The organism is Phenylobacterium sp. T106, assembly GCF_057219735.1.
Map to the genome: position 1 here is coordinate 110,868 of NZ_JBXVWA010000005.1, position 55,529 is coordinate 166,396.

A 55,529-nucleotide genomic window follows, 5' to 3' on the forward strand; every position below is an offset into this window, starting at 1 on the left:
GATCTCCGGGTCGTACACAGTCTTCAGCTTCTCGATCAGCTGATCGGTGAGCGCGTCGAGCTCCGCCTGAGAGAGCGGCGGGCTGGGGGTCGGCTCGATGGTCGCGGCGTCGTCCATGGGGCTCATGCGGTTACGCGAAGAATGCCTGAGTCTTCGTAAGCGCATCCACGAAGGCGTCGGCCTCTTCCAGGGTGTTATATAGGGCGAAGGATGCGCGGGCGCTCGACGTGACGCCGAAACGTCGCATCAGGGGCTCGGCGCAGTGCGTGCCGGCGCGGACAGCCACGCCATAGCGGTCGAGGATCTGCGCCACGTCGTGGGCATGGGCGCCGTCCACGGTGAAGGAGAGGATGGCCCCCTTCCCCGGCGCCTCGCCGATCACCCGCAGCCAGTTCATGCCCTGCAGCCGTTCGCGGACATGGGCGTAGAGGGCGTGCTCGTGCTCGGCGATGGCGACGCGGTCCTGCGTCGACAGCCAGTCGATCGCGGCGCCCAGGCCGATGGCCTCGAGAATCGCGGGCGTGCCGGCCTCGAAGCGGTGCGGCGGGTCGGCGTAGGTGATCTCGTCCTGGCTGACGATGCCGATCATCTCGCCCCCGCCCTGGTAGGGCGGCAGCGCGGCCAGCCGGTCGGCTTTTCCGTAGAGGATGCCGATGCCGGTCGGCCCGTAGAGCTTGTGGCCGGAGAAGACGTAGAAGTCGCAGTCGATGTCCTTCACGTCGACCGGCTTGTGGACGATGGCCTGGCAGCCGTCGAGCAGCACCAGGGCCCCGGCCTCATGCGCCATGCGGGTGAGCGCCTTGGCGTCGTTGATGGTGCCCAGGACGTTCGACATGTGACTGAGGGCCACGACCCGGGTCCTGGGGCCCAGCAGGCTCTGGAAGTGCTCGAGGTCGAGCGCGCCGTCGTCGGTGACGCGGGTCCACTTCAGCACGACGCCCTTGCGCTCGCGCAGGAAGTGCCAGGGCACGATGTTGGCGTGGTGCTCCATCTCGGTGAGCACGATCTCGTCGCCCGCCTGCAGCGATGCGCCGATCCCCGCGGCCACGAGGTTCACCGCCTCGGTGCCGCCCTTGGTGAAGACGATTTCGGCGGGCTCGGCGCCGATGAAGCCGGCCACCTTGTTCCGCGCGGCCTCGTAGGCGTCGGTCGTTTCGTTGGCCAGCGTGTGCAGGCCGCGGTGGACGTTGGCGTAGGAGTGCTCCATCGCGTTCGTCATCGCCTCGATGACGGCGCGCGGCTTCTGCGCCGAGGCGGCCGAGTCCAGATAGACCAGCGGCTTGCCGTGGACATGCCGCAGCAGGATCGGGAACTCGGCGCGGGCCGCCTCGACGTCGAACGCCATGGTCAGACCCTCAGCCTTTCCGCGACCCAGGCGCGCACGACCTCGCGGGCGCCCTCGTGCTGGATGCGGTCCACGACCTCGCCTACGAACGCCTCGGTGAGCAGGGCGCGGGCCTCGGGCTCGGGAATGCCGCGCTGGCGGGCGTAGAACAGGGCGTCCTCGTCGAGGGCGCCGACCGTGTTGCCATGGGCGCAGGAGACGTCGTCGGCGTAGATCTCGAGCTCGGGCTTGGCGTCGACCTCGGCGCGGTCCGAGAGGATGAGGGCATGGTGGCCCATGCGGGCGTCGGTCTTGTCGGCCCCCTCGGCGACGACGATCCGGCCCTGGAACACACCGCGCGCCTGGTCGCGCACGACGCCCTTGGCGAGCTGGGACGTCCGCCCGTCGAGCCCCGCGTGGGTCACGACGGAGGTCAGGTCGGCGTGGCGCTTGCCGTCGAGCAGGTAGATCGCGTCCAGCCGCAGGTCGGCGTGGCCGCCGGGATGCCGGACCCCTGTCTGCAGCCGCTGCCGCCGGGCGCCGCCGGTGACCACCGTCTGGACGAAGGACGCGTTCGGCGCGAGCTCAACCTCGGCCTGGCTGACGTTGACCCCCTCCGGGTCGTCGCCGGCCAGGATGATCCGCTCGACCTGGGCGCCGACGCCCAGGCTGAACATCAGCGACGTCTGCGCGAGGTAGGCGCCCTCGCCCTCGTAGCTCTCCAGCAGCACGAGCCGGGCATCGGCCTCCACGTCGATGGAGATGCGGGCGGCGTGCGCCCCGTCCCCGCGGCCGACGATGCGCAGGGCCACGGTCCGCTCGCGCACCGGCTCGACGGCGATGTGGGCGGCGCCTTCCCCGTTGGCCACGACGACCACCTCGTCGACCAGCGCGTCGAAGGGGCCCGGGCCGAGATCCCCGGCCAGCGGGCGCGACGGCGGCGGCACGTCGCGGATCAGCCCGCGCAGATCGGTCCAGCGCCAGTCCTCGTCGCGCTTGCCGGGGAGCTGGGCGGCGTCCCGCGCGCGTATGGCCGCGGCGACGGTCATCGCGCAGCCCCTGTCATCCCGGTTTTGGCGAAGCCAAAGACCGGGACCCATAGACTCCGCGGCAAGGAAGAAGGCACGGACGCACGAAGCCCTGTCCTGACGCGCAGGCGCGTATGGGTCCCGGTCTTCGCCTGCGGCGAGACCGGGATGACAAGGCGGGAGAAGCCGAGGAAACCCATCACGCGGCCGCCTTCGCGTACTTCTCGTAGCCCTCGCGCTCGAGCTGGAGGGCGAGTTCCGGGCCGCCCGAGGCCACGATGCGGCCGCCGGCCAGGACGTGCACGCGATCGGGTCTGATGTAGTCCAGCAGGCGCTGGTAGTGCGTGATGACCAGCATGGCGCGGTCCGGCCCGCGCAGGGCGTTCACGCCGTCGGCGACGATGCGCAGGGCGTCCACGTCCAGGCCGGAATCGGTCTCGTCCAGGATCAGGAAGCGTGGCGAAAGCATCGCCATCTGAAGGATTTCCATCCGCTTCTTCTCACCGCCGGAGAAGCCGACGTTGAGCGCGCGCTTGAGCATGTCGAAGTCCATCTTCAGCTCGCCGACCTTGGCCCGGGCGAGCTTCAGGAACTCCGGCGCCGTGACCTCGGGCTCGCCGCGGGCCTTCTTCTGGGCGTTCAGCGCGGTGCGGATGAAGGTGAGCGCCGGGACGCCCGGGATCTCCAGCGGATACTGGAACGAGAGGAACACGCCCCTGGCCGCCCGCTCGTTCGGCTCCAGCGACAGCAGGTCCTCGCCGTCCAGCGTGGCGGACCCCTGCGTGACCTCGTAGCCGTCGCGGCCGGTCAGCACATAGCTCAGCGTCGACTTGCCCGCCCCGTTCGGCCCCATGATGGCGTGCACCTCGCCGGCGGGGATGTCGAGCGACAGCCCCTTGAGGATCTCGGCGCCGCCCACCTCGGCGTGCAGGTCTTTGACGGAAAGCATCTTCAGCGGGTCTCGTCGGCGAGGAAGTTGGCCATGACCTTGAGGGCGTCCTCGACGCTCTCGACGATCTCTTGCTTGCGGGGCGCCGTGGAGCCGGGGCTCGCGGTGCGCTTGTCGGACAGGGTGACGCTGGCCCGGCCGGCCTCGAAGTAGGCGGCGATGCTGAAGAGCGCGTGGTCCAGGGAGACCGTGTAGCGGCGCACGTCGGCGGTGAGCCCGCGGGAGGCCAGGAAGTCCCCGTCGGCGCTCACGGCGGCATGCAGCGCCTGGGCCGACGCGAGATCGGCGGCCTGCTGCGCCCGCTCGGCCTCCTCGCGCGCCGCCCGTTCGGCGTCGCGACGCGCGAACTCGGTCTCGAACGCGTCCTTCAGGGTCAGCGCCGGAGGTTTCCTCGTGGCCGCGGTCATCCGACGCTCCCTTCGAGGCTGATCGCCACCAGCTTCTGGGCCTCGACGGCGAACTCCATGGGCAACTCCTGGAGAACGTCCTTCACGAAGCCGTTCACCAGCAGCTGCACCGCCTCCTCCTGCGAGAGGCCGCGCTGCATGGCGTAGAAGAGCTGGTCCTCGGACAGGCGCGTCGTGGTCGCCTCGTGCTCAAAGACCGTCTGGCCGTTGCGGGCCTCGACGTAGGGCACCGTGTGGGCCGCGCAGTGCTTGCCGATCAGCAGGCTGTCGCACTGGGTGAAGTTGCGCGCGCCCTTGGCCTTGGGGTGGGCCGAGACGAGGCCGCGGTAGGTGTTGGACGACTTCCCGGCGCTGATGCCCTTGGAGATGATCCGCGAGCGGGTGTTGGCGCCCAGGTGGATCATCTTGGTGCCGGTGTCGGCCTGCTGGCGGCCGTTGGTGATGGCGATCGAGTAGAACTCGCCCGAGCTGCCCTCCCCGCGCAGGACGCAGGAGGGGTATTTCCAGGTGATCGACGAGCCCGTCTCGACCTGGGTCCAGGACACCTTGGAGCGCGCCCCGCGGCAGTCGGCGCGCTTGGTGACGAAGTTGTAGATGCCGCCCTTCCCGGTCTCCGGGTCGCCCGGGTACCAGTTCTGGACGGTGGAGTACTTGATCTCGGCGTCGTCGAGCGTGACCAGTTCCACCACGGCGGCGTGCAGCTGGTTCTCGTCGCGCATCGGGGCCGTGCAGCCCTCCAGGTACGAGACGTAGGCGCCCTTGTCGGCGATGATCAGGGTGCGCTCGAACTGGCCGGAATTCTCGGCATTGATCCGGAAGTAGGTGGAGAGCTCCATCGGACAGCGCACGCCGGGCGGCACGTAGACGAAGCTGCCGTCCGAGAAGACCGCGCTGTTCAGGCAGGCGAAGTAGTTGTCGCTGACGGGGACCACCGAGCCCAGGTACTGACGCACCAGGTCGCCGTGCTCGCGGATCGCCTCGCTCATGGAGCAGAAGATGACCCCGGCCTGCGCCAGCTCCTTCTTGAAGGTGGTGACCACGCTGACGCTGTCGAACACCGCGTCCACCGCGTAGCGCGGCGCGCCCTCGACGCCGGCCAGCACTTCCTGTTCGCGTAGCGGGATCCCCAGCTTCTTGTAGGTTTCCAGCAGATCGGGATCGACCTCGTCCAGGCTCTTGGGGCCGGCCTTCGTCTTCGGGGCGGCGTAGTAGTAGCTGTCCTGGTAGTCGATGCGCGGGAAGCTGACCTTGGCCCAGTCGGGCTCCTCCAGCGCCAGCCAGCGCTCGAAGGCCTCCAGGCGCCACTGCAGCATCCACTCGGGCTCGTCCTTCTTGGCCGAGATGAAGCGCACGATGTCGGCGTTGAGCCCCTTGGGCGCGTACTCCTGGTCGATGTCGGTGACGAAGCCGTGCTTGTACTTCTCGAGCGCGGCGACGTGTTCGACGGTCTGCTTGACGGCGGCCATCAGGCGACTTCCTTCCGGCGCGCCGTGTGGCGGGCGTGGGCTTCGAGCCAGGCGTCCGCGAAGCGGTCCCAGTCGGCGGCCGTGGAGCACCAGCCGCCGGAGACGCGGATGGCGCAGGGGGCGAGGTCCTCCAGGCCCATGGCCGTGAGCACCGGCGAGGCCTTCACCTTGCCCGACGAGCAGGCCGAGCCGGCGCTGACCATGACGCCAGCCAGGTCGAGCGCCATCACCTGCAGGTCCGACGTCCACCCGGGCGCGGCGACGCAGAGGGTGTTGGGCAGGCGCGGCGCCGCCTCGCCGATCACCACGGCGCCGGTCGCCTTCAGGCGCTGGGCGGCCGTAGCGCGGAAGGCGGCCTGGGCGGCGAGGCCCTCGGCGGCGATCTGAGCCGCTGCGCCGAAGCCGCTGATACCCGGAAGGTTCTCCGTGCCGCCGCGCCGCCCGCGCTCCTGCCCCCCGCCGTGCTGGCGACGCGACAGGGTGGCGCGCGGGCCGAACGTGAGGGCGCCGACGCCCTGGGGCCCGCCGATCTTGTGGGCCGAGATCGAGAGCGTGTCGGCGCCGAGCGCGCGGCTGTCCACCGGGATCTTGCCGGCCGCCTGAATGGCGTCCACGTGCAGCCAGCCGTCGGCGGCGCGCACGATGTCGGCGGCGGCCTGCACCGGCTGGATCACGCCGGTCTCGTTGTTGGCCAGCATCAGGGCGACGAAGGGCTTTCCGTCGGCCGCGTCCCAGCGGCCCAGGCGCTCGCGCAGCCAGTCGAGGTCGGCGGTCCCGTCGCGGGTGACCGGCAGCGTCTCGACCGCGACGCCCGACGCGGCGGCGCCCTCACGGATGCTGTCGTGCTCGACGGCCGAGACGATCAGCCGCCTCGTCCCGGCGGCGACGGCGCTTTCCATCGCCAGGGCGTTGGCTTCGGTCCCGCCGCTCAGGAAGACGACGGTCGAGGCCGGCGCGGCGATGAGGCGCGCCACCTGCTCGCGGGCCTGCTCCATGGCCGCGCGCGCGGCGCGGCCGGCGGCGTGGATCGACGAGGGATTGCCCACGGCTTCCATGGTCCGCGTCATGGCCGCGATCGCCTCGGGCCGGACCTTCGCCGTCGCGTTATGGTCCAGGTAGACGCTCATGCGGCCGCCTGCCGGTCGCGGCGCAGCCGGCCGCCGACCACGTCGGCCAGGCTGACCGAGGCCAGATAGTCCTCGATCCGGTCGCCCAGGTCGGCCCAGAGGTCGTGGGTGAGACAGCGCTCGCCGCGCACCATGCAGCCCTTGCCGGCGCCGCAGCGCGTGGCGCGCAGGGGCTCGTCCACGGCGTGGACGATCTCCGCGATGGTGGTGGCCGAGGCCTCGCGGGCGAGCCGATAGCCGCCGCCGGGGCCGCGGGCGCTCTTCACCAGCCCCTTGCGACGGAGGCGGGCGAACAGCTGCTCAAGGTAGCTCAGCGAGATCTCCTGGCGCGCGGCGATGTCGGCCAGGGCCACCGCGCGGACCGCCTCGCTCTCGCGACGCGCCAGGTCGGCCATGGCCATCACGGCGTAGCGGCCTTTCGTGGAGAGACGCATGAGGATCGCCCAATGCAGTTTTCGCGCGCATCCGGGACGTCCTATGTTATGAGCCCCGCGCCCTGGCGGGACCGGTCGCGCCGGATGGTTGCGACTTAGGAAGACCGAGTAGGGCAGTCAAGTATTCTGGGAAAGAGGATCGCATGCCTGAAGTGGTGCTGACGGGAGCGGCCGGCCGGATCGAGGGCCGCTACTCCCAGGGCAAGAGCGAGACGGCGCCGGTGGCGCTGATCCTGCACCCGCACCCCAAGGCCGGCGGCCAGATGAACAACCCCGTCGCCGTGCAGCTCTTCCACCTGTTCATGAAGCGCGGCTTCTCGGTGCTGCGGTTCAACTTCCGCGGCGTCGGCCGCAGCCAGGGCGAGTTCGACGGCGGCATCGGCGAGCTGGCCGACGCGGCCACCGCGCTGGACTGGCTTCAGTCCACCAACCCCGCCGCCTCGCAGTGCTGGGTCGCCGGCTACTCGTTCGGCGCGTGGGTGGGGATGCAGCTCCTGATGCGCCGCCCCGAGACGGACGGCTTCATTTCGGTGAGCCCGCCGACCAACGCCTACGACTTCAGCTTCCTGGCCCCCTGCCCCGCCTCGGGCCTGATCCTGCACGGCCAGAACGACACCGTCGTTCCGCCCATCGACGTGGAGCGCGTGGTCTCCAAGCTGCGCACCCAGAAGGGCATCGTCATCGACTACGACGTGGTCGACGGCGCGAGCCACTTCTGGATGGAGAACCTGCCGGACGTGGAAAGCCGCGTCGGGACCTACCTCGACAAGCGCCTGGCCGCCCAGCCCGCCTAGGGTTGAGACCCCAACGGCTTCCGATCGTCCCGGCGAATGCCGGGACCCAGATCCACGCGCGAGGTCCAGAGTGGAAGAGCTCCGAGCCTCCGGGATCCGCATCCAACGCATTCCATCTGGATCCCGGCATTCGCCGGGATGAGCCGGTCTTGAGTACGGACTCCCAGCGCGGGCCTGGGCGAGGCTGGCGCGGCCTCAGGCCGAGCGTGTCAGCCAGGCGGCGAAGTCCATCCACAGCGCCGGGCCCGTGAACGCCCAGGCCACGAGCACGTGCATCGCCGCCAGCGTGCCGGCGCTCACCAGCCAGGCCGGATGCACGCGGCGCTGGTCGCGCCAGTCCAGCACGATCACCGCCGCGAGGATCGCCTCCACCACGAGGAACGACCCCATCGCCTGCCATTCCGGCACGCCCGCGGGCACGAACATCCGGCCGATGGCGGGTTGGGCGATCATGATGAAGGCGGCCAGCATCAGCCGCTGATGGTGATCGCGGCGCGCCCGCAGGGTCAGGGCCAGGCCCACCAGGAACGCCAGGGCGATCATGCCCATCACCGGCAACGCCATGAACCGCAGCGGCTCCGGCGAGGCGGGCGGCACGTGGCCCAGCTGAGCGGCGGTGATCGCGGTCGACAGGCCCAGGACCACCATGCCCCCGAACAGCATCGCGCCCGCCATGCCCAGCTGGCGATGCAGCCGCGGCCGACCGGCGCCGATCAGCGACGCCTGCACGACGAAGAGCAGCGTCCAGGCGGTGAACACCACGCCGTGCGCCATGGTCAGGGCCGACAGCGGCGGCGGCGCGTTGATCAGGCCCTTCAGGTAGTAGGAGGGCGCGAAGCCCACGAAGATGAGCGCGGCCACCAGATAGGCGGTCCCGACGTAGAGCCGGGCCCCCGCATCTGACCGGGCGCGGGCGCCGATCGCCTGTTGAGTCATGTTCCGTCCCCCTGTTCGTTGGACGCAGAGTGTCACCAGGCTGCCGCGACGTGAAGCTTCGGGCGCCTGCGAGGGAACGATACGGCGATGACCCATCCGGCAGATGCGATCCGCGCCCGGCGCAAGCTGACCAACAAGCTGATCGCCGCCCACGAGGCGGCGCGCCTGCGGCCGTTCTTGGCGCCGGAGGCCAAGGTGATCGTGGGCGACGGCGGACTGATCCTGGGCGCCGACGAGGTCATCGCCGCCTTCGCCGCCCAGTTCGCGGAGCCGGGCTTCACCGCCTACGTCCGCGAGACCGAGGACGTGCAGCTGGACGCGGCCGGCGCGCGCGCCGCCGAGCGGGGCCGCTGGACGGTCAGGGACCGGGACCTCGGCGGGACCTACCTCGCCGTCTGGCGCAAGGTCACGGGACAGTGGGTGATCGAGAGCGAGCTCTACGTCACCCTGAGCTAGATCCTGCGCGACCGCGCCCGGTCCAGCGCGGCCGCGACGGCGGCGGCGAAGGCGGCTGACCGGCGCGCGGCGCTGGGGTCGGGGGCAAGACCGCCGAGACGACCGCCTTCAGGCGTGGTCAGCCGCCAGGACCAGGCCTCCCCGGCGGCCGCGAGGGAGAGGCGGAAGCCGCCGGCCGTGGGTGTCGGGGACTCGTCCATGGCCCGAGTGTCCATCCCCGCCGTGCAGGGCCCGCCGGGAGCGCGATGGAGAATCCGTGCAGCGTCAGGCGGTGGCGCGCGGAAGGGTGATGCGGAACGTCGCCCCGGGACCGTCGACCAGCTCGACCCCGCCGTGGCTCGCCGCCAGGAGCGACCGGGCGATCGGCAGGCCAAGGCCGGTGCCCCCCTGGGCGCGGCGGCTGGTGAAGAACGGCTCGAACAGGCGCTCCCGGTCGGCGGCCGGCACGCCCGGCCCGTCGTCGGAGACGGTGACCACCACGCGCTCGCCCTCGGCCGAGACACGCACCGTGGCGACCGTGGCGCCGGCCTGGCGGGCGTTCTGCAGCAGGATGGTGACCACGGTCTCGAGCGTGGTGCCCGGCGCCGCCACCAGGGGCGCGTCGGGGGGCGTATCGAGCGTGACCGAGAAGCCCTCGCCGGCCTGCGCGTCCGCCGCGCGCCGCAGCGGATCCCCGACCTCGGAGGCGACGCCCGACTCCGGCAGCGCCATGTCGGCCCGCGCCAGGTCCAGCAACCGCGTCACCAGCTGCGACAGCCGTTCGCTGTCGCCGGCGATGTTGGCCAGGAAGCGCCGGCGCTCCACCGGCGACATGGTCTCGAAGTGGTCCTGCAGCAGTTCCACGGCGCCCGTGATGCCCGCGAGCGGCGTCTTGAACTCGTGGCTGACGGCGGCGGCGAAGTCGCGCAGGTAGCCGCTGCGGCGTTCGATGCGCTCGGCCATGGCGCGGAAGTCGGCATAGAGGTCGCGGATCTCGCGGGCCGCCGTCCTGGGGGTCGGCGGGATCTCGCCGCCGCCCGCCGCGACTTCCCGCGAGGCCGCCGAGAGCTTCTCGATCGGGCGGCTGACGCCGCGCGACACGAGCCCCGACAAGACCACCAGCACCAGGAAGATGAGCGCCGCGCCGAAGATGATCTTGCCGCGATCCTCGTAGAGGCCCCGGAACAGCGCCCGCGGCGAGCGGCTGAGCAGGAGCACGCCCTCCACCCGCCCGGCCACGACGATCGGGCGCGCGTGGTGCAGGCGGATGCCGGAGGCCTTCGAAAGCCACTCGAACGACGACTGCCGCGCGCCGAGGTCGCCGTTCACGCGCATCACGGTGTAGGGGCGGCCCGACAGCGCCCAGCGGACCTCCGGGAGCGCGGAGTAGTCGCGCCCGAACCCCTGCCCGCTCACGCCGTAGCCGCGGCGGTCCAGCATGTAGACCGAGGCCAGGGTGGTCTGCAGCGTGCGCTCGACCACCGGGTTGATCCGGCGGGCCACGTAGACCGCATCTGGATCGAGGGCGTTGCGCGTCTTCCGCGCCCAGGGCCGCTCGGGGAGCACCTGGCCCAGATTGAGGTCTATGGTGGTGAACTCGGGCCGGTAGTAGCCGTCAGGCGGCTTCGCGGGCTTGGGCCGGGGCGGCGGCGCGCCGGGCCAGTTCACCGAGGCGACGGCGGCCAGCGCCGCGCCCTGGGCGACGAGCTCGGCTTCGGTCTGGCGCACCAGGGTATTCTCGTAGACGCGCAGGTAGAGGGCCGCGACGCCGGGCATGGCGGCGGCGAACAGGAGCACCGCGAACAGGATCCAGCGCAGCCGCAGCGAGGGCCACCATCGACCGACCCAGTCCTTGAAGGCCTCGATCACCGCGGGGTCGTCATGCGGCCGGCCCGCCCTGGCACGCGCCCAGCCGGTAGCCGACGCCGGCGCGGGTCTCGACCACGTCGTGGGCGCCGAGCGCCGCGAACTTGCCCCGCAGGTTGCGCACGTGGCTGTCGATGGTGCGGTCGGTGATGGCGAAGCCCGGGCCGTGCAGCCGGTCGATGATGGCGTCGCGGGTGAAGACCCGGGCCGGCGCGCCCAGCAGGATCTTGAGGATGCCGAACTCGGTGACCGTCAGGCCCACCTCGTCCTCGTTCCAGCGCGCGACCCAGCTCTCCGGGTCCAGCGTCAGGCGGCCGTGCACGATCGGGGCATCGGCCTTGGCGGCAGGCGGCGCGGCGCGTGCGCGGCGCAGGATGGCCTGCACGCGGGCGACCACCTCGCGCGGGCTGAAGGGCTTGGTCACATAGTCGTCGCCGCCCAGCTCGATGCCGAGGACCCGGTCGATCTCGTCGTCGCGGGAGGACAGGAACAGGATCGGCAGGTCGCCCTGCGCCCGGAGCCGCCGGCACACCTCGAGGCCATCGAGCTTGGGCATGTTGATGTCCAGCACCACGAGGTCGGGCGCGGCCTTCGAGACCTGGGCGAGCGCCGCCTCGCCGTCCTCGGCCTCGCGCGCGGTGAGGCCCGCCTTCTCGAGCGCGAAGACCAGGAGCTGGCGGATGTGCGGATCGTCGTCGACGACGAGGACCTGGGGCATGAAGGTCATGTTCTCGGGTTCGCGTTCGAGGTCAATGCGGCGGTCCGGACGGCGCCCGGACGACGACCAGCCTATGGCCGCGTTGCGGCCCCAGGCTTGGAGGCCGCGTGGGCAGGCCGACCCGTTGACGTGCAGATCCGGTGCAGACGCCCTCAGCCCAGCGGCAGGCTGTAGGCGACCGGCGCGCCGGGGCCTACCGGGATGCCCAGGGCCACCCACAGGACCGTGAGCGCCATGCCGCCCACGTAGAGCGCCGCGGCGAGCGGCAGGAGAAGGGCCAGCATGGTCCCCTGGCCGACCTGCGGCATCCAGCGCCTTGCGTAGGTCAGGGTGAGCACGAAGTAGGGGTTCATCGGGGAGATCAGGTTCGTGACCACGTCGCCGATGCGGTACGCCGCCGTGGTCATCTCGGGCGAGATGTCGAGCAGCATCAGCATCGGCACCGCCACGGGCGCGACGGCGCTCCACTTGGCCGACGCCGAGGCGATCAGGAAGTCGAGCCAGGCCGACATGGTGGTCAGGACCGGCAGCAGGATCGCCGGCGACGCGTTCATCGCGCGCAGCTGCTCCGCCCCGGCGATGGCGGTGATCGGGCCCAGGTTGGACCAGCCGAACATGGCGACGAAGTGCGCCGCGAAGAACATCAGCACGAGGTACGGGATGAACGGCTCGAGCCCGCGCACCATCAGCTCCACCACGTCCCGGTGCGAGCGCACCAGGCCGACCGCCGCGCCGTAGACCCAGCCGCAGACGAAGAACAACAGAGCAAGCCCGCCCGCGAGGCTTCGATAGAACGGCAGGAGACGCTGGGCCGGGGACGACGCCTCGTCGTACAGGGGGGTGTAGCCGGGCCAGGTCGTGAGCGCCGCGAACAGGCCGGCCACCAGCAGCGCCGCCACGCCGGCCGCCGCCAGGCCCCGCCGCTCGTCCGCCGACAGGGGCTCGTTGGGCGCCGCACCGCCCTCGCCCGACCACGCGCCGAGCCGGGGCCCCAGCACCCGATCGAACAGCGTCCAGGCGATCGCGGTGAACAGCACGGCCTGGGCCGCGCTGAACCACCAGTTGCCCAGCGGATTCATCGTCCAGTCCGGCGCAAGCAGGCGCGCGCCCGTCTCGGTGATGCTGAGCAGCAGCACGTCCACCTGGCCGGGGAAGAGATTGCCGGAAAGACCGACGGCGGCGCCCGAGAAGCCGACGAGCACGCCCAGCGCCGGATTGCGCCCGCCCGTGGCGAACACCAGGCCGGCCAGCGGCACGTAGACCAGGAAGCCGGCGTCGACCGTGTGGCACGAGAGCACGCCGACCAGGAACACCACCGGCGTCATCACCGGCCGCGCGACCCGGGCGAGGCTCGCGCGGATGAGCGCCGCCATGAGGCCGCTGCGCTCGGCCACCACCGCGCCGAGCATGATCGTGATCGCGATCCCGAAGGGCGTGAAGCCGGTGTAGGTCCGGGGCATCTCGACCAGCAGCCGCTGCACGTTGGCCTCGGACAGCAGGTTCTGGACGACCAGGCGCTCGCCCGTCACCGGGTTCACGGCGGACCAGCCCTGCGCCGCCCCGACGCCCGAGAGGACCACCAGGATGGCGATCAGGCCGAGGAAGATGAAGATGGGGTCCGGCAGCGCGTTGCCGAACCGCTCGACAGCATCGAGCAGTCGGCTTCCTCGTCGCCCCGGCTGACGGTCGGACTGCCCCACGGGGCGAAGCGACCACGCCCCATCGGCATGGTCAAGCTTCCCGCATCGGGTGGATCAGGTGTTGAGTTCGAGGCCCTTCAGGCCGCCCTCGGCGCGCCAGTCTTCGAGCACCTTGGCGAAGGCCACCGGCCCCGCGCCGTAGGAGGTGTTCTTCTTGTTCATGAGCTCCACCTTCCCCTCGTTGTTGTAGTAGCCGGGGGTGCATTCCTTCAGGAAGGCGTCGCGCATCACAGAGAGCTTGACGATGGTGTCGACCCAGGCCGCTTCGGCCTCGGCCGAGGCCTCCAGGGTGCGCACCTGCCGGTCCATCGCGTGCCGGACGATGTAGGCGAGATGCTGCGCCTGTTCGTTCAGCATGTGCGGGAAGTTGGCCGAGAAGCCGGACTGTCCGGTGGAGACCACGAACAGGTTCGGGAAGCCGCGGACGTGGAAGCCGTGGAAGGTCTCCATGCCGTTCGCCCACTTGCCGGACAGCGTCTGGCCGTCCTTGCCGTAGACCTGGTAGCCGGCGCGGCGGGCGTAGTCGGTGCCCACCTCGAACCCGGTGGCGTAGATCAGGCAGTCGACCTCGAACTCCTGGCCGTTGGCGACGACGCCGGTCTCGGTGATCCGCTCGACGCCGCGGCCCTGCGTGTCGATCAGGTGCACGTTGGGCCGGTTGAAGGTGGCCAGGTACTCGTCGTGGAAGCACGGCCGCTTGCAGAACTGGTTGTACCAGGGCTTCAGGGCCTCGGCGACGGCGGGGTCCCTGACCTCCTGGTCCACGCGGGCCCGCACCTGCTCCATCTTCTTGAAGTCGGCCAGCTGCATGAGCGCGGCGGGGTTCTCCACCGGCTCGCCCCGCTCGGCCTTGCGGCGCGCGAGCAGCAGGATGTTGCCGATGATGTCGGTCCAGCCGTCGTTGACCAGGTCCTCCTCGGCGAAGCCGCCCGAGACCAGGATGTTGAAGTTGTCCATCCGGTGCTGGTGCCAGCCCGGCTTCAGGCTCGCGGCCCAGTTCGGGTCGGTGGGCCGGTCGTTGCGCACGTCGATCGACGAGGGCGTGCGCTGGAAGACGTAGAGCTCCTTCGCCCACTCGCCCAGATGCGGCACGCACTGCACGGCGGTGGCGCCGGTGCCGATGATGCCGACGCGCTTGTCCTTCAGCTTCGTCAGCCCGCCCAGCGAGTCGCCGCCGGTGTAGTCGTAGTCCCAGCGGCTGGTGTGGAAGCTGTGGCGCTTGAAGCCCTCGACCCCCGGGATCCCCGGCAGCTTGGGCCGATGCAGCGGACCGTTGGCCATGATCACGAACTTCGCCCGCATGGCGTCGCCGCGGTTGGTCTCGATGATCCAGCGCGCGGCGTCGGCGTCCCAGCGGACGGCCTTGACCTCGGTCTGCAGGCAGGCGTTGCGGTAGAGGTCGTACTTCTCCGCGATCTTGCGGCTGTACTGCATGATCTCCGGCGCGCGCGAGTACTTGCGCTCGGGCATGAAGCCCACCTCCTCGAGCAGCGGGAGGTAGACGTAGCTCTCGATGTCGCAGGCCGCGCCCGGGTAGCGGTTCCAGTACCAGGTGCCGCCGAAGTCGCCGCCCTTCTCGATGATGCGCAGGTCCTGCAGCCCCGCCTCGCGAAGGCGCGCGCCGGCCAGCAGGCCGCCGAACCCGCCGCCGATGATCACCACCTCGGTATCGTCGGTGAGCGGCTCGCGCGTGAAGCCCGCGGGGACGTAGGGGTCCTCGAGGTAGTGGGCGAACTGCCCCGCCATCTCGACGTACTGCTCGTTGCCTTCGGCGCGGACGCGCTTGTCGCGTTCGGCGCGATACCTCGCCGCCAGGGCGTTCGGATCGAAGCCCAGGTCGTCGCCGCCCGTGATCTCCGGCTTGTCGTCCGCCATCACGTCCTCCCGCTTGTGTTATCAGCGTTCAGCGTGCCGAACAGGCGTTCGAACCGCAAGCGTGACGTGGGGTCACGGCCGCACGAGCCTGCCGCCCGTCATCGGCCGCGGAACGCCCGTCGTCGCCGGAAACGAGATCGGCAGGCCCCGGTGGGCGCGGGCCGCGAGATAGGCGATCGCCTCGGCCTCGATCGCATCGCCCCGCCAGCCGTGATCCTCCGCCGGCCGGACAGGCGCCGGGAGCCGCTCGGCCAGCGCCCGCATGATCTCGGGGTTGTTCCGGCCGCCGCCCGTCACGATCACTTCCCGCGGGGCGGCGCCCAGCGCCTCGAACCCGCGCTTGACGGCCTCGGCGGTGAAGGCGACCAGGGTGGCGGCGGCGTCCTCGAGCTGCAGCGGCTCCAGCGGCTCCAGCGAGAAGGCGTGGCGGTCGAGCGACTTGGGCGGCGGCGCGGTGAAGTAGGGGTGCGCCAGCAACCCCCTGACCACGGCCTCGTCGACACGGCCCACGCTGGCGTACTTGCCGCCGGCGTCGTAGCGGCCGGCGCCGCGGCGCTGGACCAGCAGGTCCAGCATGCCGTTGCCGGGGCCGGTGTCGAAGGCGGTGAGCTCGTCCCCGCCGGTCCACAGCGTGACGTTGGCCACCCCGCCGAGGTTCAGCACCGCCAGCGGCGGCTCCAGGCCCGACGCCTTCATCCGGGCGAGGTGGTAGACCGGCGCGAGCGGCGCGCCCTCCCCGCCCGCGGCGACGTCGGCCGAACGGAAATCGTGGACGACGGTCCGGCCGCACAGCCTGGCGAGCAGCGCCGCGTCGCCGAGCTGCACGCTTCGCCCCAGCCCGCCGGGCTCCGGCCGCTCGTGCAGGACCGTCTGGCCGTGCATGCCGACGAGGTCGAAGTCGGGCCACGAGAGATCCGCCGCCTGCAGGAACGCCTCCGCGGCGGCGAAGTGCTCCTCGGCGATCATCTCGGCGGCGTGCACGAAGATGGGGGGCTCGGGGCGGCCGCGCTCCCAGGCCAGCGCCTGCTGCGTGGCCTCCAGCACCACGTTGCGCGTGGCGTCGCTCAGCTTGCGTTCGCCCGCGGGCCCGAAGCTGAGGATCTTCTCGCCGTCCGTGTCGAGCACCGCCATGTCGACGGCGTCGAGGGAGGTCCCCGTCATGAATCCCAGCACCAGCATGGCGACTTGACTGCCACGAGCCCGGCCGCGTAGCTAGCCGCCATGATCGGACGCACCGACCGCTTCGGCCGCTATTACCGCCTGCCCTCGTAGCAGGCGTCCGATCCCACGCGCCTGCCCTTCGGCCGGCGCCGCTTCGCAAGTCTCCCCGCGACCGCCGGCTTCAACCTTCACCGGAGCCTGCCATGTCCCTCGATATCCCCGGTTGCCCTGTGCTAGACGCCGCCGCGCCCGATCACGAGATGTCCCGAATGCCCGAGCCCGCGTTCAAGTCCGAGTTCCTGCGCGTGCTGCAGGCCCGCGGCTACATCCATCAGATCACCCACCCGGCCGAGCTGGACGAGGCCGCGGGCAGCGGCGTCGTCACCGCCTACATCGGGTTCGACGCGACGGCGCCCTCCCTGCACGTGGGATCCCTGATCCAGATCATGATGCTGCGCCGCCTGCAGCAGGCCGGCCACAAGCCCATCGTGCTGATGGGCGGGGGCACCACCAAGATCGGCGACCCGACCGACAAGGACCAGTCGCGGCCCCTGCTCAGCCACGAGCAGATCCAGGCGAACATCGCCTCGATCAAGACCGTGTTCGCCAGGTTCCTGAGCTTCGGCGACGGGCCCACGGACGCCATCATGGTCGACAACGACGAGTGGCTCTCCCGCTTCGGCTACGTGGAGTTCCTGCGCGACTACGGCGTGCACTTCACGGTCAACCGCATGCTGGCGTTCGACAGCGTCAAGGCGCGGCTCGAGCGCGAGCAGCCGATGACGTTCCTCGAGTTCAACTACATGCTGATGCAGTCGGTGGACTTCCTCGAGCTGGAACGCCGCCACGGCTGCTTGCTGCAGATGGGCGGCTCGGACCAGTGGGGCAACATCCTGAACGGCGTGGAGCTGATCCGCCGCGTCGACCAGAAGCCGGCCTTCGGGCTGACGACGCCGCTGCTCTCGACCGCCTCGGGCGCGAAGATGGGCAAGACCGCCGCCGGCGCCGTCTGGCTGAACGCCGACATGCGCAGCCCTTACGACTACTGGCAGTTCTGGCGGAACACCGAGGACGCCGACGTGGGCCGCTTCCTGCGGCTGTTCACCGACCTGCCGCTGGATGAGATCGCCCGGCTGGAGGCGCTGCAGGGCGCGGAGATCAACGACGCCAAGAAGGTGCTCGCGGGCGAGGCCACGCGGATGCTGCACGGCGCCGCCGAGGCCGAGAAGGCCGCGGCCGCCGCGCAGGCCGCGTTCGAGGAGGGCCGTCTGTCCGGCGATCTGCCCACGGTCGACGTGCCGCGGGCCGACCTCGAGGCCGGCGTGCAACTTGCCGATCTCGCCGTCACCGCGGGTCTCGCCGGGTCCAAGGGTGAGGCGCGGCGCCTGGCCCAGGGCGGCGGCCTGCGGGTGAACGATCGGCCCGAACCGGACGCCAACCGCCTCGTCACCGCCGCCGACCTCGCCGAGGGCGTGGTCAAGCTCGCGGCCGGCAAGAAGAAGATCGTGCTCGTGAAGCCCGTCTGAGGAGTGGAGCCATGACGACCGTGACCGAAGGCGCCGCCGCGCCCGATTTCGACCTCGAGACGCCCGACGGACGCGTGAAGCTCGCCGACTTCGCGGGCAGGACCCTGGTGCTCTACTTCTATCCCAAGGACGACACCTCGGGCTGCACGAGGGAGGCGCAGGACTTCACGGCCCTCGCGCCCGAATTCGCCAAGGCGGGCGTGACCGTGATCGGAGTCTCCAAGGACTCCATCGCCGCGCACCGGAAATTCGCCGCCAAGTACGACCTCGGCGTGACGCTGGCGTCCGACCCGGACGGCGAGACCATCGCGCGCTACGGGTCCTGGGTGGAGAAGAGCCTCTACGGCCGCAAGTACATGGGCATCGATCGCTCCACCTTCCTGATCCGGGACGGCAAGACGGCGAAGGTCTGGCGCAAGGTGAAGGTGCCGAACCACGCCCAGGCGGTTCTGGACGCCGCCAGGGGCCTCTGAGCCGCGTTTCCGCTTATCGATGTCAACCTGGCGGCATCTTGACGCTTTGCGCCCAAAGCGGGCCCGAAGCGGGTTGCCTGTCGCGGAAAAGTCATCGCATATCGCGCGGGTTCGGGGTCGGGGACTTCTAGCAGAACGCATGGAACGTCTGGCGAAGCTCAAGCGCGCGCTCGTCGAGCTGTTTCCGGAACGGCACCTTTATGTGCGGTCCGGCGGGGCCATGAAGGCCTTCGTCCTCACCACCCGCAAGCAGATGCTCATCGCCGCCGGCGTCGCGGGCGGCGCCCTCTGGATGGGCGTGAGCACGGCCGCCATGCTGGTCAACCTGCTCTCGGCCTCGGCCGCGGATCGCGAGATCGCCCAGCTCAAGGCGCAGTCCGAACGCTACGTGGCGGATCGCCAGGCCCGGCTCGACAGCGCCATGGCGCGCCTGAACGCCGCGTCGGGCTCCAGCGCCGACCTGGCGGCGGAGATCGAGAAGCGCCACGCGGCGCTCGCCATGCTGCTCACCGACATCAAGGGCGCGCCCGGCGCGGCCGAGGCGCTGACGCCGGCGATCAACCGCGCGCTCGCCGCCCAGGACGCGAGCCCCGTGCGCCGCGTGGAGATGGTGCGCATCGGCCAGGAGCAGCTGCTCGAGGCCGCCGACAGCTTCGCCAAGGGCCGCGCCGACCGGCTGCGCCTCGCCTTCCGGATGGCCGGCCTCTCGCCGTCCAGCTTCACCGACCGCAGCGGCTCGCTGGGCGGTCCGCTGATCGATTCCAAGGACCCGCGCGCCCTGGCGGCCGTCCTGGACGTCGACGAGGATTTCGCCGTGCGCATCCAGCGGGCGGCGCGCGACCTCAACGAATCCAAGCAGCTCGCCAACGCGGCCCAGGACCTGCCGATCGGACGACCGACCGCGTCCGGCGGCCAGACCAGCGGCTTCGGCGTGCGGCTCGATCCCTTCACCCGCCGGCCGGCCTATCACTCGGGCCTCGATTTCAACGGCGGCCATGCGCAGCCGATCTTCGCGACGGGCCCCGGGGTCGTGTCCTTCACCGGCCAGCGGTCCGGCTACGGCAACGTGGTGGAGATCGACCACGGCCGCGGCCTGAAGACCCGCTACGCCCACCTGTCCGGCTTCTCGGTTCGCCCTGGCCAGCGCGTGGGCGTCGGCCAGCGGATCGCCGCCATGGGATCCACGGGACGCTCGACAGGAACGCACCTTCACTATGAAGTGTGGGTCAACGGCCGGGCCCAGAACCCCAGCCGGTTCCTGAAGGCGGGGCAATATGTTCAGCAAGAGCACTAGGGACGCCGCACCCGACCTCCCCGCGGCGCGCAAGCCCGAGCCGGCGTCGCTGATCGCCGAGGGCGTCCGCATCGTCGGAAACCTGGAAACCCGGGGCGACCTCCACCTCGACGGCGCCCTGGAGGGCGACCTGCGCGTCGGCCTGCTGACGATCGGCGAGCCGGGCAGCGTCACCGGCGCGATCCATGCCGACGCCGTCGAGATCCGGGGGCGCGTCACCGGCGTCATCTGCGCGCGCCGCGTGAAGCTGTGGGCCACGGCCCGCGTGGACGGCGACATCAGCCACACCGAGCTTGCCGTCGAGGCCGGCGCGCACTTCGAGGGCCGCAGCCTGGCGCTCGTGCCGCCCGCCGAGGAAGCCCCGGCCCTCAGCGTCGTCGCCGCCGAGTAGCCTCCCCTTCCCCTCCTCTCCCGCCAAGCGGGAGAGGGGGACCGCTCGCCGAGCGCAGCGAAGAGCGAGCGGTGGAGAGGGCAAGCCACACCCTGTGAAATCAGTCCGGTCCGGTCGATCGGCCGCGTCGGCCACTTCCCCTTCCCCCCTCCCGATGAAGCGGGAAGGTCCTACTCCCGCGTCGCGCCGACGCGCTGGGCCAGGGCGGCGCCCATGAACTGGTCGAGGTCGCCGTCGAGGACGCCCTGGGTGTCGCTGGTCTCCACCTCGGTGCGCAGGTCCTTCACCATCTGGTACGGCTGCAGGACGTAGCTGCGGATCTGGTGGCCCCAGCCGATGTCGGTCTTCTGGTCCTCGAGCGCCTGCTGCGCCGCCTCGCGCTTCTCCAGCTCGGCCTCGTAGAGGCGCGCCTTCAGCATCTTCCAGGCCTGGTCGCGGTTCTGGTGCTGCGAACGCTGGTTCTGGCAGGCCACCACGATGCCCGTGGGGATGTGCGTCAGGCGCACCGCCGAGTCCGTCTTGTTCACGTGCTGCCCGCCGGCGCCCGAGGCGCGGTAGGTGTCGGTGCGCACGTCCGCGGGGTTGATCTCGATCTCGATGGTGTCGTCCACCACCGGATAGACCCAGACCGACGCGAACGAGGTATGGCGCTTGGCCGCCGCATCGAACGGTGAGATCCGCACCAGGCGGTGGACGCCGCCCTCCGTCTTCAGCCAGCCGTAGGCGTTCGTGCCCTTCACCTGCAGGGTCACCGACTTGATCCCCGCCTGCTCGCCCGACGTCTCCTCGAGGAACTCCACTTCCATCCCGTGGGCGTGCGCCCAGCGGGTGTACATGCGCAGCAGCATGCCGGCCCAGTCGTTGGACTCGGTGCCCCCGGCGCCGGAGTTGATTTCCACGAACGCGTCGTTGCCGTCCGCCTCGCCCGACAGCAGCGCCTCGAGCTCGGCCCGGGCGGCCCGCTCCTTGATCTCCTTCAACTGCGCGCGCGCCTCCTCGAGGCTGGCCTCGTCGCCTTCCTCGTCGGCCAGTTCGGCGTAGCCCAGCGCGTCCTCGAGGTCGCTCTGCAGCGACTGCACCGCGCCGACCGACGCGGCCAGCCGCGAGCGGTCGCGGCTCACGGCCTGCGCCTCGGCCGGGTTGTCCCAGAGGGTCGGGTCCTCGACCCGTGCGTTCAGTTCATCGAGTTTGCGAAGCGCGACATCCCAGTCAAAGACGCCTCCTGAGCAGTTCGATCGACTGCTCGATGTCGGCCTTGGCGGCCTCGACATCCGCTCTCATGGAGAGAACTCCCAAAAACCAGAGCCGCGGGCTCTAGCCTGCGTTGGCGCGCCGGGCAAGGCGCGCGGTCCGGTCAGAACAGGTCGGAGAGGTCGTCCTTCTTCTTGGGCGCGGGCGGCGGGGGCGCCGGGGCGACGGCGGCGCCGGCGTTGGGCGCGCCGGTCAAGCCCTCCTGCCACACCTTGTTGTAGGGCTGCGGCCCCGAGGGGACGCCCGCCGCGCCGAGGGTGGCTGTCGAGGCGGCCGGCTCGGTCCCCGGCCGGAAGGCCTCGCGGACGCCGCGGATCATGGCGAACTTGGCGTTGGCCGGGGCCTTGAACGGCTTGGCCGGCTTGTCCTTCAGCGCCTCGGTCATGAACTCGGTGAAGATCGGCACGGCGGCCACAGATCCGGTCTCGTTGTTGCCGAGGCTGCGGTTGTCGTCGAAGCCGATGTAGACGCCGACGACGAGGTCCGGCGAGAAGCCCATGAACCATGCCGACCGGTAGTCGTTGGTCGTGCCGGTCTTGCCGCCCAGCGGCTTGCCGATCGAGGAGGCCTGGGTGGCGGTGCCCCGCTGGACGACCCCCTCCATGAACGACGTCACCTGATAGGCGGTCACCGGATCGATCACCTGGTCGCCCGCCCGCGGGATCCGCGGGCTCTCGCCGCCCGAGAAGCCGGCGTCGCAGCGGCTGCAGTCGCGGCGGTCGGCCTTCCAGATCACCTTGCCGTTGCGGTCGGCCACGACCTCGATCAGGTGCGGCTGGACCAGCTTGCCGCCGTTGACGAACGTCGAATACGCGGCCGCCATGCGGAAGACGGTGGTCTCGCCCGACCCGAGGGCCATGGCCAGCACCTTGTCCATCTTCTTCGTCACCCCCATGCGCTCGGCGAGCGACGAGATGCGGTCCATGCCCACGCCCTGGGCCAGGCGCACGGTCATGGTGTTGCGCGACAGCTCGATCCCCTTGCGCAGGGTCAGCGCGCCCAGAAAGTCGCGGTGGTAGTTCTCCGGGCTCCAGTCCTTGCCGCCGTAGCCGCGCAGGGTGATCGGGGCGTCCAGGACCGTCGAGGCGGGCGTGTAGCCGGCCTCCAGGGCCGCGGCGTAGACGATCGGCTTGAACGACGAGCCCGGCTGGCGAAGCGCCTGGGTGGCGCGATTGAACTTCGACAGCGAGAACGAATAGCCGCCCACCATGGCGAGCACCCGGCCCGAGTAGGGCTCCATGGCGACCAGGGCGCCGTTGGCGGCCGGGATCTGCTTCAGCCGGAAGCCCGAGCCGCCCTCGTTCGGGGCCACGAAGATCAGGTCGCCCGTTCCGATACCCTTGCCCGCCCGGGCCCACGCCACGTCCTGCCCGGCCAGGGTCCCTTCGACGCCGTCGATGTTGCGCACCCTCACCGTCCCGCCCGAGACGCTGAGCACCACCGCGCGCCGCCAGGTCGTGTGCTCGCGGGGCCGCACGGTCTTGCGCGCCACGTCTTCCCAGCCCTCGAGCGTGGTCACGTTGCCGAACGCGCCGCGCCAGCCGTGACGGCGGTCGTAGGTCTCGAGCCCGTTCATCAGCGCGGTCTTGGCCGCGCTCTGGAGGCGGGGGTCGAGCGTGGTGCGCATGTAGTAGCCGCCCGCGTTCAGGCGCTCGTCGCCCAGCTCCTCCATGGAGAGCGCGATCCGCCGCACCTCCTCCACGAAGTAGTCGGCGTCCCGGTACTGCGAGCGCGTGGGCGCCGGCTGGACCACGAGATCCTGGGCCATGGCCGCGTTGGCCTCGGCCCGGCTCACCCAGCCCAGGTCAGCCATCTGGTCGATCACCCAGTTGCGCCGCGCGATCGCCTGCTGCTTGCGGCGCATCGGATGGTAGTTGTCGGGCCCCTTGGGAAGCGCGGCCAGATAGGCGCTCTCGGCCAGGGTCAGCTCCGACAGCGACTTGCCGAAGTAGTTGTAGGCGGCGGCGCCGACGCCGTACGAGCGATACCCGAGCCAGATCTCGTTCATGTAGAGCTCGAGGATCCGCTCCTTGGAGAGCGTCTGCTCCAGCTGCGACGCGAGGATCGCCTCCTTCAGCTTGCGGCCGATCGTCTGCTCGTTGGACAGCAGGATGTTCTTGGCCACCTGCTGGGTGATGGTCGAACCACCCTCCAGGCGACGCCCCTGGGCCAGGTTCACCACGTTCTTCATCTGCGCGCGGGCGAAGCCGCCCACGTCGACGCCGCCGTGCTGGAAGAAGCCGTGGTCCTCGGCGGCCAGGAACGCCTGGGCGGTCTGCTTCGGGATCGCCTCGTAGGGTACGAAGATGCGGCGCTCGCGCGAGAACTCGCCGATCAGGGTGCCGTCCCAGGCGTAGGCCCGCGTGGCGGTCGGCGGGTGGTAGTCCACCAGCTCGCCCGCGTCGGGCATGTCGTGGAACAGCCAGGCCGAATAGACGCCGACGCTGAGGGCCGCCAGGGCGATGAAGCTCAGGGCCCCGACGCCCAGCAGCGCGACCCACCGCGGGACCTGCGGACGGGGCGGCAGCGCCGTTTCCGGGGTTTCGGGGGCGGTCAACTCGGGGCGGCTCCGGCGCGCAACTAGAGCCCGTCGTCTATCCTGTGTCGCCCCGGGCGCCAACGTCCGGGACGGGCCGGTGCGTCAGCGCGACGCGAGCCGGACCTGTTCGCCGAAGTGGCTGTCGATGGCCCGGGTGACGGCGCTCATGAGCCGCGCGCGCTGGGCCGGATCGCGCAGCCGGGCCTCGTCCTCGGGGTTGGAGACGAAGCCCATCTCGAGCAGCACCGCCGGCACGTCCGGCGCCAGGAGCACCATGAAGCCCGCGTCCCGGTGGCTGCGGCGCAGCATCGGCGCCCTGCCCTCGATGTTGGCCACCAGGGTCTGGGCGAACACCGCCGAGCGGTTCCGCGTGGCGCGCTGGGTCAGGTCGAACAGGATGTCGCGCACCCCCTGGTCGCCGGTCAGGCTGGCCTTCATGAACCAGTCGTTGGCGCTGACGAACTTCGTCGCCCGCGCGGAGGCCTTGTCCGACAGCGTGTAGACCGACGCGCCCTTGAGGTCGGGCTCGGGCCCGGAATCGGAATGCAGCGAGATGAACAGGTCCGCGCCGGCGCGCTGGGCGACGCGCACGCGGTCCTCCAACGGGATGTAGACGTCCCGCGAGCGCGTGAGCACCACCTTGTAGCGACCCGTGCGGTTCAGCTGCTCGGAGAGCGTCAGCGCCGCGGCGAGGTTGATGTCCTTCTCGTAGCCCAGGGCGCCGCGCGCGCCCGAATCCTTGCCGCCGTGCCCAGCGTCGATCACCACCACCTTCTTCAGCGGCAGCGCGGGCTTGCGGACCGGCAGGAATTGCGACCGCAGCTGCGGGTTCATGGGCTTGACGATCGGCGCGCTCGCCATCACCGCGCCCGGCGCGGCGGCGACGTCGATCACATAGCGATAGTTCACGACGCCGTCGGCCGGCGGCAGCAGGAAGCGCCGCTTCAGCTTGCCGTCCCCGGCGAGATCCATCTGCAGGCGTGCGCCGCCCTGGACCTGGTCGATGGTCCAGGCCCGGACCACGCCCCGTCCGGCGCCCTGCTGAAGCTGCGCGGCCGTGACGCCCGGCAGCATGACCACGACGCGGCGGTCGGCGGAGCCGTCCGACACGACCCGGGCGCTGGCGGCGCCGTCCAGTTCGATGACGAGGCGCGTCTCGCTCGCGTCGCCGCCCATCCGGACCTTGAGGAGGTCGACCTGTTCGGTGGCCGCATGGCCCACGGCGACCGCGGCGAGGCCGAGCGCCAGGGCTGCGCCCAGGGCCGCCGCGCGCCCCCGGTTCCGTCCCAAAGCCCCTGTCAGCCGCCGCAGCACTCGATCACGCCCCGAAACGACGAAGATTCGCACGATACGAACCGATTGCCCATATAGCGGCGGGCCTCGTGGACAAAGGGTTAACCAGGTGTTGCCGCCGGTCGGGCAGCTTGACGGCGCGGCTTTCCTTTTCAGCCCCCATGTTGCAATGTCCGCCCGCGCGACGTCGGAGCGCCCGTTCCGGGCCCGAACGCCACGCGACAAAACCACCCAGCGTCGGCTTCGACCGTACCTTCGGCGACGACGCTCCGATCCGATCCGCGCCCATCCGGACGCGCCTAGGAACACACCCGATGAGCTGCGCAGCTCGAGCCACTTCTGGCCCCAAGGCCTCCGCAGACGGCGTCAACGCCGTCGTCGCCGGCCGCGCGCGCGCTCGTCCCATATGCCGGCAGCGCTCGAACCTCGTGGCGCGCCGCGGAGAGACTGATGCCCAAGACGATGTTGATCGACGCAGCCCACGCGGAAGAGACCCGCGTGGTGGTCGTCGACGGGAACCGCGTTGAAGAGTTCGATTTCGAGAGCCAGAACCGCAAGCAGCTACGAGGGAACATCTACCTCGCCAAGGTGACGCGGGTCGAACCGTCGCTGCAGGCGGCCTTCGTGGAGTACGGCGGCAACCGCCACGGCTTCCTGGCCTTCAACGAGATCCACCCCGACTACTACCAGATCCCGGTCGCCGACCGTGAAGCGCTGCTGCGCGAGGAGGCCGAGGAGCAGGAGGAGGACGAGCGTCCCGCCCGGGGCCGCCGCCGCGCCGCCGCCGATTCGGCCGAGTCCGACGCCGACGCCGAGCGGCCGGACGACGATCCGGACTACATGGCGACCGACGAGGACGAAGACGACGTCATGGAGGAGGAGCTGGCGCGCCGGAAGCGCCGGCTGATGCGCCGCTACAAGATCCAGGAAGTGATCCGCCGCCGGCAGATCATGCTGGTTCAGGTCGTCAAGGAAGAGCGCGGCAACAAGGGCGCCGCGCTGACCACCTACCTCTCGCTGGCCGGGCGCTACGGCGTCCTGATGCCGAACACCGCCCGCGGCGGCGGGATCAGCCGCAAGATCACGACCGCCACCGACCGCAAGCGCCTGAAGAGCGTCGTGCAGAGCCTGGACGTGCCGAACGGCATGGGCCTGATCGTGCGCACGGCCGGCGCCAAGCGCACCAAGGCCGAGATCAAGCGCGACTACGACTACCTGCTGCGGCTCTGGGAGAACATCCGCGAGACCACCCTGCACTCGATCGCCCCGGCGCTGATCTACGAGGAGGAAGACCTCGTGAAGCGCACGATCCGCGACCTCTACGACAAGGACATCGACGAGGTCTGGGTCGAGGGCGAGGCAGGCTACAAGGAAGCGCGCGACTTCATGCGCATGCTGATGCCCAGCCAGGCCAAGAAGGTGCAGGCCTACCGCGAGCCCACGCCGCTGTTCGTCAAGCACCGGGTCGAGGACCACCTCAGCCAGATCTACTCGCCGGTCGTTCCGCTCCGCTCGGGCGGCTACCTGGTGATCAACCAGACCGAGGCGCTGGTCGCCATCGACGTGAACTCCGGCCGCTCCACGCGCGAGCGGAACATCGAGGCCACGGCGCTGAAGACCAACATGGAGGCCGCCGAGGAGGCGGCGCGCCAGCTTCGCCTGCGCGACCTCGCCGGCCTGATCGTCATCGACTTCATCGACATGGATGAGTCGAAGAACAACCGCGCGGTCGAGAAGAAGCTCAAGGACTGCCTCAAGGACGACCGCGCGCGGGTCCAGATGGGCAAGATCAGCCCGTTCGGCCTGATGGAGATCAGCCGCCAGCGCCGCCGCACGGGGGTCCTGGAAGGCACCACGCACCTCTGCGAGCACTGCGGCGGCACCGGGCGCGTGCGCTCGGTGGAGTCCAGCGCGCTGGCCTCGCTCCGGGCCCTCGAGATCGAGGCGCTCAAGGGCGGCGGCGAAGCCACCCTGCGCGTGCCCCGCGCCGTCGGCCTCTACATCCTGAACGAGAAGCGCGCGCACCTGGCGCGGCTGCACCAGGCGTTCAGCCTGTTCGTCACCGTGGTGATCGAGGACGAGATGGCGCACGCCGATCACGTCATCGAGCGCACCGCCATGGAGACCCGGCCCGACCACGCCCCGCCCCTGGCGGCGCCGATCCAGGCCTATGTCCCGTCGGCCGAGGAGGAGGCGTTCGACGACGAGGCCTTCGAGGACGAGGATGAGGACGAGGTCGACGAGGACGCCGACGACGAGGACGAGGCCGGGGCGGACGACGGCGAGCCGCAGGCCCGCCGCGCCCGCGAGGAGCGCCCGCGTCGCGACGACGAAGAGGACGGCGGCCGCCGGGGCCGCCGCCGCCGCCGCCGCGGACGTGGACGCGACGAACGGCCCGACCGCCCCGAGCGCGAGCCCGTGGCCGAACGCGAGGCGCGGCCCCCGCGCGAGAGCGACGAGGACCGCGACAGCCGCCGCCGCCGCCGAGGCCGCCGCGGCGGTCGCCGGATGCGCGACGACTTCCGTCCGACCGACGTCTTCTCGTGGGTTCGCCCCTGGGTGCCCTACGGCGACGATCCGTTCGTCTGGTATGACCCGGCCGAGGACCTGAAGCTCGCCGCCGGCCAGGCCGCCCCCGCGGCCCCCGCGCCGGCCCCCGTCGCGGCCGAGGCTTCGGCCCCCGCCCCGGCGTCCGTGTCGCACGACGGCGAGGACGACATCTGGGTCGAGCTGCCCGAGGCCGAGGAGAAGCCGAAGCGTTCGCGGCGGGCCCGGGGCCGCGGCCGCGGCCGGAACGGCGACGCCCCGTCCACCGAGGCCGCCACCGAGGCTGCGCCCGTCGCGGTCGAGGCCGAGCCTGCGCCTGAGCCTGCGCCTGAACCTGAGCCGGCGCCCGTCGTCGCCCAGGAGGACGCGCCCCCGGCCAAGCCGAAGCGCACCCGCAGCCGCAAGGCGGCGGCCGCGCCCGAACCCGAGGTCGTCGCCGTCGCGGAACCGGCCGCTGTCGAGCCGCCCGCCGCCGAACCCGCGGTCGTGGCGGAGGCAGCGCCGGCCGCCGAAGCCGCGCCTGCGCCGCGCCAGCCGGATCCCAACGAGATCTCGGGACCGGCGCCGGCGCCTCGGAAGGGCTGGTGGCGGCGCGGCTGACCGCGCCCGGAGCGACATCTTCCCGCCGCGAAGGCGCGTCATCTCCGCGATGGCGCGCCGCTCGCGTAGAAAGTGGATTCCACTTTCGCCGGGCCCGCTCTAGCATCCGCCCTGGTCATGGGGGACCGATGGGCTTCGAGAGAGTGAAGAGCATGGTCTCCCCATTCCGCTCTGTTTCCCGCGTCGCGCTGGGGCTCGCCGTCGCCGCGAGCGTGGCGCTGAGCGCCGGCCAGGCGGCCGCCCAGTCGTTCATCCGCGACACCGAGATCGAGGAGATCCTGGCCCGGAACTCCGAGCCGATCCTCCGCGCCGCCGGCATCGAGCCCAGGAACGTCGAGATCATCCTGGTCGGTTCGAAGGACCTGAACGCCTTCGCCGGCCCCCGCGTCATGGGCTTCAACACCGGCCTGATCCTCGAATCGGACACCCCCAACGAGCTGCAGGGCGTCATCGCCCACGAGGTGGGCCACCTCGCCGCCGGCCACTCCGCCCGGTCGGGCGACTTCAGCAAGGCGGGCATGCGGCCCTTCCTGCTGACCATGGGCCTGGGCGTGCTGGCGGCCATCGCGGGCGCGCCCGACGCGGCGGCGGGCCTGGCCTCCAGCGCGAGCTACTTCGGCACCCTGGGCGCCCTGGGCTACAGCCGCGAGCAGGAGAGCCGCGCGGACCAGGCGGGCGCCACCCTGCTGGACAAGGCCGGCCTCTCGGGCAAGGGCCTGGCCGAGTTCTTCGACAACTTCCGCTATCAGGAGGTCTTCGACGAGGCGCGCCGATTCGGCTACTTCCGCAGCCACCCGATCTCGTCGGACCGCATCGAGGCCCTGCGCCGCCGGGTCGAGGGCCAGCCCAACTACGGCAAGACCGACAGCTCGGAGGCGATGGCCGAGCACGCCATCATGAAGGCCAAGCTGGACGGCTTCCTCAATCCGCAGGTGGCGATCACCAAGTACGAGGAGAAGGCCGCCGACTATCCGTCGCGGTACGCCCGCGCGATCGCCTACTATCAGCTGAAGGAGCCCGACCGGGCGATCAAGCTGGTGGACGCCCTGCTCGCGGACCAGCCCGAGAACCCGTACCTGTGGGAGCTCAAGGGCCAGATCCTGTTCGAGTTCGGCCGCACGCCCGAGGCCGAGGCGCCGCAGCGCCGCTCGGTCGAACTGAAGCCCGACGCGCCGCTCCTGCGCATCAATCTGGGCCAGACCCTGATCGCCCTCGACGACAAGAAGAAGGTGCAGGAGGGCATCACCGAGCTGAAGCGCGCGCTCACCCAGGAAGAGGACAACGCCGTCGCCTGGCGCCTGCTGGCCGAGGCCTACGACAAGACCGGCGAGGACGGCCTCGCCCGCCTCGCGACCGCGGAGTTCAACTACAACATCGGCGACAAGCGGCAGGCCCGCGTCTTCGCCATGCGCGCCCGCGAGATGCTGACCCGCGGCACGCCCGAGTGGCGCCGCGCGACCGACATCGTCCTGGTGGCCGAACCGACCCGCGAGGACCTCCGCGAGCTGGCCCGCGAAGGCTCCGTCGGCGGCCGGACGCGTTGAGGCTCACCGCCGTCTTCCTATCTGGAACCCCATGAAGCGCTTCTTTCCCCTCGCCGCCCTGGCCGCGGCCTCGCTCGGACTCGCGGCCTGCAAGCCCGCCCAGCCCGCGGCCGACCCGGAGTTCGGCGCCAAGGTGCGCGCCTACCTGCTCGAGAACCCCGAGGTGATCCAGGAAGCGGTGACCCAGCTGCGCCTGAAGGAGGCGGCCAAGGCGGCGGCCCCGACCCTCGCCCGCTATCGCAGCCAGCTCGAGAACGACCCTCGGGACCTGGTGATCAACCCGCGGGGCGCGGTGACGGTGGTCGAGTTCTTCGACTACCGCTGCGGCTACTGCAAGGTGGTGGCCCCCGAGGTCGCGAAGCTGATCCGCGAGAACCCCGACGTCCGGTTCGTCTTCAAAGAGTTCCCCATCTTCGGCGAGGTCTCCCAGAGCGCGGCGCGGGTGGCGCTGACGCCGCAGGCCAAGGCGAAGGGCCTGCCGCTGCACCAGGCGCTGATGGCCGATAAGAGCCTCAGCGAGGCCTCGCTGGACCAGCACCTGCGCGACGCCGGCCTCGATCCCGCGACCGTCCGCCAGGCCGCACGCGATCCGGCCATCGACCAGCAGCTGCAGGATGTCCGTGCGCTGGCCGGCGGCCTCGGGCTCACGGGCACCCCGGCCTTCATCATCGGCGACTACGTGATCCCCGGGGCCGACATGGACTCGGTCCGCGCGGCGCTGGCGCGCATCAGGAACGAGGGCATGAAGCGGCCGCCGGCGGCGGCCCCGACGTAAAGCTCAACCTCTGCTAGACTGCGCCCAGGGCGTCACAGCGAGGACATTCATGAGCGAACGCGTACTGGTCATCGGGGCCGGGATGGCGGGATTGTGGACGGCGATGGCGCTGGCCGGCCCGCAGCGCGAGGTCATCGTGCTCGACCGCGACCCGCCGCCGCCGCCCGGGGGCGCCGACGAGGCCTTCCAGGACTGGCAGCGCCGCGGCGTCGGCCATCTCCGCCACAGCCACGCGTTCCTCGCCCGGCTGCGGACGCTCGTCCGCGACCGCCACCCTGCCCTGCTGGACGCGCTGATGGCGGCCGGCGTGCGGGAACTCGGGTTCGAGGGCGGCCTGCCGGAAAACCTGAAGCCGGGCTACGTCCCCGCGCCCATCGACCGCGATCTCGCGATCCTCACCAGCCGGCGCACGACGCTGGAGCTGGTCATGCGCCGCTACACCGAGGGCCTGGCGGGCGTGACCATGCGGCCGCAGACCTTCGTGAAGGACCTCATCGTCGAGCCCGGCTCGCCGCCCCGCGTGACCGGCGTGCGCCTCGAGGACGGCGGCGAACTGCACGGCGACGTGGTCGTGGACGCCAGCGGGCGCAACAGCCAGGCCTACGAGCAAGTAGCCGCGGCGGGCGCGTCGATCCCCGAGAGCTCCGAGCCCTGCGGCGTCATCTACTTCACGCGCCACTACCGCCTGCTGGAGGGCCAGAGCGAGCCGCCGCGGACCCGGAACTCGGCGACGGGCGACCTGGGCTACCTCAAGTTCGGTGTCTTCCCGGGCGACAACGGTTGCTTCTCGATCACCCTGTGCACCCCCGAGGTCGAGGAGGAGATGCGCAAGGCGATCGTCGACCCCGAGGTGTTCGACGCCGTCTGCCGCCAGATGCCCGGCCTCGCGCCCTGGATCGACCCCGACCGGGCGGCGGCCACCAGCAAGGTCTTCGGCATGGGCCAGCTCGAGAGCCGCTGGCGCGACGTGGCCCCCGAGGGCCGGCCCGCCGCGCTGGGCTTCTTCCCGGTGGGCGACAGCGTGGTCCGCACCAACCCTCTCTACGGGCGCGGCTGCTCGTTCGCCGCGGTGAGCGGCCACCTGCTGCGCGACGCGCTGGATTCCAGCGCCGATCCGGCGGCGCGCCTGCTGCACTACCGCGCCGGCGTCGAGCGCGAGCTGCGCCCCTACTACGACGTGATGCGCCAGGCGGATCGCGGCGCCATCAAGCGGGCGCGGGCGGCGCTCCTGCCCGAGGCCCGGCCGTCGCTGCGCGGCCGGCTCGTGAAGAGCTTCATGGAGGACGGCGTCGCCATCGCCCTGCGCCAGGACATCGAGCTGATGCGGGCCTTCATGAAGGGCTTCCACATGCTGGAGCACCCGCAGGCCTGGCTCAAGCGGCCGGCGAACCTCGCCAAGGTCCTGCGCGTCTGGGCGCGGGGCAAGGCGAAGAACGCGGCCCTCTATCCGCCCAAGCCCGGCCCGGACCGCCGGCCCATGTTCGAGGCGCTGGGCCTCGACCCGCACGCCGACGAGCAGCGCGTCCGACAGGCCGCCTAGCCCCCTGATCAACATCCGGCCATCCCGGCGAAGGCCGGGATCCAGATGGACGGGCTCGGAAGCCGGTTCCGCAGGCTCGGAGCCCTTCCCATCACGACCCCGCACCGGGATCTGGGTCCCGGCATTCGCCGGGACGATCGGAGGCTGTTGCAGTCCCCGGTCGCGAATTGAGTGCGGACCCTGGCGCCTGGCTGAGGCCCGAATCCGACGGACAGGACGGCGCGGCGCTTGACCACCGCGACGTAAAGGGCGTTGCGTTCCCCCCGAAGAATTCCCGGGAGGATCCCTATGTCGGACTACAAGCTTCTCATCGGCGGCAAGCTGGTCGACGGCGACGCCACGATGAACGTCCTGAACCCCGCCACCGAGGAGCCGGTGGCCACCTGCCCGCGCGCGTCCAAGGCCCAGCTGGACCAGGCCGTCGCCGCGGCCAAGGCCGCCTTCCCCGCCTGGAGCAAGACCTCCATCGACGAGCGGCGCGCCGTACTGGTGAAGATCGCCGACGCCATCCAGGGCAACATCGCCGAGCTCGCCCGCCTGCTCACCCAGGAACAGGGCAAGCCGCTGCAGGACGCCATGGGCGAGGTGTTCGGCGCCTCGGCCTTCTTCCGCTACTTCGCGAGCCTGAACCTGGACGCCAAGGTGGTGCAGGACGACGCGTCGGGCCGGGTGGAGATCCGCCGCAAGCCGCTGGGCGTGGTGGGCTGCATCGTGCCCTGGAACTTCCCGATGATCCTGATGGCCTTCAAGGTCCCCGCGGCCCTGCTGGCCGGGAACACGGTCGTCCTGAAGCCCGCGCCGACCACGCCGCTGACCGCGCTCAAGCTGGGCGAGCTGATCCGGGACATCGTGCCCGCGGGCGTCGTGAACATCATCGCCGACGCCAACGACCTCGGCGGCGAGATGACCAAGCACCCCGACATCCGCAAGATCAGCTTCACCGGCTCCACCGAGACCGGCAAGAAGGTCATGGCCAGCGCCGCCGACGCGCTGAAGCGCGTGTCGCTGGAACTGGGCGGCAACGACGCCCTGATCGTGCTGGACGACGTGGACCCCAAGGAGACCGCGCCCAAGGTGTTCGGCGCGGCCATGCAGAACGCCGGCCAGGTCTGCATCGCCGCCAAGCGGATCTACGTCCACGAGAGCATGTACGACGCCATGTGCGACGAGTTCGCCCGCCTCGCCAACGAGATGGTGGTCGGCGACGGCCTCGAGCAGGGCGTCCAGATGGGCCCGCTGCAGAACAAGCAGCAGTTCGAAAAGGTCATGGGCTTCATCGAGAGCGCCAAGAAGGACGGTAAGGTCATCGCCGGCGGCGGCCGCAAGGGCGACAAGGGCTACTTCATCCAGCCCACCGTGGTGCGCGACATCACCGACGGGACCAAGCTGGTCGACGAGGAGCAGTTCGGCCCGGTGATGCCGGTGATCAAGTACTCCGACCCGGCCGAGGCCATCCGCCGCGCCAACGCCTCGATCTACGGCCTGGGCGGCTCGATCTGGGCCAAGGACACCGAGAAGGCCTGGAGCCTGGCCGAGGAGATGGAATCCGGCTCGGTGTGGGTGAACAAGCACGCCGACCTGCAGCCCCACCTCCCCTTCGGCGGCGCCAAGTTCTCCGGCGTCGGCTCCGAACTGGGCGAGGAAGGCCTGAAGGAATTCACCCAGGTCCAGGTCCTCAACATGGCCCGCTGACCCTTCCCTTCCCACTCGCGGGAAGGGGGGACCGCGCCCCGCAGAGGGCGCGGTGGGAAGGGCAAGCCGCAAGCGCCGAAGCGGCCGCAAGGCCGCCCCTTGCTGCCGCCACACCGTTGTCAGCAGCCCCGCCCTAGTGTCGCGGCAGACATGAGGGAGACCCGCCGATGCTCACCGGACGTTGCCACTGCGGGGCCATCACCTACGAGATGGCCGAGCAGACGATCCACCACGCCCTCTGCCACTGCACCGACTGCCGCCGCTCGGCCGGCGCGCCCATGGTGGCCTGGGGGATGGTGCCGGCCGACCAGATCACCATCCGCGGCGCGCCCCACGTCTACGCCTCGTCCCAGCACGGCCGCCGCCACTTCTGCCCCACCTGCGGCACGGGCCTGTTCTACACGAACGACGAGATCTTCCCCGGCCTCGTCGACGTCCAGACCGCCACCCTGGACGACCCCGGCGCGCTGCAGCCCTCCGCACAGATCCAGGTGGCGGAGCGCCTCCCCTGGATGGCCACCGCCCACGACCTCCCCGCCTTCGAGAGGTATCCGGGCTGACGCGTTACCTCCCCCGTCGCGGCAGCGACGGCGGGAGGGGGACCGCCCGCCGAGGCCGGCGCGAGCCGGCCGGAGAGCGGGGGGTGGAGGGGGCGAACCTCATCCGCCGAGCTCAACAAGGCCGATCGTTCTGCAATGCCGGCCGCTCGCCCCCTCCACCACTCGCTCTTCGGCTGCGCCTCGGCGAGCGGTCCCCCTCCCGCCGCTTCGCGGGGGAGGTAAGAGGCCAGCAACGGGTCGGTCCATCCCCCCCGTCATCCCGGGCGCAGCGCTCGAAGCTACGGCGCGCCTGTCCCTCAGATCAGCCCGCTCAGCGGCGACGACGGGTCGGCGTACATGCGCTTGCCCATGCGGCCCGCCAGGTAGGCTTCGCGGCCGGCGATCACGGCGTGCCGCATCGCCGTGGCCATGCGGATCGGGTCCTTCGCCTCGGCGATGGCGGTGTTCATCAGGATCGCGTCGCAGCCCAGCTCCATGGCCAGCACCGCGTCCGAGGCCGTGCCCACCCCGGCGTCCACCAGCACCGGCACCTTCGTCTGCTCGATGATCAGGCCCAGGTTCAGCGTGTTCTGGATGCCGCGACCGGAGCCGATCGGCGCCGCCGCGGGCATGATGGCCGCCGCCCCCGCGTCCTCCAGCTTCTTCGCGTACACCGGGTCGTCCGAGCAGTAGACCATCACCTCGAACCCGTCGGCGATCAGCAGCTTCAGCGCCCGCAGGGTCTCTTCCATGTCGGGCAGCAGGTGCGGCGTCTGCGACAGCACCTCCAGCTTCACCAGGTCCCAGCCGCCGGCCTCGCGGGCCAGGCGCAGCAGGCGCACCGCCTCCTCGCCCGTGTAGCACCCGGCGGTGTTCGGCAGGTACGTGAACTCGTCCTCCTTCACGTAGTCGCTGAGCATCGGCGCGCCGGTGTCGCTGAGGTTCACGCGGCGCAGCGCCACCGTGACGATCTCGGCGCCCGCGGCCTTCGCCGCGGCGGCGTTCTGGCCGTAGTCCCTGTACTTGCCGGTCCCCACGATCAGTCGCGAGCGGAACGTGCGGCCGGCGACGGTCCAGGTGTCGTCGCCCAGCGAGGAATTGGGGGTCTGCGTCGCGCCGTCCACGTCAGCCGCCTCCGATGAAAGCCACGATCTCGATCCGGTCGCCGTCGGCGAGCGGGGTGCTGGCATAGACCGACCGCGGCACGATCTCCAGGTTCCGCTCGACCGCGACCTTCTTCGTGTTCAGGCCCAGCGCGGCGACGAGGCCGGCCACGTCGGCCACGCCCTCGAAGCTGCGGACCTCGCCATTGACCGTCAGTTGCATCAGCGGGTTGTGGGACTCCCGACCGCCGAAGACAAGCCTCCGCCGCAGGCGCCGTTCAACCACCAAGTGCACCAAGCACACCAAGGTTCGCCGCGCGACCCGGTATCTGCTTGGAGACCTTTGTGCTCTTGGTGTCTGGCCGCCCGCGGCGCCGTCCTTGTGAGTGAAGCCCTGGACGGCTAAAAGGCCGCCGGAATCGACGGCGGAGCTCAATGCCGAAACCGATCTATGTGCTGAGCGGCCCGAACCTCAATCTCCTCGGGACCCGCGAGCCGGAGATTTACGGTCATCACACCCTGGACGACGTGCGGGCCCTCTGCGAGGCGCGTGCGAAGGCCAAGGGCTTCGAGGTCGTGTTCCGCCAGTCCAATCACGAGGGCGAACTGGTCGACTGGATCCAGGAGGCGCGCACGAACGCGAGCGCCCTGGTCTTGAACCCGGCCGCCTACGGGCACACTTCCATCGCCATCCTGGATGCGCTGAAGATGCTGGCGATCCCCGTCGTCGAGTGCCACCTCTCCAACCCGGCCGCCCGCGAGGCGTTCCGGCGCGAGACTTACGTGTCGCTGGCCGCCACCGGGGTCGTCTCCGGCTTCGGGGCCGCAAGCTACGAACTGGCCGTCGAGGCCGCCGCGGGCCTGGCCCGCTAGACAGACCTGACCACACAAGGGCCGAACCCATGCCGACCTCTTCCAAGGCGCCCGCCGATCCGTTCGACGCACGCCTGGTGCGCAAGCTGGCCGACATCCTGACCGAGACCGGGCTGACGGAGATCGAGGTCGAACAGGGCGCGCTGAAGATCCGCGTCGCCAAGCAGGCCACGGCCGCCGCCGTGCATCATGTGGCGCCCCCCGCGCCGGTCGCCGTCGCCGCGGCTCCGGCCGCCGCCGCGCCGGCCGCGCCCGCTGCGGCCCCCGCCGCGCCCGCGCGCGCCGCCGGCGATGAGGTGAAGTCGCCGATGGTCGGCACCATCTACCTGCAGCCGAACCCCGGCTCCCCGCCCTTCGTGAAGGTGGGCGACACCGTCGAAGCGGGCCAGACCCTGTTCATCGTCGAGGCCATGAAGACGATGAACCCGATCCCCGCCTCGCGCGCCGGCCGGATCGTGGAGATCCTGGTCGAGGACGCCCAACCCGTCGAATTCGGCGAGCCGCTCGCGATCATCGAGTAGCCCGATGTTCGACAAGATCCTGATCGCCAACCGGGGCGAGATCGCCCTGCGGGTCCACCGCGCGTGCAAGGAGATGGGCATCGCCACCGTCGCGGTGCACTCCGAGGCCGACTCCAGCGCCATGTGGGTGCGCCTCGCCGACGAGAGCGTCTGCATCGGCCCGCCGCCCGCCGCCAAGAGCTACCTGCACATCCCGGCGATCATCGCGGCGTGCGAGATCACCGGCGCCCAGGCGGTGCACCCGGGCTACGGCTTCCTCTCCGAGAACGCCCGCTTCGCCGAGATCGTGAACGCCCACGGCTTCACCTTCATCGGCCCGAAGCCCGAGCACATCCGCATGATGGGCGACAAGATCACCGCCAAGCAGGCGGTGAAGGCCGCCGGCATCCCGGTGGTGCCCGGTTCGGACGGGGCGGTGAGCACCGAGGAGGAGGCCATCGCCGCGGCCAAGGAGATCGGGTTCCCCGTCCTCATCAAGGCCGCGGCCGGCGGCGGCGGGCGCGGCATGAAGGTGGCCAGGACCGAGGCCGACCTGGTCGAGGCGGTGCAGACCGCCCGCGCCGAGGCCAAGGCCGCGTTCGGCGACGACGCGGTCTACATGGAGCGCTACCTGCAGACCCCGCGGCACATCGAGCTGCAGGTCATCGCCGACAGCTTCGGCAACGTCTGCCACCTGGGCGAACGCGACTGCTCGCTGCAGCGCCGGCACCAGAAGGTGCTGGAAGAGGCCCCCTCCCCGGCAATCGACGCCGAGGCCCGCGCCAGGATCGGCAAGGTGGTGGTCGATGCCGTCAAGGCCATCGGCTACCTCGGCGTCGGCACCATCGAGTTCCTGTACGAGAACGGCGAGTTCTTCTTCATCGAGATGAACACGCGCCTGCAGGTGGAACATCCGGTCACCGAGGCCATCACCGGCATCGACCTGGTGCGCGAGCAGATCCGCATCGCGGCCGGCCTTCCGCTCAGCTTCAAGCAGTCGGACGTGGTCTTCGAGGGCCACGCCATCGAGTGCCGCGTGAACGCCGAGAATCCCAAGACCTTCGCGCCCTCGCCCGGCCTCGTCACCGACTACCACGCCCCCGGCGGCCTGGGCGTGCGGATGGATAGCGCGCTCTACGCCGGCTATTCGATCCCGCCCTACTACGACAGCCTCGTGGGCAAGCTCATCGTCCACGGCCGCGACCGGGCCGAGTGCATCGCGCGCCTGAACCGCTGCCTGGCCGAAACCGTGGTGGCCGGCATCGACACCAACATCCCCCTGTTCCAGGACCTGCTGGCGCAGCCCGACATCCAGAAGGGCGACTACAACATCCACTGGCTGGAACGCTGGATGGCGAGCCAGGCCGGCTAAGGCGCGTTCCGGTTCAGCGCCTCGATCGCGTCCGATCGTCCCGCCGAAGGCCGGGACCCAGGTGTCGAGCGCGGACTTGAGGGCTCGACGGCGCGCCGGCGAATCGCTGGACTGCGCCCATGCTGCATGACTGGCGGATCCCCGAGCGGGAGTACGAACGGCAGATGGCGCGCCGGGGCCACCGGCACGCGTTCGAGCGGCTGTCGCCGGCCACGACCGCGCTCGTCGTCGTGGACATGGTGCCGTTCTTCGTCCTGGAGAACCCCTACTGCGCCGGCGTCGTCCCGCAGATCAACGCCCTGGCGCACGCGCTGCGTCAGGCCGGCGGCGTGGTCGCCTGGGTCCTGCCGTCGTCGGACGATCCCTTCCCGGCCGTCTCGAAGGAGTTCTTCGGGCCGCAGGTCGCGGAGACCTACCGCACCTCGGGCAGCTCCGGGCCCCTGCCTTCGCGCCTGGCCGCGGGCCTGCGGCACGAGCCCGGCGATGTGTTCGTCGAGAAATCGGCGGCCAGCGCCTTCTTCCCCGGCCGCTGCACGCTGCCCGACATCCTCGCCGGGCGCGGCGTGCGCACCGTGATCGTGACCGGCACGGTCACCAACGTCTGCTGCGAGGCGACGGTGCGCGACGCGCGGACGCTGGGCTACCGCGTGATCATGGTCGCCGACGCCAACGCCACCGTCCGCGACGAGATGCACAACGCCAGCCTCACCACGGTCTACCGCAGCTTCGGGGATGTCCGCCCGACCGCCGACGTCCTGGCGCTCATCGCCGCCGGCTAAACCGGGCGCCGGCGCCTGCTCAGCCCGGGAAGCGCATCACCACCCGCAGGCCCGGCGCCGCATCCTCCAGGCGCACGGTAGCGCCCTGCCGGTCGGCCGCCGCCGCCACGAGGCTGAGGCCCAGGCCGAACCCCGGCGTGTCGCGTCCGCCGCCGCGGTAGAACCGCTCCAGCACGCGCGACCGCTCCTCGGCCGGCACGCCCGGGCCGTTGTCGGCGACCTCGATCTCCACCGCGCCCGCGTCCCGCCGGGCCGACAGACGGATCGCCCCGCCGGCAGGCGTGAACTTGATCGCATTGTCGAGCAGGTTGCTGACCATCTGGAACACCAGGTCGCGGTCGCCCTGGAGGGCGAGCCCGGGCGGGACGTCGATGGCGAGCGCCTGGCCCTTCTCCTCCGCAGCCGGCGCATGCAGTTCGAGGGCGTCTTCGAGCAGCGGCGACAGGTCGACGGCCGAACCGGCGTCGCGCGGGCCGCTCTGCAGGCGCGCGATGCGGAGCAGCGCCTCGAACATCGACTGCAGCCGCGCGGCCTCGTCCAGCGCGCCGACGGCGCGGGCGCGCACCTCGGCGGGATCGTCGGTGGCCGACAGCTCCTCCAGCTCGGCGCGCAGGCGCGTGAGCGGCGTCCGCAGTTCGTGGGCGATGTTGTCCGACACCCGGCTGATCGAGGCGACGAGGCCCTCGATCCGCGCCAGCATCACATTGAGGGTCGCCGAAAGCTGGTCGAAGTCGTCGTCGCTGCCGTGCAACTCGACGCGGCCCGAGAGATCCCCGGCGATCACGGCCCGCGCCGCGCGGTTGATCCGCTCCAGGCGGCGCGACACGGCGTAGGTCATGATCAGCCCGCCGAGCAGGCCCAGGACGACGCTCATGCCGGCGCCCCAGGACAGCCCCTCGAACAGCAGGTCCTCGCGCTCGTCCAGGTCCTCGGTGTCGAGGCCGACCAGGAGGCGGTAGCCGCCCGGCAGGATCACGTCGCGCGCGACGGCCTCGTGCTCCTCCTCCGCGCCCGTGGCGTAGGTGCCGAACTCGTAGCGGACCCACTCCTGGCCGCGGACCTCGGGCCAGTCCTGCAGGTTCGCGGCCACCACGGCGCCGCTCGGCGACACCAGTACGTGATAGGGAAGCCGCCCGCTGGCGGTCGCCACGCGGCGCTCCAGGGCGCGGATGAGGGCGTCGCGGCCGTCCGTCGTGTAGACCGCCACGAGCCGGTCGCTGTCGCGCCGGATCGCCGCCTCGACCTGCGTCAGCGGCCGCCACACCCCGGCCACGTAGGTCGCCCCCAGCATCACGCCGAACGAGCCGCTGAACAGCGCCATGTAGACCAGGGTCAGCCTGAGGGTCAGGCTGCGCAGCGCGGACCGCAGGTTCATGTCCGCAGGCTGTAGCCCATGCCGCGGACGGTCTGCAGCAGAGGCGGATCGAAGTCCTTGTCGATCTTCGCCCGCAGCCGGCTCACGTGCTGGTCGATGATGTTGGTCTGCGGGTCGAAGTTGTAGTCCCAGACGGCCTCCAGCAGCATCGATCGGCTCACCACGCGGCCGGCGTTGCGCAGCAGGTGCTCCAGCAGGGCGAACTCCCGGGTGGTCAGGTCGATGGGGTGGCCGCGCCGCGTGACCGTCCGGGTCAGCAGGTTCATGTGCAGGTCGGCCAGCGCGAGCTCGGTGGTCTCCTGGACCGCCGCCCCCTTGCGCCGGCCCAGGGCTTCGACGCGCGCCACGAGTTCGGAGATGGCGAAGGGCTTGGACAGGTAGTCGTCGCCGCCCGCCCGCAGCCCCTTCACCCGGTTGTCCACGTCGCCGAGCGCCGAGAGGATCAGCACGGGGGTGCTGTCTCCCGACGCCCGCATGGTCTGCAGGATCTTCAGGCCGTCGACGTTGGGCAGCATGCGGTCGAGGACGATGACGTCGTAGGTCTCGGCGGCCACCTGGAAGAGCGCCTTGCGGCCGTCGGCCACGTGGTCGACCAGCCAGCCTTCGCCCTTCAGGCCCTTCACCACATGGCCTGCGACCCGTTCGTCATCCTCCACGACCAGCACGTGCATGAGAGCGGTCAGTCTCCGATCAGGGGCGTGATGGCGCCGGTCCGAAGGTCGACCAGCACCTCGCGGTCCTCTGCGCCCACCAGCTCGATCTCGTAGTAGTGCCGCCCGCCCCGGCGCTCCAGCCCGATCTCGGCCACCCGGCCCTTGGTGGCTTCCTCGACCCGCGCGATGGTCTCGGCGAGCGAGCGCGGCGCGGTCTGCGCGGCCTTCAGGTGTTCGCCGACCAGCGGCAGGCGCGCGCGCAGGGACTTCGATTGCCGGATCAGCTGGCCGGTGTTCGCATCGACGAGCGCCTCGATGGGCTTGCCGTTCTTCACCAGGCTGACCTCGTAGACCATGTCGCCCAGGTCCACGTCGAACTCGGCGTCGTAGGCGCGCGCGCCCAACTGGCTCTCGGCCGTCGCCACGGCCTGGGACAGCGAGACCTTGGGCCGGACCACCTGGGCGATGGCGGGGACGGCAAGCGCGGCGAGCGCGCCGGCGGCGAGGAAGGTGTTTCGAATGTTCACGTCAGCACTCCGTACTTCGTTGGGGGATGACTGCAGATAGCGCCGGCCCATGGGACTGGCCTTCCACAAGCGTTTGAATTTCGTCATGAAGCCGCCGCGCCCCGGCGACCACGGCGCACAGCCGGGCCAGGTTGGCGTCCAGCGGGAAGTCCCCTGCCCGCCCGCCGGGAAGGATGCGGGTCGCCGGATCGGTCTGGGCGAGGAGGCCGCGCGCGAGGTCCGCCGGACTGTCGGGATCGACGAGCACGCCGAAGCGGCCGTGTCCCAGCACGTCCGGCGCAGCCCCCGCGCTGCGCGACGCGACCACCGGAACGCCGCAGGCGAGCGCCTCCAGCAGACTGTTCGAGGCGCCTTCCCACCGCGACGCCAGAACATAGGCCGAAGCGCGCGCCACCAGCGGGAACGGGTCGGCCACCTCGCCCTCGAACCGGACGGCGTCGGCCACTCCCGCCCCGCGCGCCTGCGCCTCGAGCGCAGCACGCGCCTTGTCCGGGCCGCCCCCCAGCACGAGGAGGCGGAACTCGGGCCGGCTCTCGCGCGCCAGCCGCAGGGCGTCCAGGAGGCGTGGGTAGTTCTTCTGCGGATGAAGCCTGCCGACCGCCACGACATAAGGCCGGCCGTCGTCGACCCAGGGGTCGCGGACGGGGGCCGTCGCCCGGCGCCGGACCGCCTCGATGTCGACGCCGTTGCTGAGGACGTCGATGCGACGATCCCGGCGCGCCCGTCGGAAGGCCGGTCCGCGCGCCAGGGCGGCCGAGACGCAGACGAGCCGCGTCGCATCGGCGGCCACGAGCCGCAGGCCGGCCTCCCGCGCGGCGCGACGCAACGGGTCGGCGCCGGCGTGCGCGGGGTCGTTGCTGATCCTGTAGATGCGCGGCACGTCGGGCAGGCCGCGGAGCGCCGCCCACACCGCCAGGTGCCCGTGGTTGCCCATGGACACCACGACCGACGGACGCAGGGCCTGAAGCTCGCGGCGCAGCGCCCCGGTCGCGGCCGCCAGGGCGACCCCGCGAGGGCCGCGCGCCCAACCGAGGCAGGTCAGGCCGGCGCCGCGGAGGTCCTCGGCGAGCGGGCCCGGCTGCAGGCACACGACCTGGACGGCAAGACCTCGCTGGACGAGCGCATTCGCCAGATGAACCGCATTGCGCGCCACGCCGTCGCCGGCCAGGCGGCCAAGGAACAGCACGATCGGACCCGTTGAACTCATGGGTCCAGCTTGGCGATCGCCGATGACACCCGCCTCGCCGGAACATTTGCTTTCGCCCATGTTCCCCGGCGGCGGACGCCCGAGCGCGCTTGCGGCGGCGTCGCGGCGCGCTAGACGTTCGGGCGATGTCCGCGTTCGACGCCCGCGACCTGCTCGACTGCTACGCCCGCGGCGTCTTCCCGATGGCCGACGCTCGCGAGGACAGCCGCGTCTTCCTCATCGACCCCGAGCGCAGGGGCGTCCTGCCGCTCAAGACCTTTCACGTCCCACGGCGGCTGGCCCGGACCGTCCGCGCCGACGCCTTCGACATCCGCATCGACACCGCCTTCCATGACGTGGTCCTGGCCTGCGCCGCGGCCGGACCTGGCCGCACGGAAACCTGGATCAACCGGCCGATCGAACGGCTCTATCTCGAGCTCCATCGGATGGGACACGCCCACAGCGTCGAGTGCTGGCGCGGGGCCCACCTCGTCGGCGGCCTCTACGGCGTCTCGCTGCGCGGCGCGTTCTTCGGCGAAAGCATGTTCTCGCGCGAGCGCGACGCCTCGAAGGTAGCGCTGGTCCACCTCGCGGCCCGGCTTATCGCCGGCGGCTTCCGGCTGCTGGACGCCCAGTTCATGACCGAACACCTGCGCCAGTTCGGCGCAACGGAGATCGCCCGGGCGGAGTACCACCGAAGGCTCGCCAGGGCCCTGGAGGTGGAGGCCGAGTTCTACGTCGGCGGCGACGGGGCCGCGGGTTCGGACCTCGGCGGCTCGGCGGCCTTCGCCGGCGGAGCGGCGGCGGGCGCGGCCGGCGAAACCGGAGCGGGGGCGGCCTTGGCCGGCGGCAGGTCCAGCAACTTGGGCTCGGCCGCAGGCGGCGCCTTGGCGGGCGGCGGGCGCACCGCCGCGGTCACGGCGGGCGCGGGCGCGCTGGCCCTGCAGCTGATCAGCCAGGCGTCATAGGTGGCGTGCTCCACCGGGTGCAGCCCGGGCGACGAGGCGAACATCCAGCCGCGGAACGCCTGCTTCGGCGCCGGCGTGGGCCGGCCCGGCTGCGCACGGGGCTGGGAGTCGATGCTCACATAGACGATGGAGTCCTCGATCGCCTCGTCCGGCGCCGAGCGCTCGCAGGCGCTCACGGTGAAGACGAGGCCCTTCCACCGCACCGGGGCGCCGACGCGCGCCTCGAACCGGAGGGTTTCGGCCGTCACCTTGTCGATCGCCTGCAGGATCGCGACGTCGTAGGCGCGGGAGCGGCGGATCGGCGCAGCGGCCGGCTTCTCGGCGACCTGCGCCTTGGGCGGCGCGGCCGGGGCCACCTCCTCGGCCGTCACCGGCGCGGCGACCGCGGGCGCGGGCGCAGCCACGCTGGACGGGGGAGCCTCCTCGGGCGGCGGCGCGGCGACGGGCGCCGAGGGCGCGTCCGGGGCGGTGGGCGCGCTGGGGGCCGTCGGCTGCGCGCTGACCACGCTCGCCACGCACGCGCCGATGACAAGGCCCGTGGCGGCGCGGGAGATCAAGCGAGGCGGGCGGCGTCCCATGCAGGCCTACTCCGGGCTCCAGGCCTCGTAGTCGCCCGTGGCGCGCTGCCGGTCTCCGCCGCGGGAGATCGCGCCCTTGGGCCGGTAGGCGTGGATGGTGCCCGTGAGGTTCGGGCGGTGGTCCTTCTCCCAGGCCTTGCGCGGCAGCGGCGCGGCCGTCGGCGGCTCGTCGAAGGTGTAGTGCAGCCAGCCGTGCCAGTCGGCAGGCACCTTCGAGGCGTCGGCATAGCCCTTGTAGATCACCCAGCGCCGCTTGCGGCCGCGATCGTAGCTGTCGCGATCGTCGCGCGCCTCGAAATAGCGGTTGCCAAGCTCGTCCGTCCCGACGAGGCGGCCGCGCCGCCAGGTCGTGAAATGGATGCCGGTGGTGGCGCCGTTCCACCAGGTGAAAATGGTCTTCAGGACGGACAAATCGGGGCCCTTCGCAGGCTGTCAGGCGGGCGGACAATAGCGATGCGCCACGCAGCCGCCAAGGCCGGCTTTTGCAGCAATATGTTGGGGATGAGCGGTGATGACCCCCCAACATCTGCTGCCTGCGAATCACGACGCGCCTTAGGCTCGGCCGACTTGGGAGGAGGCCGAATGGACAGCGAGACCGCGCAGGCCGGAATCGAGCGCCGCCTTCTCGAGATCGGCGGCGGGATGGTCGAGGTTGAGGCTCCCGCCCACTTCACCACGGCCAGGGTCGAGGCCTGGATCGGCTGGGCCGAGGGTCGCGCCGACATCGCCGCCTCGATCCACGCGTTCGCCTACGAACTCGCCGGCAAGGCGCAGGCGAAGGGACTGACGCGCGACCTCAAGACCCGCACGAGGTTCCGCGAGACGCTGGCCGAGGCGATGCTGCACGGCCGCATCGGCTTCCTGGCGGCCGGACCGGCGCTCAAGGTCCTGGAACCTGGAAGCGGCGCGCTGGACGCCGTGACCGCGTCGCACCGCGGCCGGGAGGCCGCCCAGGCCGCGGCCAGCCTGAACGCGGCCCGGCTGCAGGCCGTGATGGACGCCGTCCTCCGATGCGAGGGCGACGGCGACGCCTGCGCCGATCCCGCCCGCAACGCCTCCCTCGCGCGGGCCGCCGAGGCCGCCCGCGCCGCCGGCGCCACCGACGCCGCCATACAGGACGCCATTGCGCTGGTCCGGGGCGGCGAGACGATGTGGCTCTGCTCGCTGCCTCCGCCGCCGCCCGTGACGCCGTATGTCGCGCTCCGCGGGCAAGGGTCGGCCCTCGCCCGCGCCGCCTGGACCACCGGCCGCGTGGTGGCCGCGCCGGACGTCGTGAGCGCCTCGGCGATCGCCGAGGCCGCGGCCATGCCCGCCGCGGGCGTGGAGCTCATGGCCTTCTGGCGCGACGGCGCCTTCGACGAGGCGGCGTTCGCCGCGGACGTGGCGCTCGCCGCCACCGCGCTGGCGGCGGCGCATGACGGGCCCGTGCGCCTCGGGCTCGCCGGCCTGGGCGACTGGCTGGTCGCCCACGGCTTCGACTACGACAGCGACGCCGCCCGCTCCGCGGCCCGCAACCTGTTCCAGGCGGCGCGCGACGCCGCCGAGGACCTCGACGTCGACCTCAAGTTCGCGCTGATGTCCGAGCCCGAGCTGGCCCTGCGCGTCGGCGGCCGCCTCGACGCCGCCCCCTGGGAGGGCCCCGTCACCCTGGCCGAGACCGCCGACGGCGAGGCCGTCCGCGTGTTGTCCGAGGCCGCGATCCTCGGGCTGCAGGCCATCGGCGCGGACCGGACCGAGGTCCAGGCCCGCCTCCTGGGCCGACGGCACTTCGCCGACGCCCCGGGCGTCAACGTCCAGAGCCTGACCGCGCGGGGCTTCACCAGCCTCGAGATCGAGGCGGCGCAGGCGGAGCTCCCGTTCGTCCGGAACCTGGCGCAGGCGTTCGCCCCGCACGTCGTGGGCGAGGGTTTCCTGCGCGACGTCCTCGGGGCGACGGGCGATCAGCTCGACGATCCCGCGCTCGACGTCCTGGCGCTCGCCGGCTTCTCGCCCGGCGACGTCGCCGCGGCCGAGGCGTTCATCCTGGGCGGCGACAGCCTCGAGGACGAGGCGCTCGACGATGACCAGCGCGCCGTGCTCCGTTCGCGGGAGGCGACGCCGATCACCGCGCAGGCCGCGATGCTGGCCGCCCTGGCGCCCGTGCTGGACATTCCGCCCGTGCTTGAGGTTCCGCTGCCCTGGTCCGCGACCCTGGCGGACGTGGCGGACGCCCTGGCGGCGGCGGACATCGCAATCCGGCCGCGCCGTGGCCCGCCGCCCCTCGCCGCCGAACTGGACCTTCCACCCGCCGCTGAGCGCCCCGCCCCCGCCCGCGTCCAGGCTCCCCAGGTCGAGGAGCGCGTGGTCGAGCGGATCGTCGAGCGCGAACGCACGCGGCGCAAGCTGCCGGACCGGCGCAAGGGCTACATCCAGAAGGCCAGCGTCGGCGGGCACAAGGTCTACCTCCACACCGGCGAGTACGACGACGGCGAGCTGGGCGAGATCTTCATCGACATGCACAAGGAAGGCGCCGCCTTCCGCTCGCTGATGAACAACTTCGCGATCGCGATCTCGATCGGCCTGCAGTACGGCGTTCCGCTCGACGAGTTCGTGGACGCCTTCGTCTTCACGCGCTTCGAGCCGGCCGGCGAGGTCAAGGGCAACGACACCGTCAGGTCCGCCACCTCCATCCTCGACTACATCTTCCGCGAGCTGGGGATCAGCTACCTGGGCCGCGACGAGCTCGCGAGCGCCGATCCGGCCGGGCTTAACGCCGACGGGCTGGGCCGCGGGAAGGCCGAGGCGGCGCCGGCCGAGGACGCCGAGCCGCAGCCGGCCTCGCGGTTCATCAGCCGCGGCTTCGCCCGTGGCGCGGCCCCCGACAACCTGGTGTTCCTGCCCTCGGCGGGACGGGCGCCCGGGCCGGCCGCCATGGGGGCCGCCGAGGTCTGCGCCGCATGCGGCGACATCGCGGTCGTCCGCAAGGGACAGGCCCTGATCTGCGAGACCTGCGGCGCCCGGGCCGGCCGCCTCAACGAGACTCCGACCGGCTAGGCCCTGCCGGCAGCGCGGTCCGTCGAAGCTGGGAGGACGGCGGCGCGGCCGGGTTCCTCAATCCGGGTAGGATCGTCGCTAAGTCCTTCCAAGTTACCGCGAATTAAGTGGCGCCTGCCGGTGGATGCAGGCATCGGTCACCTCCAGACCACCGGAGTTGCGTCGTCACGATGCGTTCGCGTTCGCCCCGTTTCCAGGCCGCCCTCGCCGCCGCCACAGCGATCCTCGCGATCGCGGGCGGCGCCGCTGCCGGCGACAAGGAAGTGCGCCGGCAGGACTCGTTCGGCGGCTCCTGCACGAAGTGCGAGCTGTCGGGCCGCAACCTCCGCGGGGCGCGGATCATCAGTGCGAACTTCTCGGGCGCGACCATGGTCGGCGTCATCCTGCGCGAGGCCAAGCTCCACGCCTCGGTCTTCGCGAGAGCCGACCTCACCAAGGCCGACCTGACCGAAACGGTGATGACCGGCGCGAACTTCTCCGGCGCCAACCTCACCTCCGCACGGGCCCGCGCCGCCGAGGCCAACGGCGTGCTGTTCGGCAGCGCCAACATGACCCGGATCGACCTGGCCGACGCCGAGGCTTCGGGCGCCGTGTTCGCCCGCGCCATCCTGGTGGGCGCCAACCTTCGGGCCATGACCATCCGCGGCGCCTCGTTCTCGCAGGCCGATCTCAGCCAGGCCGTGCTCAACGACATGGAGGGCACGGGCGCGTCGTTCGAGCGCGCGGTCCTGCGCGGCGCGAGCTTCCGCGCCGCCGAGCTTCAGGGCGCCAGCCTGTCGCGCGTCGAGGCGCGCGGGGCGGTCTTCTCGGATGCGACGCTGACTGGCGCGAACCTGTCGGGCGGCCAGTTCCAGCACGCGGCGTTCCGCTCGGCAGACCTCACGGGCGCGAACCTGACGGGCGCCAACTTCGACGGCGCGGACTTCCGCGACGCCGACCTCACCCACGCGCTCATTTCGCGGGCCGACCTCTCGGGCGCCCGCGGACTGCGGCAGGACCAGCTCGACGACGCCTGTGCGGACAGCCATACGCGGGTCCCGCCAGGGCTCACGGCCCGGACCTGCAGCGGCGCGCGGTTCATCTACCGGAGCCACGCGAAACCGACGATCCGCTTCGTGCCCATGGCGCCGCCGGCGCCCCCCGCGCCGCCGGCCCCGCCCGGGCCGCGCTAGCTAGAGGTCCGCCGCCTCAGGCCTTGATCGGCGGGGCGAGGCGGATGTGCAGCTCCTTCAGCTGCTTGTCCGCGACTTCCGAGGGCGCATTCATCATCAGGTCCTGCCCCTGCTGGTTCAGCGGGAAGGCGATGACCTCGCGGATGGCCGTTTCGCCGGCCAGCAGCATGACGATGCGGTCGATGCCCGGCGCGAGGCCGCCGTGGGGCGGCGCGCCGTGGCGGAAGGCGTTCAGCATGCCGCCGAACTGTTCCTCGACCACGCTCTCGTTGTAACCCGCGATCTCGAACGCCCGCACCATGATCTCGGGCAGGTGGTTCCGGATCGCGCCCGAGCACAGCTCGTGGCCGTTGCAGACGATGTCGTACTGGTAGGCGAGGATATCCAGAGGATCCTTGGTGTTCAGCGCCTCCAGCTCGCCCTGCGGCATCGAGAATGGGTTGTGGCTGAAGTCGACGTGGTTCGTCTCTTCGTTCATCTCGAACATCGGGAAGTCGACGATCCAGACGAACTCGAAGCGGTCCTCGGCCAACAGCTTCAGGTCCGTTCCGACCTTGGTCCGGGCGTTGCCGGCGAACTTGTAGAAGGCCTTGGGATCGCCGGCCACGAAGAACGCGGCGTCGCCCTGCCCCAGGCCCAGCGCGCCCATCAGGGCGTCGGTCTTCTCAGCCCCCAGGTTCTTGGCGATCGGACCGCCCCAGCCCCCCTGGTCGTCGGACCAGAAGATGTAGCCCAGGCCCGGCTGGCCCTCGCCCTGCGCCCAGCTGTTCATGCGGTCGCAGAACGCCCGGCTGCCGCCGCTCTTCGCCGGGATGGCCCAGACCGCGTTCTTCCTGTCCTCGAGGATCCGCGCGAAGAGGCCGAAGCCCCCGCCGCGGAAGTGATCCGACACGTCCTGCATGACGATCGGGTTGCGCAGGTCGGGCTTGTCCGAACCGTACTTGGCGATCGCCTCGCGGTACGGGATCCGCGGGAACGGGTACGGCGTGACCGGCTTGCCCTCGCCGAACTCGGTGAAGACGCCGTGCATCACCGGCTCGATGGCCGCGAACACGTCCTCCTGGGTGACGAACGCCATCTCCACGTCGAGCTGGTAGAATTCCAGCGAGCGGTCGGCGCGCAGGTCCTCGTCGCGGAAGCAGGGCGCGATCTGGAAGTAGCGGTCGAAGCCCGACACCATCAGCAGCTGCTTGAACTGCTGCGGCGCCTGCGGCAGCGCGTAGAACTTGGACGGATGCAGCCGCGACGGCACCAGGAAGTCGCGCGCGCCCTCGGGCGAGCTGGCCGTCAGGATCGGCGTCTGGAACTCGAGGAAGCCCTGCTCGATCATCCGGTTGCGGATCGACTGGATCACGCGCGACCGCAGGACGATGTTCCGGTGCAGCGTCCCGCGGCGCAGGTCGAGGTGGCGGTTCTTGAGCCGGATCTCCTCGGGATAGTCGGGCTCGCCGAAGACCGGCAGCGGCAGCTCGGACGCCTCGGACAGCACCGCGACGTCCTTCACCTTCACCTCGACCTCGCCGGTCGGCAGGTTCGGGTTCACCGTCTCGGACGTGCGGGCGACCACCTCGCCGTCCACCCGGATCACGCTTTCGGCGCGGAGGTGCTCGACGATGTTGAAGCCCGGGGTCGACGGCGCAAGGACCAGCTGCGTCAGGCCATAATGGTCGCGCAGGTCGATGAAGATCAGGCCGCCGTGGTCGCGCTTGCGATGGATCCAGCCCGAGAGACGGACGGACTTGCCGGTGTCGGCGGCGCGGAGCGCGCCGCAGGTGTGGGTGCGGTAGGCGTGCATTTTCCGAGGGAAACGGGGTGTTTTACGAGGCGCGGAAGGGCGCACGGAGGGGGCGGAAAGTCAAGGCGCGGCCGCCCCGGCGCGACGAGAGGCGAGGCTCACCAGGAGACCGGCGCCGAGCCAGTAGCCGAGCACCGGGCTGACGCCGATCCCGACCAGCGGCGTCGGAAAGGCCCCGAGCAGCGGCGAAATCGCCGAGACGAGGAAGTACCCGCCGAGCGCCAGGGCCGGCGGGGCCAACGCCTTGGACCGGCGCGACAGCATGAGCGGGGCCGCGCTCGCGGTCGCCAGGGAAACGGCGGCCGCAGCAGCCGCCATGGGGGATGCCTCTCCCGCCAGCCGGAAGATCTCCTCGACCTCTGGAACCGGTGCGAGCGGGTCCGGCCGGATCCACGCCACAGCGGCGGCCGCGGCGCACAGGCCTGCGACGGCGACGCGATGGACCGGCCGGAGCGGCGACGCCGCGGCCGCGGCCACGAGCGCCACCGCGACCGCAGTGGCCTGCGAGGCGTCAGGCTGGGCGACCAGGAGCAGGAGCGCCGCCGCTGCGGCGACCCACAGCCAGGGCCTGCGCAGGTCCATCGCCGCCAGCGCGACCATGGCGGCGGGCATCAGGAGCTCGGCGGCGTTCACCCGGACCGGACCCACCTGCAGCCAGCGGTGCACGCCCTGCAGACCTTCGGCGGCGAAGGTGAGCGCCACGGCGAGGAGCGCGGCCAGGATGAACAGCCTCTCCGCACGCGGTCCGGCCAGCCGCGCCACCCCCGCGGCCGCGGTCGCGCCCAGGATCCAGGCGGCGAGGTTCAGTCCCCAGCGCTGGGCCACAACACCGCTGTGCGCGGCGACGTAGGCCCCCACGGCGACGGCCGTGAATGAGGCGACGCCGAAGACGACTGCGAAGGTCCGCGGCCCCTGATCCAACGGCCTGCTACTTCTCCGGATGGAGCAGCGCCTGATAGGTCAGTGTCCGGGCCATCGTGCCCAGGTCGTCCCCCCCGGTGCCGCCCAGGCGCTGGATCATGCCGACGAAGAAGAGGTCGTTCGTCGGGTCCACCCAGAACCAGGTGCCGGCGGCGCCGCCCCAGCTGATCGTCCCCTTCCCTTCCAGCGTGCCGGCGGCGCGCGGGTCGTTGACGACCATGAAGTCCAGCCCGAAGCCCACCGCCTCGTTGAAGCGGGCGCCCGAGGTGCCGTTGGAGTTCACCAGCACGTTCTTGGGGATCACGTTGGTCCCGAGCAGCTCGACGGACGCGGGCGACAGGATGCGAGCCCCGTCGAGCACCCCGCCGTTGAGCAGCATCTGGCAGAACCGGGCGTAGTCCATCGTCGTCGAGACCAGGCCGCCGCCGCCCGATTCCATGGCGGGCGGCTGCAGGTAGGTCGGCAGCGGGTTGTCGAAGATCTTGTCGGCCTCCTGGATCTTCCCCAGATCGCGGTTGAAGGCGTAGACGGCGGCCAGGCGGTCGGCCTTGGGCGCGGCCACGTAGAAGGCCGTGTCGTTCATCTTCAGGGGCCGGAAGATCCGGTCCTGCATGAACTGGCCCAGCGTCTGGCCGGTGATCTTCTCGACGATGTAGCCCTGGATATCGACGGACGAGGAGTACCGCCACGAGGTCCCGGGCTGGAAGACCAGGGGGATCGTCGCGGTCTTGTCGATCATGTCCTTGAGCCCGTTCGAGCCCAGCACGCGCTTCTCGCGGTACATCTTGTCGACCGGATGCTCGTCCTGGAGGCCGTAACCGAAGCCTGCCGTGTGGCTCATGATCTCGCGCATCGTCGGCGGGCGCTTCATGTCCTCGAGGATCGGCACGCCGTTGCCGTCCGTGCCCGTCATCACCTTCAGGGTCTTGAACTCGGGCACGAAGCGCGTGACCGGATCGTCCAGCCGCCACTTGCCCTCCTCGAAGAGGATCATCATCGCCACGCCGGTGATCGGCTTGGTCATCGAGTAGATGCGGAAGATCGTGTCCTCGGTCATCGGCGTCCCCGCCGTGAGGTTCTTCTTCCCGTAGGTCTTGAACGACACCACCTTGCCGTGGCGGGCGAGCATGGTGGTCATGCCCGCGACCCGGCCCGAGTTGACGACGTTGGCCATGTAGGCGTCCAGCCGCGCCAGTCGGGCGCTGTCGAAGCCCAGCGCCTCCGGACTGGCCGCGGGCGCCAGCGCGCCGACGGGCGCCTTGACGGCGGCCGGCTTGCGCGCGGCCTGGGCGTAGCCCGCCTGCGCGGGCGCAAGCGCCAGAGCGACGACGCTCAGGGCCGCGGCCAGGCGCGTGCTTGTACGAAGCATGATGATCCCCTCCCCCAATATCCTTGGAGCCGAGCTTAGGGCCGGGTCGCGTCGGCGCAAGCACGGTCGCGTTTCAGGTCGGCAATCCGGCGCGGCGACGCTAGCCTGCCGCCATGAAGCGGCTCCTGATCGTGTGGCACTCGCGGACCGGCGCGGCGCGCGCCATGGCCGAGGCGGCGGCCGCGGCGGCTGAAGCCGAGCCCGGCGTCCGGGTGCTGACGCTGCCCGCCGACGAGGCGACCGCCGAGGATCTGCTCGCCGCCGACGGCTTTCTGTTCGCCGCGCCCGAGAACCTCGCGGCGCTCTCGGGCGCCATGAAGGAGTTCTTCGACCGCACCTACTACCCGGTCCTCGAGCGGCTGAACGGCCGGCCCTACGCCATGATGATCGCGGCCGGCAGCGACGGGCACGGGGCCGTACGCCAGCTCGCGCGGATCGCCACCGGCTGGCGGCTGAAGCCCGTGGCCGAGCCCCTCGTCGTCTGCACGCGCGCTCAGGACGCGGACCGGATCCTCGCGCCGAAAGTGCTGTCCGAGGACCAGCTGGCCCCCTGCCGCGAGCTCGGCGCGGCCCTCGCCGCGGGGCTGGCGATGGGCGTGTTCTGAGGCTTATCCTCGCGGCCATGGACGCTCGCACGCCCTTCCACCTCGAGCCCCTGCCCGCCACGTTCGGGGCGAGGGTGACCGGCCTGCGGCTGGCCAGGCTCGACGAGGCCGATTTCGCCGCGCTCTACGACGCCTGGCTGGAGTACGGGCTGCTGATCTTCCCCGGACAGAACCTCAGCCGGGAGGAACAGGTCGCCTTCGCCAGCCGCTTCGGGCCGCTGGAGTTCCGTCTCGCGCCGATCAGCAATGTGCGCGAGGACGGCTCGGTGCGCACGCCCGACGACGACTGGGTCCAGGTGCTGAAGGGCAACATGGGCTGGCACTGCGATTCCACCTACATGCCGGTCCAGGCGAAGGGCGCGGTCTTCACGGCCCACATCGTGCCGGCGTCAGGCGGCCAGACCGAATGGGCCGACATGGCCGCCGCCTTCGAGGCCCTTTCGCCCGAGATGCGCGCGCGTATCGCCCCGCTCAGCGCCTACCATTCCCTGAGGCGCAGCCAGGCCAGGATCGGCCACGACTACCGGAAGAGCGCGGAGCACGGCGGCTACGGGGCGGACGTCGAGACCCCGCCCCTGCGTCCCTTGGTGAAGCTCCATCCGGAAACCGGTCGTCCGTGCCTGATGGTGGGGCGGCACGCGTTCGGGATCCCAGGCTTGTCGGAAGCCGAGTCCGAAATTCTCCTGGACGAGCTTCTCGACCTCGCCTGCCAGCCTCCGCGCGTGTGGACCCATGCCTGGACGCCCGGCGACGCGGTGGTCTGGGACAACCGGCGCCTGAAGCACCGCGCCCGCCCATGGGACCTCGCCAGGCCGCGTGTGATGTTCCATTCCAGGATCGCTGGGGATCCGGCGACCGAGGGGGCGGCGGCCCAGTAGCCTCAGTCGGCGCGTCGCCTCGGCGGTGTGATCCCGAACACGGCCTCGTCGCCGACCACGATGATGGCGGGCGGCTGCGCCGGCAGCGGCTTCATCAACTCATCGATCAGGCGCGATACGGCGTCGTCGCCGCCCGGCTCCGCAGCACCCTGATCGGGCGCGCCAACAGTTCGGTCCGACATTCGACCTCCTTGGCGTGACAAACCCGATTCCGCCCGTTTGTTCCCGGATTGCACGCGGAGCGCGCAGTTCCCCATCCCTCCGTCAACCTCTGAGTTGTGAGGGGTTTTCTTATGCGGCAAGAGGTGCATTGTCGCTTCCCGACACGGGCAATATAGGCTTTGAACTCAACGGCTTCGGCCGGAGTGGGGGGTGAGTATCGTGCCCAGTCTTGTGAATGGCCTCGGCGGCGCGGCCGGCTTCGGCGAGGGCGTGCTCGGCCGCAACGACGACAGCTCGACCGGCGCGATCAACATCACGTCGGTGTTCGGCGCGGGCGGGCTCAACTTCTTCGGCACGAACCACACCAACCTGTTCGTCAACAACAACGGAAACATCACCTTCGGCAGCGCGCTGGGCCAATACATCGGCGCGCCCATCGGAGCCGGCGGACTGAACGTCCCGATCATCGCGGCCTACTGGTTCGACATCGACACCCGCGGCGGGATCGACAACCCGTCGCCCGGCGGCACGTCGACCGGTTCGAACCTCGTGTACTACGACCTCGACACGACCAACCGCATCTTCACGGCCACCTGGGATGATGTCGGCTACTACTCGGGCCAGATCGGCAATCCGAACGCCTTCCAGATCCGCCTCATCGACGTGGGCGGCGGCGACTTCGACATCGAGTTCATCTACGAGCACATCAACCAGTCGACGTCGGGCACGAACAACTCGTTCGGCGAGACGCCGCGCGCCGGCTACGCCCGCGGCAACGGCACGCCAGGGTTCGAGCTCGCGCTCTCGGACATCGCCGGCGATACGGGCGACTTCGAGATCATCAAGACCATCGACACCGAGATCGGGAACACCGGTCAGGCGGGCTACTACTACTTCCAAGTCCGCGGCGGCGTGGTTTCAGGCGGCGCGGGGGGCGGCCCCTCGTCCAGCGAACCCCCGCCGCCGCCGCGGCCGGCGACCTTCGACGTCCGCCAGATCGGCCTGTTCCGCGAGGGCGACGAGGGGACCGTCGCCGTCGACGTCGTCATCACGCGGTCGGGGGACGACCTCAACGCAGGCTCGGTCGTCGACTGGGAGATCACCATCGACGACCCCAACGACCTGGCGCCGGGGCAGCCGTTCTCGGGGTTCGTGGCGTTCGCGCCGTTCGAGACCACCGCCACGGTGCGTGTCGAGATCCAGGGGGACCGCCGGTTCGAGGACGACGAGTGGTTCCACTTCCGCCTGACGCAGGCCAACTTCAACGGCGAGACCTGGGACCCGGGCGTCGACGCCGTCGGCGTCATCGTCAACGACGATCCGGCCGTGAACTTCCAGTTCGCCGGGCCGGTGACGCGGGCGGAAGGCCTGGTCGGCCCCTCGCCTTTCGACTTCGTGGTGCTGCGAAGCGGGGACCTCTCACGCGCCTCGACCGTGACCTGGACGGTGTCGCTCG

Annotated in this window: 52 protein-coding genes and 1 pseudogene (2 of these 53 cut by a window edge); 23 read left to right on the plus strand and 30 right to left on the minus strand. The window is 71.1% G+C overall.

All coding sequences use genetic code 11. From position 1 onward, the window contains the following. The 8 genes from AC2D8W_RS13265 to AC2D8W_RS13300 form a co-directional block, all read right to left on the minus strand. On the minus strand, positions 1-117 hold the start of the coding sequence (locus AC2D8W_RS13265) for an SUF system Fe-S cluster assembly protein (RefSeq protein WP_293484606.1). Its footprint begins 246 nt before the window's first position; 117 of the gene's 363 nt are visible here — the first part of the coding sequence; it begins with the start codon at positions 115-117; its stop codon lies off the left edge, out of view. Positions 118-130: 13 nt separating this feature from the next. Continuing rightward, the gene (locus tag AC2D8W_RS13270) at positions 131-1,345 is read right to left on the minus strand and encodes a cysteine desulfurase (RefSeq protein WP_293484530.1); all 1,215 of its coding nucleotides are present in this window, start codon (positions 1,343-1,345) and stop codon (positions 131-133) included. A 2-nt stretch (positions 1,346-1,347) separates the two neighbouring features. Beyond that, positions 1,348-2,373, minus strand: a complete 1,026-nt coding sequence (gene sufD, locus AC2D8W_RS13275; protein ID WP_484671929.1) for a Fe-S cluster assembly protein SufD — start codon at positions 2,371-2,373, stop codon at positions 1,348-1,350. 178 nt (positions 2,374-2,551) lie between these two features. Further along, positions 2,552-3,301 (minus strand): Fe-S cluster assembly ATPase SufC, encoded by a 750-nt coding sequence (sufC, locus tag AC2D8W_RS13280; protein ID WP_484671930.1) that lies wholly within the window; start codon positions 3,299-3,301, stop codon positions 2,552-2,554. A gap of 2 nt (positions 3,302-3,303) precedes the next feature. Continuing rightward, a complete protein-coding gene (locus AC2D8W_RS13285; RefSeq protein ID WP_484671931.1) occupies positions 3,304-3,708 on the minus strand; it encodes a hypothetical protein in 405 nt (134 codons plus the stop codon). Next, on the minus strand, positions 3,705-5,174 hold the full coding sequence (gene sufB / locus AC2D8W_RS13290; protein WP_293483657.1) for a Fe-S cluster assembly protein SufB: 1,470 nt from the start codon (positions 5,172-5,174) through the stop codon (positions 3,705-3,707). The genes AC2D8W_RS13285 and sufB overlap by 4 nt, the downstream gene beginning before the upstream one ends. Further along, positions 5,174-6,301, minus strand: coding sequence for a cysteine desulfurase family protein (locus AC2D8W_RS13295; RefSeq protein WP_484671932.1), 1,128 nt, complete (start codon positions 6,299-6,301; stop codon positions 5,174-5,176). Before AC2D8W_RS13295 ends, sufB begins: the two co-directional genes overlap by 1 nt. Further along, positions 6,298-6,735 carry an Rrf2 family transcriptional regulator gene (locus tag AC2D8W_RS13300; protein WP_484671933.1) on the minus strand — a complete coding sequence of 146 codons (438 nt, stop codon included), beginning with the start codon at positions 6,733-6,735 and terminating at the stop codon, positions 6,298-6,300. The genes AC2D8W_RS13295 and AC2D8W_RS13300 overlap by 4 nt, the downstream gene beginning before the upstream one ends. A gap of 143 nt (positions 6,736-6,878) precedes the next feature. Here AC2D8W_RS13300 and AC2D8W_RS13305 point away from each other — a divergent pair, with 143 nt between their 5' ends. Continuing rightward, positions 6,879-7,529 carry an alpha/beta hydrolase gene (locus tag AC2D8W_RS13305; RefSeq protein WP_293483663.1) on the plus strand — a complete coding sequence of 217 codons (651 nt, stop codon included), beginning with the start codon at positions 6,879-6,881 and terminating at the stop codon, positions 7,527-7,529. A gap of 195 nt (positions 7,530-7,724) precedes the next feature. On the opposite strand, the gene AC2D8W_RS13310 is transcribed toward AC2D8W_RS13305, so the two are convergent. Further along, positions 7,725-8,465 carry a hypothetical protein gene (locus AC2D8W_RS13310; RefSeq protein ID WP_484671934.1) on the minus strand — a complete coding sequence of 247 codons (741 nt, stop codon included), beginning with the start codon at positions 8,463-8,465 and terminating at the stop codon, positions 7,725-7,727. An 87-nt stretch (positions 8,466-8,552) separates the two neighbouring features. On the opposite strand from AC2D8W_RS13310, the gene AC2D8W_RS13315 reads away from it, so the two are divergent. Continuing rightward, positions 8,553-8,921, plus strand: a complete 369-nt coding sequence (locus tag AC2D8W_RS13315; RefSeq protein WP_484671935.1) for a DUF4440 domain-containing protein — start codon at positions 8,553-8,555, stop codon at positions 8,919-8,921. On the opposite strand, the gene AC2D8W_RS13320 is transcribed toward AC2D8W_RS13315, so the two are convergent. The 6 genes from AC2D8W_RS13320 to AC2D8W_RS13345 all read right to left on the minus strand — a co-directional run bounded on the left by AC2D8W_RS13320 (position 8,918) and on the right by AC2D8W_RS13345 (position 16,238). Further along, complete coding sequence (locus AC2D8W_RS13320; protein WP_484671936.1) at positions 8,918-9,121, minus strand: hypothetical protein; 204 nt, start codon at positions 9,119-9,121, stop codon at positions 8,918-8,920. The genes AC2D8W_RS13315 and AC2D8W_RS13320 overlap by 4 nt on opposite strands. Positions 9,122-9,185: 64 nt before the next feature. After that, on the minus strand, positions 9,186-10,769 hold the full coding sequence (locus AC2D8W_RS13325) for a sensor histidine kinase (protein ID WP_484671937.1): 1,584 nt from the start codon (positions 10,767-10,769) through the stop codon (positions 9,186-9,188). 10 nt (positions 10,770-10,779) lie between these two features. Continuing rightward, entirely contained in the window at positions 10,780-11,493 is a 714-nt protein-coding gene (locus AC2D8W_RS13330) for a response regulator transcription factor (protein WP_484671938.1), read from the minus strand. A gap of 143 nt (positions 11,494-11,636) precedes the next feature. Further along, positions 11,637-13,184, minus strand: a complete 1,548-nt coding sequence (locus AC2D8W_RS13335) for an AbgT family transporter (protein ID WP_484671939.1) — start codon at positions 13,182-13,184, stop codon at positions 11,637-11,639. A 54-nt stretch (positions 13,185-13,238) separates the two neighbouring features. Beyond that, positions 13,239-15,059, minus strand: a complete 1,821-nt coding sequence (locus AC2D8W_RS13340; protein WP_484671940.1) for a flavin-containing monooxygenase — start codon at positions 15,057-15,059, stop codon at positions 13,239-13,241. Between the two features lie 72 nt (positions 15,060-15,131). Beyond that, on the minus strand, positions 15,132-16,238 hold the full coding sequence (locus tag AC2D8W_RS13345) for an anhydro-N-acetylmuramic acid kinase (protein WP_293483677.1): 1,107 nt from the start codon (positions 16,236-16,238) through the stop codon (positions 15,132-15,134). 242 nt (positions 16,239-16,480) lie between these two features. Between AC2D8W_RS13345 and tyrS the strand changes: the two genes are divergently transcribed. From tyrS to AC2D8W_RS13365, 4 genes are all read left to right on the plus strand, one after another. Next, entirely contained in the window at positions 16,481-17,746 is a 1,266-nt protein-coding gene (gene tyrS / locus AC2D8W_RS13350) for a tyrosine--tRNA ligase (protein WP_484672084.1), read from the plus strand. Between the two features lie 11 nt (positions 17,747-17,757). Next, positions 17,758-18,219 carry a peroxiredoxin gene (locus AC2D8W_RS13355; RefSeq protein WP_484671941.1) on the plus strand — a complete coding sequence of 154 codons (462 nt, stop codon included), beginning with the start codon at positions 17,758-17,760 and terminating at the stop codon, positions 18,217-18,219. A 139-nt stretch (positions 18,220-18,358) separates the two neighbouring features. Next, the gene (locus tag AC2D8W_RS13360) at positions 18,359-19,513 is read left to right on the plus strand and encodes a M23 family metallopeptidase (protein ID WP_484671942.1); all 1,155 of its coding nucleotides are present in this window, start codon (positions 18,359-18,361) and stop codon (positions 19,511-19,513) included. Next, positions 19,494-19,904 (plus strand): bactofilin family protein, encoded by a 411-nt coding sequence (locus AC2D8W_RS13365; RefSeq protein ID WP_293483680.1) that lies wholly within the window; start codon positions 19,494-19,496, stop codon positions 19,902-19,904. The genes AC2D8W_RS13360 and AC2D8W_RS13365 overlap by 20 nt, the downstream gene beginning before the upstream one ends. A 170-nt stretch (positions 19,905-20,074) precedes the next feature. On the opposite strand, the gene prfB is transcribed toward AC2D8W_RS13365, so the two are convergent. The 3 genes from prfB to AC2D8W_RS13380 form a co-directional block, all read right to left on the minus strand. Next, a protein-coding gene (gene prfB / locus AC2D8W_RS13370; RefSeq protein ID WP_293483682.1) for a peptide chain release factor 2 occupies positions 20,075-21,185 on the minus strand; the annotation gives its coding sequence in 2 pieces (ribosomal slippage) (positions 20,075-21,115 and positions 21,117-21,185; 1,110 coding nt in all). A gap of 73 nt (positions 21,186-21,258) precedes the next feature. Beyond that, the gene (locus tag AC2D8W_RS13375; protein WP_484671943.1) at positions 21,259-23,712 is read right to left on the minus strand and encodes a penicillin-binding protein 1A; all 2,454 of its coding nucleotides are present in this window, start codon (positions 23,710-23,712) and stop codon (positions 21,259-21,261) included. Positions 23,713-23,796: 84 nt separating this feature from the next. Continuing rightward, positions 23,797-24,984 carry an N-acetylmuramoyl-L-alanine amidase family protein gene (locus tag AC2D8W_RS13380; RefSeq protein WP_293481496.1) on the minus strand — a complete coding sequence of 396 codons (1,188 nt, stop codon included), beginning with the start codon at positions 24,982-24,984 and terminating at the stop codon, positions 23,797-23,799. A 453-nt stretch (positions 24,985-25,437) separates the two neighbouring features. Here AC2D8W_RS13380 and AC2D8W_RS13385 point away from each other — a divergent pair, with 453 nt between their 5' ends. The 6 genes from AC2D8W_RS13385 to AC2D8W_RS13410 all read left to right on the plus strand — a co-directional run bounded on the left by AC2D8W_RS13385 (position 25,438) and on the right by AC2D8W_RS13410 (position 34,245). Next, on the plus strand, positions 25,438-28,134 hold the full coding sequence (locus AC2D8W_RS13385; RefSeq protein ID WP_484671944.1) for an Rne/Rng family ribonuclease: 2,697 nt from the start codon (positions 25,438-25,440) through the stop codon (positions 28,132-28,134). A 152-nt stretch (positions 28,135-28,286) separates the two neighbouring features. Beyond that, on the plus strand, positions 28,287-29,678 hold the full coding sequence (locus AC2D8W_RS13390; protein ID WP_484671945.1) for a M48 family metalloprotease: 1,392 nt from the start codon (positions 28,287-28,289) through the stop codon (positions 29,676-29,678). Positions 29,679-29,709: 31 nt separating this feature from the next. Continuing rightward, complete coding sequence (locus AC2D8W_RS13395; protein ID WP_484671946.1) at positions 29,710-30,453, plus strand: DsbA family protein; 744 nt, start codon at positions 29,710-29,712, stop codon at positions 30,451-30,453. A gap of 49 nt (positions 30,454-30,502) precedes the next feature. Then, entirely contained in the window at positions 30,503-31,993 is a 1,491-nt protein-coding gene (locus AC2D8W_RS13400; protein WP_484671947.1) for an NAD(P)/FAD-dependent oxidoreductase, read from the plus strand. A gap of 288 nt (positions 31,994-32,281) precedes the next feature. Next, a complete protein-coding gene (locus tag AC2D8W_RS13405) occupies positions 32,282-33,685 on the plus strand; it encodes an aldehyde dehydrogenase family protein (RefSeq protein WP_293481501.1) in 1,404 nt (467 codons plus the stop codon). A 167-nt stretch (positions 33,686-33,852) separates the two neighbouring features. Further along, on the plus strand, positions 33,853-34,245 hold the full coding sequence (locus AC2D8W_RS13410; RefSeq protein WP_484671948.1) for a GFA family protein: 393 nt from the start codon (positions 33,853-33,855) through the stop codon (positions 34,243-34,245). A 296-nt stretch (positions 34,246-34,541) separates the two neighbouring features. Here the strand turns inward: AC2D8W_RS13410 and AC2D8W_RS13415 are convergent, their stop codons facing one another. Together AC2D8W_RS13415 and thiS are read right to left on the minus strand one after the other, a co-directional pair. Beyond that, on the minus strand, positions 34,542-35,348 hold the full coding sequence (locus AC2D8W_RS13415; protein ID WP_484671949.1) for a thiazole synthase: 807 nt from the start codon (positions 35,346-35,348) through the stop codon (positions 34,542-34,544). 1 nt (position 35,349) lies between these two features. Beyond that, positions 35,350-35,550: a sulfur carrier protein ThiS gene (gene thiS, locus AC2D8W_RS13420; RefSeq protein WP_293481504.1), complete on the minus strand. Its 201-nt coding sequence runs from the start codon at positions 35,548-35,550 to the stop codon at positions 35,350-35,352. Between the two features lie 212 nt (positions 35,551-35,762). On the opposite strand from thiS, the gene aroQ reads away from it, so the two are divergent. The 4 genes from aroQ to AC2D8W_RS13440 all read left to right on the plus strand — a co-directional run bounded on the left by aroQ (position 35,763) and on the right by AC2D8W_RS13440 (position 38,851). Continuing rightward, a complete protein-coding gene (gene aroQ, locus AC2D8W_RS13425; RefSeq protein ID WP_293481505.1) occupies positions 35,763-36,200 on the plus strand; it encodes a type II 3-dehydroquinate dehydratase in 438 nt (145 codons plus the stop codon). Positions 36,201-36,229: 29 nt separating this feature from the next. Beyond that, complete coding sequence (gene accB / locus AC2D8W_RS13430) at positions 36,230-36,721, plus strand: acetyl-CoA carboxylase biotin carboxyl carrier protein (RefSeq protein WP_293481506.1); 492 nt, start codon at positions 36,230-36,232, stop codon at positions 36,719-36,721. A gap of 4 nt (positions 36,722-36,725) precedes the next feature. Further along, positions 36,726-38,072, plus strand: a complete 1,347-nt coding sequence (gene accC / locus AC2D8W_RS13435) for an acetyl-CoA carboxylase biotin carboxylase subunit (RefSeq protein WP_484671950.1) — start codon at positions 36,726-36,728, stop codon at positions 38,070-38,072. Positions 38,073-38,191: 119 nt separating this feature from the next. Further along, positions 38,192-38,851 carry an isochorismatase family protein gene (locus tag AC2D8W_RS13440; protein ID WP_484671951.1) on the plus strand — a complete coding sequence of 220 codons (660 nt, stop codon included), beginning with the start codon at positions 38,192-38,194 and terminating at the stop codon, positions 38,849-38,851. A gap of 19 nt (positions 38,852-38,870) precedes the next feature. On the opposite strand, the gene AC2D8W_RS13445 is transcribed toward AC2D8W_RS13440, so the two are convergent. Genes AC2D8W_RS13445 through AC2D8W_RS13460 form a run of 4 tightly spaced genes read right to left on the minus strand, consistent with a single transcriptional unit; the run spans position 38,871 to position 42,613 of the window. After that, the gene (locus AC2D8W_RS13445; protein WP_484671952.1) at positions 38,871-40,226 is read right to left on the minus strand and encodes a sensor histidine kinase; all 1,356 of its coding nucleotides are present in this window, start codon (positions 40,224-40,226) and stop codon (positions 38,871-38,873) included. Next, the gene (locus tag AC2D8W_RS13450) at positions 40,223-40,897 is read right to left on the minus strand and encodes a response regulator transcription factor (RefSeq protein ID WP_293481510.1); all 675 of its coding nucleotides are present in this window, start codon (positions 40,895-40,897) and stop codon (positions 40,223-40,225) included. Before AC2D8W_RS13450 ends, AC2D8W_RS13445 begins: the two co-directional genes overlap by 4 nt. Before the next feature lie 8 nt (positions 40,898-40,905). Next, positions 40,906-41,406 (minus strand): PepSY domain-containing protein, encoded by a 501-nt coding sequence (locus tag AC2D8W_RS13455; protein ID WP_484671953.1) that lies wholly within the window; start codon positions 41,404-41,406, stop codon positions 40,906-40,908. A gap of 1 nt (position 41,407) precedes the next feature. Continuing rightward, positions 41,408-42,613 (minus strand): glycosyltransferase, encoded by a 1,206-nt coding sequence (locus AC2D8W_RS13460; RefSeq protein ID WP_484671954.1) that lies wholly within the window; start codon positions 42,611-42,613, stop codon positions 41,408-41,410. A 125-nt stretch (positions 42,614-42,738) separates the two neighbouring features. Here AC2D8W_RS13460 and aat point away from each other — a divergent pair. After that, positions 42,739-43,359 (plus strand): annotated as a pseudogene (aat, locus tag AC2D8W_RS13465) (leucyl/phenylalanyl-tRNA--protein transferase); the annotation flags it as partial. Here the strand turns inward: aat and AC2D8W_RS13470 are convergent. Next, entirely contained in the window at positions 43,326-43,964 is a 639-nt protein-coding gene (locus tag AC2D8W_RS13470; RefSeq protein ID WP_484672085.1) for a DUF2155 domain-containing protein, read from the minus strand. The pseudogene aat and the gene AC2D8W_RS13470 overlap by 34 nt on opposite strands. Between AC2D8W_RS13470 and AC2D8W_RS13475 the strand changes: the two genes are divergently transcribed. Beyond that, the gene (locus tag AC2D8W_RS13475; RefSeq protein ID WP_484672087.1) at positions 43,894-44,169 is read left to right on the plus strand and encodes a hypothetical protein; all 276 of its coding nucleotides are present in this window, start codon (positions 43,894-43,896) and stop codon (positions 44,167-44,169) included. The two genes, AC2D8W_RS13470 and AC2D8W_RS13475, sit on opposite strands and share 71 nt — an antisense overlap. Here AC2D8W_RS13475 and AC2D8W_RS13480 read toward each other — a convergent pair. After that, positions 44,145-44,549, minus strand: a complete 405-nt coding sequence (locus AC2D8W_RS13480; RefSeq protein WP_293481514.1) for an NADH:ubiquinone oxidoreductase subunit NDUFA12 — start codon at positions 44,547-44,549, stop codon at positions 44,145-44,147. The two genes, AC2D8W_RS13475 and AC2D8W_RS13480, sit on opposite strands and share 25 nt — an antisense overlap. Positions 44,550-44,720: 171 nt before the next feature. Here AC2D8W_RS13480 and AC2D8W_RS13485 point away from each other — a divergent pair, with 171 nt between their 5' ends. After that, positions 44,721-47,171 (plus strand): TSCPD domain-containing protein, encoded by a 2,451-nt coding sequence (locus tag AC2D8W_RS13485; RefSeq protein WP_484671955.1) that lies wholly within the window; start codon positions 44,721-44,723, stop codon positions 47,169-47,171. A 170-nt stretch (positions 47,172-47,341) separates the two neighbouring features. Then, positions 47,342-48,343, plus strand: a complete 1,002-nt coding sequence (locus AC2D8W_RS13490; protein ID WP_293481516.1) for a pentapeptide repeat-containing protein — start codon at positions 47,342-47,344, stop codon at positions 48,341-48,343. Positions 48,344-48,359: 16 nt separating this feature from the next. Here AC2D8W_RS13490 and aspS read toward each other — a convergent pair whose 3' ends face one another. Genes aspS through AC2D8W_RS13505 form a run of 3 tightly spaced genes read right to left on the minus strand, consistent with a single transcriptional unit; the run spans position 48,360 to position 52,428 of the window. Then, positions 48,360-50,138: an aspartate--tRNA ligase gene (aspS, locus tag AC2D8W_RS13495; RefSeq protein ID WP_484671956.1), complete on the minus strand. Its 1,779-nt coding sequence runs from the start codon at positions 50,136-50,138 to the stop codon at positions 48,360-48,362. A 60-nt stretch (positions 50,139-50,198) separates the two neighbouring features. After that, positions 50,199-51,059, minus strand: a complete 861-nt coding sequence (locus AC2D8W_RS13500) for a hypothetical protein (RefSeq protein ID WP_484671957.1) — start codon at positions 51,057-51,059, stop codon at positions 50,199-50,201. A gap of 7 nt (positions 51,060-51,066) precedes the next feature. After that, the gene (locus AC2D8W_RS13505; RefSeq protein WP_484671958.1) at positions 51,067-52,428 is read right to left on the minus strand and encodes a serine hydrolase domain-containing protein; all 1,362 of its coding nucleotides are present in this window, start codon (positions 52,426-52,428) and stop codon (positions 51,067-51,069) included. Positions 52,429-52,541: 113 nt separating this feature from the next. Here AC2D8W_RS13505 and AC2D8W_RS13510 point away from each other — a divergent pair, with 113 nt between their 5' ends. Together AC2D8W_RS13510 and AC2D8W_RS13515 are read left to right on the plus strand one after the other, a co-directional pair. Continuing rightward, on the plus strand, positions 52,542-53,033 hold the full coding sequence (locus AC2D8W_RS13510) for a flavodoxin family protein (protein WP_484671959.1): 492 nt from the start codon (positions 52,542-52,544) through the stop codon (positions 53,031-53,033). A 17-nt stretch (positions 53,034-53,050) separates the two neighbouring features. Further along, entirely contained in the window at positions 53,051-53,911 is an 861-nt protein-coding gene (locus AC2D8W_RS13515; RefSeq protein ID WP_484671960.1) for a TauD/TfdA dioxygenase family protein, read from the plus strand. Positions 53,912-53,913: 2 nt separating this feature from the next. Here AC2D8W_RS13515 and AC2D8W_RS13520 read toward each other — a convergent pair whose 3' ends face one another. Beyond that, a complete protein-coding gene (locus AC2D8W_RS13520; protein WP_484671961.1) occupies positions 53,914-54,093 on the minus strand; it encodes a hypothetical protein in 180 nt (59 codons plus the stop codon). 190 nt (positions 54,094-54,283) lie between these two features. Between AC2D8W_RS13520 and AC2D8W_RS13525 the strand changes: the two genes are divergently transcribed. Further along, positions 54,284-55,529 carry the 5' portion of a nidogen-like domain-containing protein gene (locus AC2D8W_RS13525; protein WP_484671962.1) on the plus strand. 683 nt of this gene lie beyond the right edge of the window, so only the first 1,246 of its 1,929 coding nucleotides appear in the window; it begins with the start codon at positions 54,284-54,286; its stop codon lies beyond the right edge, outside the window.

Excerpts from the sequence above, each read along its gene's own strand:
- AC2D8W_RS13270 (WP_293484530.1), bottom strand. The coding sequence starts at position 1,345 with ATGGCGTTCGACGTCGAGGCGGCCCGCGCCGAGTTCCCGATCCTGCTG.
- sufD (WP_484671929.1), bottom strand. The coding sequence starts at position 2,373 with ATGACCGTCGCCGCGGCCATACGCGCGCGGGACGCCGCCCAGCTCCCC.
- sufC (WP_484671930.1), bottom strand. The coding sequence starts at position 3,301 with ATGCTTTCCGTCAAAGACCTGCACGCCGAGGTGGGCGGCGCCGAGATC.
- AC2D8W_RS13285 (WP_484671931.1), bottom strand. The coding sequence starts at position 3,708 with ATGACCGCGGCCACGAGGAAACCTCCGGCGCTGACCCTGAAGGACGCG.
- sufB (WP_293483657.1), bottom strand. The coding sequence starts at position 5,174 with ATGGCCGCCGTCAAGCAGACCGTCGAACACGTCGCCGCGCTCGAGAAG.
- AC2D8W_RS13295 (WP_484671932.1), bottom strand. The coding sequence starts at position 6,301 with ATGAGCGTCTACCTGGACCATAACGCGACGGCGAAGGTCCGGCCCGAG.
- AC2D8W_RS13300 (WP_484671933.1), bottom strand. The coding sequence starts at position 6,735 with ATGCGTCTCTCCACGAAAGGCCGCTACGCCGTGATGGCCATGGCCGAC.
- AC2D8W_RS13305 (WP_293483663.1), top strand. The coding sequence starts at position 6,879 with ATGCCTGAAGTGGTGCTGACGGGAGCGGCCGGCCGGATCGAGGGCCGC.
- AC2D8W_RS13310 (WP_484671934.1), bottom strand. The coding sequence starts at position 8,465 with ATGACTCAACAGGCGATCGGCGCCCGCGCCCGGTCAGATGCGGGGGCC.
- AC2D8W_RS13315 (WP_484671935.1), top strand. The coding sequence starts at position 8,553 with ATGACCCATCCGGCAGATGCGATCCGCGCCCGGCGCAAGCTGACCAAC.
- AC2D8W_RS13320 (WP_484671936.1), bottom strand. The coding sequence starts at position 9,121 with ATGGACGAGTCCCCGACACCCACGGCCGGCGGCTTCCGCCTCTCCCTC.
- AC2D8W_RS13330 (WP_484671938.1), bottom strand. The coding sequence starts at position 11,493 with ATGACCTTCATGCCCCAGGTCCTCGTCGTCGACGACGATCCGCACATC.
- AC2D8W_RS13340 (WP_484671940.1), bottom strand. The coding sequence starts at position 15,059 with ATGGCGGACGACAAGCCGGAGATCACGGGCGGCGACGACCTGGGCTTC.
- AC2D8W_RS13345 (WP_293483677.1), bottom strand. The coding sequence starts at position 16,238 with ATGCTGGTGCTGGGATTCATGACGGGGACCTCCCTCGACGCCGTCGAC.
- tyrS (WP_484672084.1), top strand. The coding sequence starts at position 16,481 with ATGTCCCGAATGCCCGAGCCCGCGTTCAAGTCCGAGTTCCTGCGCGTG.
- AC2D8W_RS13355 (WP_484671941.1), top strand. The coding sequence starts at position 17,758 with ATGACGACCGTGACCGAAGGCGCCGCCGCGCCCGATTTCGACCTCGAG.
- AC2D8W_RS13360 (WP_484671942.1), top strand. The coding sequence starts at position 18,359 with ATGGAACGTCTGGCGAAGCTCAAGCGCGCGCTCGTCGAGCTGTTTCCG.
- AC2D8W_RS13365 (WP_293483680.1), top strand. The coding sequence starts at position 19,494 with ATGTTCAGCAAGAGCACTAGGGACGCCGCACCCGACCTCCCCGCGGCG.
- AC2D8W_RS13385 (WP_484671944.1), top strand. The coding sequence starts at position 25,438 with ATGCCCAAGACGATGTTGATCGACGCAGCCCACGCGGAAGAGACCCGC.
- AC2D8W_RS13390 (WP_484671945.1), top strand. The coding sequence starts at position 28,287 with ATGGTCTCCCCATTCCGCTCTGTTTCCCGCGTCGCGCTGGGGCTCGCC.
- AC2D8W_RS13395 (WP_484671946.1), top strand. The coding sequence starts at position 29,710 with ATGAAGCGCTTCTTTCCCCTCGCCGCCCTGGCCGCGGCCTCGCTCGGA.
- AC2D8W_RS13400 (WP_484671947.1), top strand. The coding sequence starts at position 30,503 with ATGAGCGAACGCGTACTGGTCATCGGGGCCGGGATGGCGGGATTGTGG.
- AC2D8W_RS13405 (WP_293481501.1), top strand. The coding sequence starts at position 32,282 with ATGTCGGACTACAAGCTTCTCATCGGCGGCAAGCTGGTCGACGGCGAC.
- AC2D8W_RS13410 (WP_484671948.1), top strand. The coding sequence starts at position 33,853 with ATGCTCACCGGACGTTGCCACTGCGGGGCCATCACCTACGAGATGGCC.
- thiS (WP_293481504.1), bottom strand. The coding sequence starts at position 35,550 with ATGCAACTGACGGTCAATGGCGAGGTCCGCAGCTTCGAGGGCGTGGCC.
- aroQ (WP_293481505.1), top strand. The coding sequence starts at position 35,763 with ATGCCGAAACCGATCTATGTGCTGAGCGGCCCGAACCTCAATCTCCTC.
- accB (WP_293481506.1), top strand. The coding sequence starts at position 36,230 with ATGCCGACCTCTTCCAAGGCGCCCGCCGATCCGTTCGACGCACGCCTG.
- accC (WP_484671950.1), top strand. The coding sequence starts at position 36,726 with ATGTTCGACAAGATCCTGATCGCCAACCGGGGCGAGATCGCCCTGCGG.
- AC2D8W_RS13440 (WP_484671951.1), top strand. The coding sequence starts at position 38,192 with ATGCTGCATGACTGGCGGATCCCCGAGCGGGAGTACGAACGGCAGATG.
- AC2D8W_RS13445 (WP_484671952.1), bottom strand. The coding sequence starts at position 40,226 with ATGAACCTGCGGTCCGCGCTGCGCAGCCTGACCCTCAGGCTGACCCTG.
- AC2D8W_RS13450 (WP_293481510.1), bottom strand. The coding sequence starts at position 40,897 with ATGCACGTGCTGGTCGTGGAGGATGACGAACGGGTCGCAGGCCATGTG.
- AC2D8W_RS13460 (WP_484671954.1), bottom strand. The coding sequence starts at position 42,613 with ATGAGTTCAACGGGTCCGATCGTGCTGTTCCTTGGCCGCCTGGCCGGC.
- AC2D8W_RS13485 (WP_484671955.1), top strand. The coding sequence starts at position 44,721 with ATGGACAGCGAGACCGCGCAGGCCGGAATCGAGCGCCGCCTTCTCGAG.
- AC2D8W_RS13490 (WP_293481516.1), top strand. The coding sequence starts at position 47,342 with ATGCGTTCGCGTTCGCCCCGTTTCCAGGCCGCCCTCGCCGCCGCCACA.
- aspS (WP_484671956.1), bottom strand. The coding sequence starts at position 50,138 with ATGCACGCCTACCGCACCCACACCTGCGGCGCGCTCCGCGCCGCCGAC.
- AC2D8W_RS13505 (WP_484671958.1), bottom strand. The coding sequence starts at position 52,428 with ATGCTTCGTACAAGCACGCGCCTGGCCGCGGCCCTGAGCGTCGTCGCT.
- AC2D8W_RS13510 (WP_484671959.1), top strand. The coding sequence starts at position 52,542 with ATGAAGCGGCTCCTGATCGTGTGGCACTCGCGGACCGGCGCGGCGCGC.
- AC2D8W_RS13515 (WP_484671960.1), top strand. The coding sequence starts at position 53,051 with ATGGACGCTCGCACGCCCTTCCACCTCGAGCCCCTGCCCGCCACGTTC.
- AC2D8W_RS13520 (WP_484671961.1), bottom strand. The coding sequence starts at position 54,093 with ATGTCGGACCGAACTGTTGGCGCGCCCGATCAGGGTGCTGCGGAGCCG.